This window comes from Vibrio sp. Y29_XK_CS5, assembly GCF_024181835.1.
Lineage (GTDB): Bacteria > Pseudomonadota > Gammaproteobacteria > Enterobacterales > Vibrionaceae > Vibrio > Vibrio harveyi.
In genome coordinates this window covers 174,589-232,259 of record NZ_JAMZAM010000002.1, presented here as the reverse complement: position 1 = coordinate 232,259, position 57,671 = coordinate 174,589, and the positions used below count along the sequence as shown (strand labels likewise).

Genomic DNA, 57,671 nt, shown 5'->3' with positions numbered 1-57,671 from the left:
TCGACGCTCGATCACGAACACGGAAACGGGCGAAGACGTCGCAATACCGCACAAAGACATTAACGAACCTATGTTTCATCAGGGTAAAGGGGGCGTACGTGACCGTGTGCACCCTGGTAACGACCAATTTATCACGGGTGATAAAATTGAACGTCCGAAAGGTGGAGGTCAAGGCGGCGGTGCTGGTGAAGGCAATGCTAGCCCCGACGGCGAAGGTCAAGACGAGTTCGTTTTCCAAATTTCAAAAGATGAATATCTCGACATCTTATTTGAAGATTTAGAGCTACCAAATCTCGAGAAAAACCAAATTGCCAAAATCACAGAGTGGAAGACCCATCGCGCGGGTTATCAAACCGCGGGTATTCCATCCAACATTGCCGTCGTTCGCTCGTTACAACAATCTCTGGCGCGACGCACCGCAATGACAGCAGGTAAAAAACGTCTTCTTAACGAGCTAGAGGATGAACTAACTCGCATCAAGAACATTGAGCCTGCACAACAGCTCGAAGAAAATCGCTTGAAGAAGGAAATCGAAGAGTTACGTAAGAAAATCGAAAGCGTACCCTTCATTGATACCTTCGACTTACGTTTCAAGAACTATGAGAAGCGCCCTGTGCCATCGAGCCAAGCGGTCATGTTCTGTCTAATGGATGTATCCGGTTCTATGGATCAAGCCACCAAAGACATTGCAAAACGCTTCTATGTGCTTTTGTATCTTTTCTTAACTCGCACGTATGAGAATGTTGAAGTGGTCTTCATTCGCCACCACACCCAAGCGAAAGAAGTCGACGAGCACGAGTTTTTCTATTCGCAAGAAACGGGGGGCACTATCGTATCGAGCGCGCTCAAGCTGATGAATGAGATCGTTCAAGACCGCTACCCTGTGGGTCAATGGAACATCTACGCGGCTCAGGCATCCGATGGCGATAACTGGGCAGACGACTCACCCCGTTGTCGTGACCTACTCGTCAATAAGTTACTGCCAAATTGTCAGTACTATTCATACATCGAGATCACTAGACGTTCCCATCAAACGCTGTGGCATGAGTATGAAAAGCTTTCCGAAGCCTTTCCAAACTTCGCCATGAAAAACATCCGCTCTGTGGAGGATATCTTCCCAGTCTTCCGTGAACTATTCCAAAAAGAAAATGCGTAAGGAGGCTAGCGATGAATACCGCAACGACAAACCTTTCGGGGGAAGCCTCGAAGAAACGCAGAGATAATATGCTGCCAGATGGTCCAGACTGGACATTTGAACTGCTGGAGCGTTACCACAAGGAAATCAAGCGTGTCGCGGAGCTTTATCGCCTCGACACCTACCCTAACCAAATCGAAGTCATCACCTCAGAGCAAATGATGGACGCATACTCAAGCATCGGTATGCCTATCAACTACAACCACTGGTCGTTTGGTAAAAAGTTCATCCAAACAGAACAGAACTATAAGCACGGTCAAATGGGTCTAGCTTACGAGATCGTCATTAACTCAAACCCATGCATCGCTTACCTGATGGAAGAGAACACCATCACTATGCAGGCACTGGTTATTGCTCACGCATGCTATGGGCACAACTCATTCTTTAAAGGCAATTATCTGTTCCAAACTTGGACCGATGCCAGCTCTATCATCGATTATCTATTGTTTGCGAAGAACTACATTGCGGAATGTGAAGAGCGTTATGGTGTGCACGAAGTCGAGCAGCTTCTAGACTCTTGCCATGCACTTATGAACTTCGGCGTTGACCGTTATAAACGTCCTGAAAAGATTTCAATTAACGAGGAGAAAGCGCGTCAGGAAGAGCGTGAAGCTTACCTGCAATCGCAAGTGAACGAGTTATGGCGTACCGTTCCACAATCGAAAACCAAAGAAGAAGACATTAAAGTTCGTTTCCCTAGCGAGCCACAAGAGAACCTGCTCTATTTCTTTGAAAAACATGCTCCTCTGCTTGAGCCATGGCAACGTGAGATTGTGCGTATCGTGCGTAAGGTAAGCCAATACTTCTATCCTCAAAAACAAACTCAGGTCATGAACGAAGGCTGGGCAACATTCTGGCACTACACCATTCTTAATCACCTTTATGATGAGGGTTTGGTGTCTGAGAAGTTCATTCTCGAATTTCTACACAGCCACACTAGTGTGGTTGCACAGCCACCATATAACAGCCCTTACTTTAGTGGTATCAACCCTTATGCGCTTGGTTTTGCGATGTTCCGCGATATCAAACGTATCTGTGAAGAACCAACAGACGAGGACAAAGAGTGGTTCCCTGAACTAGCAGGAACAGACTGGTTAGACGCGGTTCACTTTGCCATGCATAACTTCAAAGATGAAAGCTTTATTAGCCAATACTTATCACCGAAGCTCATGCGTGATTTCAAGTTGTTTGCCATCAATGACGATGATCGTAAAAACTTCATCGAAGTTGCCGCCATTCACGATGAGATGGGTTACCGACGCATTCGTGAAACGCTAGCTGCGCAATATAACTTGGCGAATTTAGAGCCAAATATTCAGGTGTTTAACGTAGATGTCCGCGGTGACCGCTCATTAACGCTGCAATATGTCCCCCATAACCGTATTCCTTTGGATAACAGTTATGAAGAAGTACTTAAGCATGTATATCGCTTGTGGGGCTTCGACGTAATTTTGGAAGAAGTCAAAGACACCGGACACAGAGAGATCCTCTCAACATGTCCAAAACGCAATCAGTACGACACCAATATCTAACCGATACAGCTTCCAATCTATCGTAGATACAAAAAGGCTCCTCAACGAGGAGCCTTTTCTAATTTTGAAATCAATACCAAGCTTATTGTGCTTGATTAGCGACAATCGCACGTACTGCCTCTAAATCTTCTGGCGTATCCACACCGGCTGCTGGCGCTTCTTTTGCAACTTCCACATGAATCTTTTCGCCGTACCAAAGTACGCGAAGCTGCTCTAGGCACTCGATTTGTTCAAGTGCACTTGGCTGCCAATTCACATAGGTATTGATGAAACCAGCACGGTAAGCGTAGATGCCGATGTGACGCATCAATGGGTTCGCGATTGTTTTGTCTTGTTTAGCAAAGTTGTCACGATCCCATGGAATCGTTGCTCGGCTAAAATACATGGCATAGCCACGCTCATCCGCGACCACTTTTACTGCATTCGGGTTGAAGACTTCCTCTTCCGATTCGATCTCCACCGCAAGCGTTGCCATGGGCGCATCGCAACCTGCTAAGTTATCAGCCACTTGGCGAATGATAGACGGCGGAATCAATGGTTCATCACCCTGAACATTCACCACAATGTGGTCTGCAGGAATCGCCATTTTCTCTACTACTTCGGCTAGTCGCTCAGTGCCAGATTCGTGGTTTGGCGAGGTCATACAAACCTTGCCACCAAACTGCTCTGCTGCCACTGACACTCGCTCATCGTCAGTTGCAATAATCACATCTTCTGCACCCGCTTGTAACGCTTGCTCGTAAACCCATTGGATCATAGGTTTACCACCAATATCTGCCAATGGCTTACCTGGTAAGCGGCTTGACGCATAGCGTGCAGGAATGACAACCGTAAAAGACATTAGCGTCCCTCGTCCATGCTCATGGTTCGAGCTTCTGGCTCAAGCAGAACAGGAATACCCTCTTTTATTGGGTAAGCAAGGCGATCCAATTTGCAGATCAACTCTTGATTATCTTTATCGTACGTCAGCTTACCTTTGCACACAGGGCAAGCTACAATCTCAAGCAGACGGTGATCCATAAGTCGCTTTAACCTCTTTTATTCGATTTAAAATTCGCTCTGCATCGTTTGATTCAAACTGAGCAGAAACAGGCAGATACCACCAATTATCTTGCGCATAGCTGTCACATTTGACGGCATCTTTTTCTGTCATAATCACATTCGCCCCTTGTTGAGCCAATGCGTGCAATTCTTGCTGGTCAAAGTCTTGATGGTCGGCAAAACCTTTCGTTACTTTAACGTCAGCGTTCATCGCATTAAGTGTATTAAAAAATCGTGGCGGATGTCCGATCCCAGCAAATGCAACGAGGTCTTGCAGTTCGCTCACCTCGACTTGCTGTTTTGTCTTTAAATTAACGGCTTTCGATGGCGCTAAAGACATTGGCATTTCGTTTTGCTGAGCTTGACCACCGTTAGTGATAATAAAATCGACGTTAGAAAGACGCTCTACCCCTTCGCGAAGCGGGCCAAGCGGTATAAGGCTTTCATTACCAAAGCGACGATTACCATCAACAATAACAAACTCGATATCTCTCTCAAGCGCGTAATGTTGAAGCCCATCATCCGTAACAATGATATCAACACCCACTTCTAGTAATGCTTTCACTGCATTAACACGGACTGGATCCACTGCCACTGGTGCGCCAGTTCTGCGATAGATAAGCTTAGGTTCATCACCACAATGTTTAGCAGGCGTACTATTATCAAGCAATAACGGATATTGCGGTGCTTTCGCGCCATAGCCTCTAGACACCACTCCAGGCTTAAAACCAAGTTGCTGCAATTGCTCTACTAGCCACACCACAACTGGGGTTTTGCCGTTCCCACCAGCAGTAATGTTACCAACAACGACAACAGGTACAGGCGCTTTATACGCTTGTTTTTTTCCAGATTGGTATTGTTGTCGCTTAGACTTACTAATTGCACCGAATAGCAGACTAAGTGGCCACAGTAGCGGCCACAGTAAGTACTTGAGAGGGTGGTTTTCGAACCAGATTTTTTCAATCACAGCGCTTAAGCACCAAATTGGATTCGGTGAAGTTGGGCATAAGCGCCATCTTTTGCGATTAAATCGGCATGGCTACCACGCTCAACAATTGCACCTTCGTCCACAACCAAAATTTCATCTGCATTCTCAATCGTAGACAGGCGGTGGGCAATCACCAATACGGTTTTGTCTTTCTGTAGCTCATCCAGAGCAGATTGGATTGCACGTTCAGATTCGGTATCTAAAGCAGATGTTGCCTCATCAAGAATAAGAACTGGCGCATCACGTAATAAAGCTCGAGCAATTGCTACACGTTGACGCTGCCCACCAGAAAGGCTTGCACCGTTCTCACCTATCATCGCGTCGAGTCCACCATCCATCTTACTGATGAACTCCATCGCATGAGCTAGGCTGGCTGCGCGTTCAATGTCTTCACGTGAATACTTGCCTTCTGTTGCGTAAGCAATATTGTTCGCAATCGTATCGTTAAACAGATGCACGTTTTGCGAAACCAGAGCAAACTGCTCACGTAAGTTTTTCAGCTCATAGTCACGGATATCATGACCATCAAGTGAGATAGCACCGCCACTTACATCGTAGAAACGGTTAAACAAATTCGCAATGGTACTCTTACCTGAACCTGAGCGCCCCACTAAGGCAACTGTTTTGCCTCGTGGAATATCAAAGCTGACATTTTCCAATGCAGGCTTTTCAGAACCTTCATAGGTAAAGCTTACATCTTTCACTGCAACGTCGCCTTTTGCTCGCTCGACAGTGAATTTGCCTTCGTTCTTTTCTGTATCCAAATCCACAAGAGCGAACAAGGTTTGGCTCGCCGCCATACCACGTTGGAACTGTGACGTTACGTTTGTTAGTGCTTTCAATGGACGCATCAAACCAAACATCGCAGAGAATACAACAGTAAATGTACCCGGCGTTAACTGGTCTTTAATTGAGTCAATACTTGCAAGATAAAGCACCACAACAATAGCAATAGACGCAATCATCTGGATGATTGGGTTTGCCGCTGCTTGAGCTGTCACCAACTTCATGCTTTGTTGGCGCATTTGGTTACTTACTTTCTCGAAGCGTTTACCTTCGATATCTTGGCCGCCATAACTCAGTACTACTTTGTGACCTTTCAGCATTTGCTCTGCAGAGGCAGTCACATTGCCCATCATCGTCTGCATGTTTCTCGAGATCTTTCTGAATCGCTTAGAAACAACGCTAATACCAAAAGCAACAACAGGTGCAACAGCAAACAAAACCAAAGACAATTGCCAGCTGTTATAGAACATCAGAACCAACAAACCAATGATGCTTGCGCCTTCACGCACAATGCTAACTAGCGCAGAACTAGTCGCCGCTGAAACTTGTTCAGAGTCATAAGTAATTCGAGAAAGTAGATTGCCTGTTTTTTCTTTATCGAAATAAGAAACAGGCATATGCATAAAGTGATTAAACACCATGCGACGGATTTGCATTACCACATTGCCGGATACCCAGCTCAGACAATAAGTAGAGACAAACCCGCTCACACCACGAATAAACATCATGGCGAAAACGATAAGTGGAAGTGTACGTAGAAAATCAGATTCCGCACTACCAAAACCTTCATCTAGAAGCGGTTTTAGCAAGGAGATCATGTAGGTATCAGAGATAGCATTAACAACCAATGCTACAACAGCAACGATTAGACCTGACTTATAAAGGCGAATAAATTGCCATAGACGCTTAAACGTCTGCCAAGTCGTTTCATCAGTATTTATCGACATAGAAGTGCTTTGTTTTCTTACATTAAGACTCTTATTCTACTCCGTTACGCAGCATCTGCCTATACCAAGGGTCAAATGTCTCACTTCGTTTCGTTTCAAAATACCAATTCTCTTGCTCAATAAGGACGCTTATTTGACCGCCATTCCCCGTATCCAGCCATTTCGCATTGGCGTTCTCGTACGCTAGAACCACGTTATTTGCAGGCATTCCCCACTGATTCCCTTTTGCCAGAGATGCGATCGCCAGTTTTGGTGCAATCGCTTCAACAAACTTGGGATTAGAAGAGCTCTTACTTCCGTGATGCGGGACAATCACAACATCACTTTTTAACTGATCGGGGTTTCTCACCAAGATCCATTCACTAACGGCTTCAATATCGCCCGTTAATAGCAACTTAAAATCCGTTTTGGTATCGACGACACGAATCACGCATGAATGTGGGTTATATGCACGTTTAACCAACTTCGGCGGCCAAAGAACTTCAAATTCTAGCGCTTGCCATTTCCATCGCTCCCCCGCAATACAAGGTTGGTAGTTAGCGTAGTTTTGGCTACTAAACTTACGAACTGGGGCGAAGTGCCTTTCGATATATGCACGTCCTCCAGCATGATCTGAGTCGGCGTGACTGACGACAAACATGTCGATAGAACCGAACCCTCTGCGATACAAGATAGGAGCAATAACTTGTTCAGCAATACTTCCATAAGCCCATGTTTTACCCGTGTCATATAAAAGCACTTCACCGTCTTTTTCTAGGAGCACTGCAAGTCCATGCCCAACATCTAACACATCAATACGCCAACCATCGGATTTTCGTTCATACCACAACGCCAGACTTGTGATGACCAAGAACAAAACGCCTGAGGTTTCTCGATTTAAAAATCGCATCGAAAGCACACAAACGCCCAATGCCAGCACCCACAACGTTGCCTGTGAGCTAAGAGATTGCCAACTCCCCAAAGCAAATGGCAAAGACCAAGTAAGGGGTACAAGCATCCAATCTAACCACTGCCACAGCATGTTCGCCAAGTGCACTGAAAACGGGGTAATGATAAGTGCAACAAACATCAGTGGAACGACAACAAAACCGAACCAAGGGATAAAAATGAGGTTATATAAAATAGAGGAGAGGCTCGTCCCGGCAAAAAACAACCCACTAATCGGAATGATCAACACAGTGAGTACTAACTGAATTTTGAATAAGGTACCCAGTTTCCTAATCCAATTGCCACGGCTATGTTGTACACAATTCACTGCAAATAAAACGGCGATAACAGAGAGATAAGACAGCCAAAAGCTCATAGTGAGTGCAGAAAACGGCTCGATGCACAACTGTATTGCTACAGCAAGGAGCAGCACGCGCCAAGCGCTCCAATAAATCAAAGCAGACTTTAATAACAAGTAAATCAAACATACTGAAAAAGCTCGAGTCGTAGGCAAAGAGAAGTCTGCTAACCATGAATACAAAAAAGCAGTAGCAAGCCCAAACAAGGAAGGTAAAAAGACAAATTTTGGCAAAGCGTACCTAACAACAACCCCAAAGCTCATACCAAAAGCAAACGCCATTCCTATATGTAAACCCGAAATCGAAACCAAATGCAGTAAGCCACTATCACGTAGGAGTTGCCAGTCATATCGAGACAGAAGCGTACGGTCACTAAACGCCAAAGCACGAATAAGAGCGAAATGTTCAAGCTGAACAATGTGCTTATGAACGACGGCGATAATTTGCGTTCTTAATGATGATCGCTCACGAATAAGCCACGCAGAATCCTTTGAAACCGTCGCCCTTGCGACAATGCCCTTTCCTACTGCCTGCTTTTCGGCGTCATGACCTGCTTCATTTAAAAGCCCAAAGATGGGTTTAATTGTCACTTCGGTAGTGAACTCACTGTTAACTGCGAGTGGGAAAGGCGTTATCAACCGGATTTTCGGTTTAAAAAAAGGTAACAAGTTTTGAGAATTCACCTGATGGACACGCGCAATTCCTTCATATCCGTGACTTATTTGCGTAAAAGGGCTGTCAACTTTGCCATTTATGGTAATATTCACCCCTGCTTGAAACAGGGCTTGTCTTTGATGCTCCATAACATTGCCGTGGATAATGACAACCATAAAGCCCGAAATTACGCCTATGCTCAATAAGCCACGTCGTAATTTTATTATTGAGCCAGTGGCAATTATTCCCAGCAGCAACCAACGCCAATCTGGTATCGTCGGCCACCATGCAGACGAAATAACGCTCGCTACAAATAAAGCCAAGGTCAAACTTTTTTCTAAGAGAGTCATGTCGTCCTATGCCTAGAAAGCTGATAAAACGCTTCATGCCAGATCATGAAATGATCAAACGCCAAAAAGCACTGAAGGTCTTCGGCAACGTTTTATATAACCCAAACTTGTGGTGTTTAAATCGTCGCTCTGCGTCTGGCGCTTTTGCTGTTGGTCTGTTTATGGCGTTTGTCCCGCTTCCGAGTCAGATGATCATGGCGGCAGGTCTTGCCATCATGCTTGGTGTTAACTTGCCTCTATCAGTCGCACTTGTCTGGATCAGTAACCCCATTACCATGCCAGTGCTGTTCTACTTTGCTTACAAGCTTGGTGCCTTGGTCATGCATGTACCACCACAACCATTCCACTTTGAATTGTCGTGGGAATTCATCATGCAGCAAATGAACACCATAGGGCCTCCGTTCTTACTTGGCTGCGCGATCTGTGGCGTAGTGTCAGCAATCATTGGTTATTTCGGTATTCGTGGTCTTTGGCGTTATTCAGTAGTGAGAAGCTGGCAAAAGCGTAAAGTACGATAAGCGCTTATTCACCAGTTGGCAGGTTATGACGCGTTGAATGGAAAACAGTTAACGTTAGAAATGAAAGGTGATGTAACTCAAGTATGAAACGCATCGAGCCAATTAGAGATAGCAACGATATAGATAAAAAGGACCGATAATAATCGGTCCTTTTTTTGTTGTCTGTTATTTGCGAACTGTTCGCTGAGCTTTGTAGATTACTTGGAACTCAATACCGCCGCTGGATTAAGTTTCGCTGCACGGGAGGCTGGGTACCATGTTGCCAACAAACTCAAGATAATCGCCGTAATGGAAACCAAAGCAACATCTGGCCAATGCAATTGCGATGGTAAGAAGTCGACAAAGTAGATATCCCCCGAAAGAAATTGGTGACCAATTAAGGCTTCCAACCCCTTAATAATCGGTGTGAGGTTGAGAGCGACAAGAACACCAACGACACTACCCGCAAGACTACCAAATACGCCCGAGAATACGCCTTGCCAAACGAAGATACGCTTAATCAAACTGTCTTTTGCACCCATAGTACGAAGAATCGCAATCTCAGCCGCGCGATCTTTAACCGCCATCATCAATGTCGAGACAATATTGAAACACGCGACACCAATCACTAGCACCATTACCAGGTACATAATGGTACGAACAAGTTGGATATCACGGTACAAAAAGCCAAATTGTTGTTGCCAGCTTTTTAGGTAAACATAAACATCAATTCGGCTACCGACTTCACGTACAATTGATGGTGCATTCAACACATCATCCGTCTTCAGCGAAATACCTGTAACGCCATCACCTAAGCGGGCATAGGCTTGAGCATCCTTGAGTGGTACTAGCGCTAATGAATGATCGATTTGACCGTTAAGCGTTAAAAAACCAGCGACTTTGACTCGGACTCGCTTTGGGGCTTGTACCTTATTCGTACTGCCTGATTGCGGGATCATTAAAGTAATATAGTCACCAACATCGACCTTTAACTCATTGGCGACACCACGCCCAAGAATCACTTGCTGTTGACCTGAGTAAAAATTTTGCCACGCCTGTGGGTCAATAAAGTCAGACATACTAGAAACAGCTTGCTCAAAAGCTGGATCCACACCGCGAACTTCTATTGCTTTTAGCTTACTGCCCTTTTCTGCTAACCCCGTAAACCGAACATAAGGTGCGGCAGCAACCACATGCTCATGACTTAGGGCTTGCTTCATGGTTTTGGTATAGTTGTGCAGTGGACCATTTACCCCCTCTAACTCACCATGTGGAATCACAGAAAGCACACGAGACTGTAACTCTCGTTCAAAGCCATTCATCGCAGATAAGCCAATGATGATGACTGCTACGCCAACCGCAATACCGATGGTGGAGGAAAGAGAAATGAACGATACCATCTTGTTACGCTTTTTAGCGCGACTGAAACGTCCACCAATCATCAATGCTAAAGATGAAAACAAAATTAGCCCTCCACGGTTGCTGTGTCTGTGGTAAAACGATCCACCAGCAAACCATCTTGCATATGCATTTGGCGATCCATTTTCGCGGCCAGCTCGTTATCATGAGTGACCACTAAGAAAGCAATATTCGACTCCTGATTTAACTCACGCATTAAGTCGTAAATCGCTAGCGCCGTATTGTGATCTAAGTTACCAGTCGGCTCATCTGCTAAAACCAAGTCAGGCTTATTGACCAAAGCTCGTGCGATAGCCACACGTTGGCGCTCACCACCAGAAAGTTCTGACGGACGATGATCCATTCGATGTCCCAACCCCACCTTCTCCAGAAGGGCTTTTGCTTCCGCTTTCGCATCTGCAACTTTCGCCCCACCAATCAACAGTGGCATTGCAACATTTTCAACCGCTGTGAAATCAGCCAGCAGATGATGGAATTGATACACAAAGCCAAGATGCTTATTGCGCAATGCAGCTTGTTTGTTGGAGCTCAAAGCAGACAGGTTCTGTCCCAGAAAATCCACTTCTCCTTGAGATGCATCGTCTAATGCTCCAAGGATGTGGAGCAACGTACTCTTACCCGAGCCTGATGAACCGACAATAGACACTAACTCGCCTTTATCAATATCAAAACTTACACCTTTGAGCACTTCAGTATCTAACGAACCCTCTCGGTAGACTTTACGAATATCACGACATTCTAATAGCTTATTCATAGCGAAGTGCCTCAGCAGGTTTAACAGAAGATGCTCGGAAAGACGGGTAAACAGTTGCAGCTAGACTCAGAGCAATCGCCAGCACTACCACCAGTAAAATTTGGAATGAATCAATCACGATAGGTAAGTGACCACCGAAGCTAAATAGTGCCACTCCCGCCGCTTCAAGAATTGCATTGAGGTTAAGTGATAAAGCAACGCCCATTGCACCACCAACAATGGCACCAATCACACCACTGCTTGCGCCTTGAACCATGAAAATCGCCATCACTTGAGATTGAGTCATACCTTGTGTTTTAAGAATCGCGACTTCAGATTGCTTCTCCATCACCACCATGATCAAAGCGGAAATAATGTTAAACGCAGCAACACCAACGATCAGCCCAAGCATCAAGCCCATCATATTCTTTTCCATTTTGACGGCTTGGAAAAGCTCACCACGTTGTTCTCGCCAATCACTCCATTGCCAGCCATCAGGCATTGGCTGATCAGCAAAATCAGTCACCATAAAAGGGTCTGAGAAGAACACACGCCAGCCAGAGACTGTATCTTTCGGTAAACGCATCAGCTTTGCCGCATCAGTCATATTAACAATCATAAGCTGACCATCGACATCTGAGCCCGTATTGAAGATGCCAGCTACCGTGAAATTACGTTGGCTCGGAATTCGACCCAGTGGGGTAAATTGGGTGGCATTGGTGACCATCAAACGGACTTTATCGCCCATCGACACTTTCAATGAGCGCGCCAAGCTGTGACCAAGGAATACTTTGTACTCACCTGCTTGAAGAGAAGATAAACGTCCTGCGATAAGGTGGTTAGAAATCGGGTCGCCAAGTTTGGGCTCTATACCAATTAAATAACCAGCTGTCAGTTGTGCAGAGCTTTGAATAACAGCCTCACCACGAACAATAGGTTCTGGTTTTGCTATGGTCGACATATCTTGAATGAACTTAGGAGCAGCTTCACTGAGAGGCGTTTTACTATCGTGTTGCGAAATCACAGCATGAGGAAGCACTCCTAAAATGCGCTCTTTCAACTGGGCTTCAAAACCGTTCATTACGGAAAGCACCGTCACTAACGCCATCACGCCAATTGTGATACCGGCTGTCGACATATAAGAAACAAATCGGCTAAATCGGTCTCCGGAGCGTCCCCGAAGGTACCGTAAGCCAATAAACAAAGAAATAGGATGATACATATAGGACAAACCAACTGGTTATCTAGTTATGAAGCCATTACTTAGCTAGTTAATACGGGTTATCTTACCTTACTCTTACAATGAAGAAGACAAGATAATCGCTAAATTTGTCAACGACATGCAATAAGTCCCCATTTACAGCAAAAAGTTCAGCCAGAGAAACGGGGAAACTTGATAACTTAACCTGATTAGCGATAATCAACCCCCTATCCTACTCATTCCTAAATGAAATGAGAGCGCTCGATGGCAGAAAAGGACCGAATTATGACAGAGCAAGAATATTTTACCGTACACCACAATCTGACTATCAACGTCGAAACGCTAGGGACGGACTTTGCTCTGCCAGATGAAGAGACTTTCCAATCCGAAATTCCAGCGCCTTTTATTGTCGCAAGTGAATTTAGCCATTTAGATATGTTAGCTGATAACGCGAGATTGGAGCTGCAAAACAAAGAGTTAAAACACGTCATCCATTTGCTGGATACTCAAAACTCTAAACTCAACTTACTGCTCAGCTTTATGCTCTCGCAACAAGATGACATTGCACTCCGTTTCCAGACTACGCAATTCGGCGCAAGCCAACTGAGCTACCGTAGCGATTCTGCCGTAGAAAAAGACCAACTGGTTCGTGTGAAGCTCTTCTTAGATCATCCTGCTGCAGCAATTTACTGCTACGCTCAGGTAGTAGAGTGCGAATCTGCCGAGCAAGGCTATGTAGTCACACTAAAGTACAAGTTACTTCGAGAAGCTGACCAAGATTTATTGATTAAAGCCGCACTATACCAACAACAAAAACTACTCCGTCAGCGCTCATTAGAGCGAGATAACAAATAATTACCATGACAAAAGCAACGATTCTGTCCGTCACCAATCCGTCTGAGCGTGGCGATAAAAAACAGCTTGGCAACTTACCGGGAGCGGCATTGCCGATGGCGATTGCCGAGCTAGCAAAACAACACTCAAGCCACTCTCTGCTAGTGGTACCAGACCCGCAAATCGCACTCAAACTGCAAGCAGAAATTGAGCAATTTACCGACCAACCGGTAAGCCTATTCCCTGATTGGGAGACGCTGCCATACGACAACTTTTCTCCACACCAAGAGATCATCTCAGATCGTATTGCCCGCTTATATCAATTGCCAAACCAAAATCGTGGTGTGACCATTGTGCCAGTGAGCACGGTATTACAACGCCAGTCCCCGCGTGATTTCTTACTTCAGCACACCTTGATGGTGAAAACGGGCGACCAATTCTCGCTGGAAAAACTGCGTGTGCAACTAGAGAACTCTGGCTACCGTCACGTTGATCAAGTGTTTGGTCCGGGTGAATATGCAAGCCGAGGTTCGATCCTAGATTTGTTCCCAATGGGCAGTTCAGATCCATATCGCATTGATTTCTTTGATGACGAGATCGACACCATTCGCACATTTGATCCAGAAAACCAACGTTCGATCGAAGACATTCAGCAAATCCAGCTTCTGCCTGCGCATGAATTTCCGACGACGAAAGCGGCTATTGAAGATTTCCGTACTCGTTTGCGCTCTCAGTTTGAAGCTCGCCGCGAGCCTGAATCAATTTACATGCAAGTCACCAAAGGCACTTGGCCAGCGGGCATTGAATATTGGCAGCCACTGTTTTTCGATCATACAGAAACGCTTTTCGATTATTTACCCGATGACTCTCAACTGATCACCTACGGCGATATTGAAGCCGCAGTCGATACCTTCTTGAATGACGTTGACTACCGCTACGATCAAAAGAAAATCGATCCACTGCGTCCGTTGTTAGCACCACATGAATTGTGGCTGAAGAAAGATGAGCTATTCACTCACTTCAAACAACTACCGCAAGCTCATCTGAGCCTAGAGAAAATCGTTAAACGTGCAGGTCGCCAGAATCTCGCCGTTCAATCTCTAGCCGAGCTTGGTGTTCAACAGCAGAACAAAGAGCCGTTAGCACGTTTACGCCAATTCAGTGAACAGTTTGCGGGTAAAATCGTTTTCTCTGTCGAGTCAGAAGGTCGCCGTGAAGCATTAACAGAGCTACTGCAAGGCATTAAAGTGCGCCCAGTAGTCTATGGTTCACTATATCAAGCGCTGGACTCTGACGATCGTTTCAGCCTAATCCTAGGTGCTGCGGAACATGGTTTTATTCATGAAGAGCTAAATTTCACGCTGATCTGCGAAAGCGATCTGCTTGGCGATCGCGTTATCCAACGTCGCCGTAAAGACAAAAAAGCGGTCAACAGTGACACCGTCATACGCCACCTAGCTGAACTTAAGCCGGGTCAGCCTGTTGTGCACATCGATCACGGTATCGGCCGCTACATAGGCCTACAAACTCTCGAAGCTGGCGGTATGAAAACGGAATACGTAACACTTGAGTATCAAAATGATGCCAAGCTTTACGTACCCGTATCTTCACTGAACTTGATTAGCCGCTACTCTGGCGGAGCTGAAGAAAGTGCACCGCTGCATAAACTAGGCGGTGAAGCATGGGCAAAAGCTCGCCGTAAAGCTGCAGAGAAAGTTCGTGACGTTGCAGCAGAGCTTCTGGATGTTTATGCCAAGCGAGAGCTAAAACCGGGCTATAAATTTGAGCTCGACCGCGGTCAATACGCAACTTTCAAAGCAACTTTCCCGTTTGAGGAGACCGACGATCAGTCAATGGCAATTAATGCGGTCTTGTCTGACATGTGCCAAGCAAAAGCCATGGACCGCCTAGTTTGTGGTGACGTTGGTTTTGGTAAAACAGAAGTCGCAATGCGCGCTGCATTTGTTGCCACAGACAACAGTAAGCAAGTGGCAGTCTTAGTACCAACCACTCTGCTTGCACAGCAACACTTTGAAAACTTCCGCGACCGCTTTGCTAACTTGCCAATTCGCGTAGAAGTCCTGTCGCGCTTTAAATCGGCAAAAGAGCAAAAAGTGATTCTCCAAGATGTCGCTGATGGCAAAGTTGATATTGTCGTTGGTACTCACAAGTTGCTATCAAGCGATATTAAGTTCAAAGATCTTGGCTTGTTGATTGTTGATGAAGAACACCGATTTGGTGTGCGTCAAAAAGAAAAAGTGAAAGCAATGCGTGCCGATGTCGACATCTTAACGCTTACCGCAACACCAATTCCGCGCACATTAAACATGGCAATGAGTGGCATGCGCGATTTGTCGATCATCGCAACACCACCAGCACGCCGCTTGGCGATTAAGACCTTCGTACGTCAACGCGAAGACTCCGTGGTACGCGAAGCAGTACTCCGTGAAATCATGCGTGGTGGTCAAGTTTACTTCCTACATAACCAAGTCGAAACGATTGAAAAAACCGCCGAAGATTTGCAAAAGCTGATTCCGGAAGCGCGAGTTACCGTTGCACATGGTCAGATGCGTGAACGCGAGCTCGAGCGCATCATGAATGATTTCTATCATCAGCGCTTCAACTTACTCGTATGTACTACGATCATAGAAACAGGTATTGACGTACCAACCGCCAACACCATCATCATGGACCGAGCAGATAACCTAGGTCTCGCGCAGTTGCACCAGCTTCGTGGTCGTGTTGGTCGTTCGCACCACCAAGCGTACGCTTACCTGTTGACGCCACATCCAAAAGCAATAACGAAAGATGCAATTAAGCGTCTTGATGCAATTGCGTCACTGGAAGACCTTGGTGCTGGCTTCACTCTTGCTACCCACGATCTTGAAATCCGCGGGGCTGGTGAGTTACTGGGTGACGAACAAAGTGGTCAAATTCAATCGGTTGGTTTTACACTATATATGGAAATGCTTGAACAAGCCGTTGAAGCCTTAAAAGAGGGCAAAGAGCCTTCACTGGATGATCTACTTCGAGAACAAACTGAAATCGAAATGCGCATTCCAGCTCTTTTGCCAGATGACTACATACCAGACGTCAACACTCGCCTATCTATGTACAAACGAATCGCGAGCGTGACAGATAAAGAAGGGCTATCAGAATTAAAAGTGGAACTGATTGATCGTTTCGGCTTGCTACCTGATGCAACGAAGAACTTACTGTCTGTCTCTGAGCTAAAAATTGCTGCTGCATGTCTCAAAGCTAAGAAAATTGAAGCTCATGACAAAGGTGGTTTCATCGAGTTTTACCCTGATGCTGACATAAACCCAGCATATTTAGTTAAACTCCTGCAATCACAGCCGCAAAAATTTGCAATGGAAGGTCCAACTAAGTTCAAGTTTAGCGTACCATTGACGGACCGACGTAAACGCATTCAGTTTGTTCAAGACTTACTGAATGATTTTAAACAGAATTTATTACCAACGAGCTAATAGTCGAATGAGAATACTGATCCCATTATTACTTCTTTGTGTCTCAATGCCATCATGGGCTGCGCGTCAATTTGATATTGAAGTAATTATTTTCAAGCGAGCAGTCGACGCTGAAAGTACCAGTGAATCATGGCCAAACAAACTGCCAACTATCGAAATGAGTAACGTCGGCAGCTTACAAAGCGATTCTTACCGTCAATCAAAAGGCGTCACCCTGCTTCCTCGTTCTTCTTACAGATTGAACGCTCAAGAAGCAGCACTTAACAACCATGCAGGCTTTAAAGTATTGAAGCACGTAGCGTGGCGTCAAGGTGACCGTGGTAAAGCAAGTGCACCAGTTTTCCGCATTGTTGGCGGGCGTGATTTTTCAGGATCATATAATCCAGATGGCAGCTCAATCACTGGCAATGCACATTCCTTAGCGACCGATGGCTATAGCGAAGAAAGCGTTAAAGGTCCACTTTATGAGTTAGATGGCAAATTACAAATCTACGTTCAGCACTATTTGTTTGCCGAGACAACGATGGACTTACGTGAACCGAGTGTTCGGGAGGTTCACATTGAATCGCAACCTTCAGAACAATTGTCTGAAGAATTTGGCGAAGTCGATGGTAACGTGCAAGTCGGTAACTTAGCAGAAGTCTCTCCGACTGTGACTGAAGAGACATTCTTGAAGAGCTTCCGAATGGATCAGAAGCGTCGTATGCGCAGTGGCGAAACCCACTACTTAGATAACCCATTAATGGGGATGATCATTCAAGTTCGTCGAGTACAATAAAACACAGTACCAACAACAAAGCGCAGCACTTGCTGCGCTTTGTTTTATTTGAAATCTAACATGGAAGTTGTATGAGTCCAGATTTTGAAATCATAACCCCTCGTTTGGCTCTCAGATTAATCCCATCTGAGGAAGCCCATATTCTACAACGCATACTGGCAGAGTCCCCTTCCCTACACCAATGGTTAGATTGGTGTGATGAAAATGTCTCACTAAGAGATGCGCAAGATTTCTTGCTCGCTACGCGACTGAACTGGGTAAAAACAGAAGCGTTTGGTTTTGGCATTTATGAACGAAGTAGCGATAACCTTGTTGGTATGGCTGCTGTCAATGAGCTTTATCATACCTTCAATATGGCAAGCATTGGCTATTGGGTTGCGGACCGTTATCAACGCAAAGGTTACGCTCAAGAGGCAATCCGCGCGCTTGCCGAGTTCTGCTTCGCTAAACTCAATTTGACTCGCGTAGAAATCGTCTGTGATTTAGATAACACAGCCAGTCAGGCTTTAATTGAGTCTGTTGGTGCACAGAAAGAAGCGATTGCCAGAAACCGATTTATCTTTCATGGGAAGCCAAAAGATGGGGTCGTTTATTCACTGTTACCCAATGACTTGGAATGAAAAAAGCCACCGACATGCGGTGGCTTTTCTTCTATTTATTATTTGATTCTCTCGCCAAATCTTCAACAAAGAACCAAAAATTCAAATTAGTGCAGTTTCAAGTTTGGACGCAATACGCGGTTGATACGACCAACCAGCATCATCAAACCCGTTTTAATCACACCGTGTAGCGCCATTTGGTGCATACGGTACAGTGAAATGTAAACTACGCGTGCGATGCGACCTTCAACCATCATAGAGCCTTTGGTTAAGTTACCCATCAAGCTACCAACGGTTGAGAAGCGGCTTAGAGACACTAGAGAGCCGTGGTCTTTGTATTCGTATGCTTTAAGCTCGCGACCATTAAGCTTAGCCACAATGTTAGTGAACGCTTGACTTGCCATTTGGTGCGCAGCCTGAGCTCGTGGCGGCACAAATGAGCCATCAGGCTGGGTACATTGAGCCAAGTCGCCGATAACGAAGATGTCGTCATCACGAGTGGTTTGCAACGTGTTTTTCACGACTAATTGGTTAATACGGTTCGTTTCTAGACCGGCAATATCTTTGATGAAATCAGGCGCTTTGATACCCGCAGCCCATACCATGATTTGTGCAGGGATTTTCTCACCATCTTTGGTAGTCAAACCGTCTTTGTCCGCTTGTGTCACCATGGTCGCAGTACGCACGTTTACACCTAGCTTAACCAACTCTTGATGCGCTGCAGAAGAGATACGTGGTGGAAGCGCAGGCAGAATGCGCTCACCTGCTTCAACTAGGTTTACATTTAGTTTGCTAGAGTCAAGATCGCCGAAACCATACGTACGTAATTCTTTTACTGCGTTGTGAAGCTCTGCCGATAATTCAACACCAGTTGCACCCGCACCAACGATCGCGATATCTACCGTACCGTTACCGTTTTTTGCATGCAGTTTTAAGAATTCATTATTCATTTCACTACGGAAACGGTGCGCCTGTTCAGGGCTGTCGAGGAAGATACAGTTTTCACGAACCCCAGGCGTATTGAAGTCGTTTGACGTAGAGCCAATTGCCATAACCAGAATATCGTATTCCAGTTCACGGCTTGGCATCAGAAGTTCACCATGTTCGTCTTTTAGTTCACTTAGAATGATCACTTTACGTTCACGGTCAATGTCTTGAAGGCTACCCATTTGGAAATCGAAGCAATGGTTTTTGGCATGAGCACGGTAGCTCAATGCATCCACACCTTCGTCTAATGAGCCTGTTGCCACTTCGTGCAACAGTGGTTTCCACAAGTGGCTCGCTTTACGGTCTACCAGTGTAATTTGCGCACGGTTCTTACGACCCAGAGTGCGGCCCAGTTTGGTAGCCAACTCAAGGCCACCAGCACCGCCGCCTACAACGATAATGCGTGTCACAATGTTATCCTCTACAAAAATGAATATATGGGTTCAGCTCGACGTAGACTCACAGTTACGCTGCGGTCATACATCCAACCGATGAATTCTTTGGTCTCTAGAGGTGAGCTCACTTTTTGGATAAATCCCGATGCCATCATGTTATTGCCTACTCTTGTTTTCGGCTTATGGTCCATCGGGTTATTCGCCTGAAACACACGATCTCAGACAAAAAATGGGCAAGTTTCTTACTCGCTCTCAATTTTTTTTGATATTTATCAAATTATTTTTACCAAGTTCATTATATAGAGCAATCCTTTGATGGCAACAAAAATCCTTACTCTGGATACGGATTGACTACTTTTCATCTGCTTGACGGTAACGTTTTCGTGCCACAAAAGGTTAAATCGATAAATCAAGCCGATAAATCGATACAAAATGTAAAATTTGGCAGAATCAGTGCGATAGAGTCAAAACCAATAGATACAAAAACAGCACTTCTTGAAGTGCTGTTTAAAGGTAGTTAAATTTTTATCTATTGGGCAATTTATGCGTTCTTAAATGCCTTCATCGCTTGCAGATGATGAGAGATTTTCTTGAACTTGTGCGTTTGGTTCTCATCCCAAATAATCTGATAATGCTTGTCCAACTCTGCCGCAGTTTTCGAATTGTCATGTATTTCATCTTCTTTGGATAAAATCACTAAACAACGATCTTGGTTTTTGGTTCGGAATTGCTCGACACATTTGGTCGCGATATCTTCATATTCTTCGGGACGATCAATGCGACCTGCCATCGTTTTCTCTGGATGCAGGTTTGGGTTGAACATCACCTGCTTAATGCCGCAAAGAAAACCGATACGCTCTGACCAATATGCGCCAAGACCAACACCACAGATAAGTGGGGCTGGGTCGTTCGCTTGGTCGATGACCTTAGACACTTCCTTCAACAAGTGCTGCATATCGTGCTTAGGATGAAGTGTGCTGTAATTGATGAAACGAACGTCATCATCGATGAATTGCAATTGAAGAACTTTTTCGTGGTTACCTGGGCTTGTACTATCAAAGCCGTGCAAGTAAATAATCATGTGTACCTCTCCCTGTGACTTGCTGGTACTTCACTTTAAACTACCACTATTTCCTTATGGTTAAAGAGGAAAAAGTCATGAGTTATCAAAACAGTGATCTTCCATACATAATAAGTCTTTAAACTCATTCGCACTGTCTAAGTATTGTTCATCATCCCACAATTTGTAGGCGATCAAATACCATAACATCGCCATCATAATGGTCCTTGGCATCCACGCACGTACGCCTTCCAGCCACAGAGACACATCATCAATTTGACGAATCTCGCAATACTGAGCAACACCCTGCTCAATTGGTACATCGGCAAGCTGCAAAATCAAAGTGAGGTCTAATCTTGGATCAGATAAAGCGGCGTATTCCCAGTCTATGACCTTCACCCCCTCTTCACCACGAACCAAGTTATAACAACCAAGATCGAAGTGGCACAGTGCAACGGGAACTTGTTCAACACTCGGTTCCGACCGCCATTTTCGATACAAGGTTTCAAACTCTGTACCAATGTACTTACCACCTAGCTCTAACCAGTAGTGATCAATTCGTGACAAGTAAGAGAAAGGAACCAAAGGAATCGCCGTCGACGGATATTCATGAATAGCAGCAGCGATTGGCAATAATTCATCAATATCGATACCAGGCTTAGTCAATGTCTCACCCGGAACCCACTCCACTAGCAAACCTTGCTCATGAACAAAGACAGGTTTAGGTCCGAGGTTAAGCGGGGCGATTGCATTGAGCACTTGATATTCGTTATGGCGAGATATAGCAAAGGTCTTGCATACGTTACTGGTTGGTCGCCAGACATACGCAAGACCCTCTGAAGATTCCAACCGCCAACAACGATTGGTAAGTCCACCAGTGACGGTTTGAACCTTCACTGGTGGTGAAGTAAAGAAGCCATCAAGAGTATTTAAACTCGGATCTAACTGTTTCGCTTGTTGCCAAGAAAACCACGCCATGAATGACTTCTCCACTCAAGGTCATATGACCAACAAGAATCAATTAAAGACCAAATAGGCTCTTAGATTGCTCTTTACGGATTTCTGTTTCATCCGCCCATTCAATCAGACCTGTTTCTAGATCCATTAGGCGCATCGTCATTTTGTAGTAAACGTCTTTGTCACTGCCTGCATTTTTCACGATGCTAGAAAGGTTGCCGTAAAGCATGTATTGCGCACCGACCATTTTACCGAATTGGATAGCTGTGCTTTGGTTCACTAGCTCGTCAGTGTTTTGGAAGTTAAGTTGCTCACGAACAGATTCCACACGATCCATGTCTACAAAACGGAACTTACCAGAGTTCAGCATCTTAGTAGAGATAGTGTCAGTAATAGATTCAGTATCGATGTGCTCACTTGTTTTGTTCTTGATGCGCTCAACAAACACGATAGGACGTTGGTCACGAGTAATTGCTGCCACTGAACCTGACATCATCATGCTGTCGACCATTTCGCCAGCAATTTTTTGTAGATCCGTCGAGCCGAAATCAATCGTTGTTGTTTCTGTCGCTTGCGCATCACCGTAAGAGACCTTATTTGAACAACCACCCAGAATGACGGCAAGACCTAAAAGAGCAATAATACTTTTTTTCATGAGAGTTCCTTAGTTTGTGTTTCATACCAAGGTGCCTCCACCTTGGCAAAGCAGCATAGCCGCCGAAATTGTGTTACTCGAGTTGAGTTAGTTATCATCTGCTTCGCGAATTTGTACGCGAAATTGTGTTCCGTTTGGGTTCACCGTCACTTCAGACAGAGTCACCTGTTCGAATCCACGCACAATCATTTTGCGCCACGGACCAGGTTTAGTGTTCACTTCCAGACCAGTATTGTCATACCAATAAAAGCGATAAAGAATGTGCTGGTCACCTTTGTAGTTACTGCTTAACTGCACGACACCTCGTGGGCGATCATCCACGTAAGTCGTTGTGATGTTGTCAACTAACAAACGGCTACCCAAAACATTGTCATTAAAAAACACCTTTTGAGTTTGACCATCAATTCGGATACCTGCGGTGTTGTCAGCACACCCGGCTAAACCAATGATCACCGCTAAGCCTATAAGCCATGCTCTCATTACAACCTCCCTAGTTGTTTATGCCACACTGTTGAGTGCGAACCCTGACGGGACACCCAAACCAACGTGGTTTGTTGTGCTGGCACGTCAAATTGATACACCTGATCACCTAAGTTAAGACTCTGCTTGCCCGACTTCACCACTTTCGAAGCCGTTTTCACCGTCCCCGGGAGCGTCTGCCAACTTCTGGTATCAGGTTGTTCAGTTAATGTATTCCAAACATTGAAAAGAATGTTGCCGACGTCATCGCCTTTCTTCGCTGCTTCTTTTCTAATTCGGTCTTTTGCCCAAACACGAATTGCCTGACGAATAACAATCGTCGTTAAACGTTCGTTCAAATCGTTTTGAGCCATCGAGTTAACATCGACTAAAGTGCTCGATGGTAATTTGCTGCCATTCAATGCCACATCGCCAAAACGCTGCGTTCCGCTTTTTGGGTAATAAGGTAATGCGAGCGAATAAATTGCACCATCACCTCGGCTGTCATATATAGGCAAATCTATACGCCAACCTTGTAATGCTTCTACAACACCTTGTTCGTCGATCACGATCACGCGACCTTGAGACTTACTCAACCCTGAAGGTGCTTTACCATAACGTTTTTCAAGTAAACGTAAGTCTTCACGCATGCCGAGCTTTTTTGCGGCATACATGGTGCTTTCAATCACTTGCTTATTGTTTGGCATCACCGCAAGGGCACGACGGTAGTCTACATACGCACTATTCAAATCTCGTGACGCTTCATATAAAAGACCCGACAGATAGAACAAGTAGCCATTTTGTACTGAACTTAGCTTTTTACCCGCATCTGGGTAGTTTGCAAGCACGCTACCTAGGTTCGCCGACATGCCTTGACTCTTAAGATCCTTCTCTGCGCGTTTTAGTTCCTTTTCACGTGCTTTCTTCGCTGCTTCTTGCACTTGGTTAGCACGGCGCATTTCTACCAGCGCACCTTCGAGATCATTCTTTTGCAAATAGTTTAAACCTAAGTACAAATGCAAAAAGCCGAGCTCATAATCGGCAGGCTGATATTCATTTAGATTGTCGTTAACGGCAAGAGAACCAACGCTGGTTGCTGTTTCCGTAACAGAAATGGTTGCACGATCTTGTTGTTTACGAACTGCACGATCGCTTTCTTCTAATGAGTTCAAGCTGGTAGGGTAATCCTCAGCAAGAAACGAAATTCTTCCTTGTTCGAAGTTTCCAAGGATTTCGCCACCTACATCACTTGATTGCAGTTGTTCAGCTTTGGCGTATTCACCAGCAACCACCGCTTGGTAGACTTCTTTATTTTGGTCGCTGTAATGACTGAACAGATTGCCAGCGGATAAGTTCGCACATCCCGTAGCAAGCAGGACCCAGCTCATCAATCCGAATAGCTTCACACCATGTTTCACATTTATCTCCACAAATGTGTCGTTCACAGAAATATACCCAAGTAATTTCAAAATATTGGCTGAGCCAAACATCCCGAAGTGCTTGGGTATAAAGAAGTGGATGAACTGCTTCATCCACTTCTAATAGATTAGCTCAATACCATTGGACCTAAAGGACGACCGCCCACTAGATGCATATGAATATGATAGACTTCCTGACCGCCATGTGAGTTACAGTTTACAATCAAACGGTAACCGTCTTCTGCAATGCCTTCTTCTTTAGCGAGCTTTTTCGCAACCGTGAACATGCGCCCCATCATCGCTTCATCTTCGGCTTCCACGTCATTAGTTGTCGGGATCAGCTTATTTGGAATGATAAGAATGTGGCTTGGTGCACGCGGATTAATATCACGAAACGCCGTTACTAAATCATCTTGGTAAAGGACATCTGCTGGGATTTCTTTGCGAATAATTTTGCTAAAGATGGTTTCTTCCGCCATGGGTACTCCATTTTATAAGGTGTGTAACCTATTTAGTATGCGCTAAGCCAAAAGCGAGCTCAATAAAAAACAGTGTTCACTTAACATTATCAATATAAGCCGTTACGTTGAAGCTTTTTTTGTCGTGTCCGTCATAAAACGAGCGTCTCAAACTCAATACAATCCAATGAATTTTGTTACTTTTTTAAGACATTTCTTATTTATCTTGTCTATTTTTGGGAGAGGAAGCTCACTTATGCGAGGTTCAGTTATTAAACGGATGTATGCAGGCTTCGCGCTAATCATCGTCCTGTTTGCGGTCACGATTGCCATTATGATGGGGGGCATGAATGATATTCACGGTAAGTTTGAGACAGTATCCAAGTCTTCATTACCACTTGTTTCACTATCTAACCAGACCAGTGTGGAACTGCTTTCCGCAGATAAATCTTTTAAGGATTTCCTGACCACAGAGAATAAACAACGCATGGATGAAATGCGTCAGGAATTTGCTAAATCTCAACAGCGCTTTGAAGGGACATTGAGTCAACTTGAAATCGCGAGTCAAATCTACCCTTCTCTTGCCGAACCATTTTCTCAACTTAAAGAACTTGAGCAGAGCTACTTTACCGAAGCAAAAGAAGCCATGGACAACTATGAAGCGATGTTCTCAGCACAAGAAGAAGTGCAAAAATCATCGCGTCGTTTCCAAAAGCTCAACACAGAGCTTTCTGTTGGTCTTAAAGAATACGTCGCAGATCAATCCAGCATCTCAGTGAAAGTGATGGCAAAAAGCTACTTCATTAAATTAAAAGATGCTGAAGTTATTACCTCGGATGCGCTGGCAAGTACCAACCCAGAATTCGTAACTCAAGCGGTAGCAAAAAACCGTAAAGCAGTCACGCACCTAAACTACGCGTTCCGTGGACTTGTGACACAACTGCCTGAGCTGCAAAAAGCCTTCGGCGAATCCGTTGAGCAGTTTACTCGCGACGTAGGTATGCGTGGCGGAGTATTGGATCAACACAACAGTTACTTATCGGCTCGATCTGCGTTGTACAATAACATTGCTAACCTAGCGACAAAAGTAGACTCTAGCATGGCAATTCTTGAACAATTCACCACAACCGCAACCGACAAGCTGAACGAGTCTCTCGCTGACGCTGGGGACATCTACTCAGCGGGCGTGACTAAAGCGATTGTCATTGCTGTTATTGTGGTTCTCTTTGCAACAGCGATCGGCTACCACATCGCGCAAAGTGTTCGTGAACCACTAACTCGCATCTTAAAAGCGTTGGAAGGTCTTACAGAAGGCGATATGACGCAACGTATCGACAACCGTTACAACAACGAATTCAGCCGTGTGAGCGGTCACATCAATACGCTCGCGGATAGCTTGCACAACATCCTTGTGAAACTAAACGATGCATCAGACAACTTAGCAACAACCGCATCAACCAACGAGCAAACTTCTTCACAAGCACAAACACAATTGAATTCTCAACGTGAGCAAACCGCTAATGTGGCGACAGCAATGACTGAGATGTCTCACTCAGTACAAGAAGTCGCGCAGAGTGCACAAGGCTCGCTAGAGATGGTACAACGTGTTGAGACAGCGTCTGACCAAGGACGCAACGTGATGAACAGCAATATCTCGACCATCAACCAACTTGAGACACGTTTAAATGAATCAGTGTCTGCAGTTTCTGAATTGCAGAAAATGAGTGGGCAAATTGGCTCGATTCTGGATGTAATTCGTAACATTGCTGAACAAACCAACCTACTCGCACTGAATGCCGCCATTGAGGCAGCACGTGCTGGCGAGCAAGGTCGTGGTTTTGCAGTTGTTGCCGATGAAGTTCGAGTGTTAGCTTCCAAGACGACACAATCGACAACTGAGATTGAGTCAATGATCAGTAACCTACAAACCAGTTCACAAACCGCGAGTCAGGTGATTCAAAGTTGTATGAGTGATATGGAAATGTCGGTGGAACAAGCATCAAAAGCAAACAGTTCAATGGAAGAAATCCAAGCACTGATCATCGAAATCAGCCAAATGAGCACGCATATATCTCAGGCGGCAGCTGAGCAGAGCGAGACTTCTGCCGATATTGCACGCAGCATTGAAGACATCAATAGCATTGCAGACCAAAGCTATCACGCGATGTCTAGCATTGCGCAAACCAGCGAATCAATGACGCAACTTGCGCATCAGCAAAATGAACTGGTTCATCGATTTAAGCTATAAAATCGAACGCGACAAGTAGCGGATTTATTGCAACCAACTGTATAAGGGTGACTTTTTATTAAAGTCACCCTTGTTTTTTATGAGCCTTGTCTACATATGGTTATTATGGCTTGCTCATCCCTTTTCTTTTCTCTTTTCGAGCAAGCCAAATAAGAAGGAAAACCTATGGCTGTTCATGTTGGTATTATCGACCAAGATCCAGTGAGATTAGTCACTCCTCTTTTGGATAATCGCACTGTAAGTACACATATCGTCTTCATCGGCGACAAAAGCCAATCCGATATGTACGAGCGACTGAGCGCAGTATTAGAGCAGCGAGAAATTACTTCCGAATTCTTTGAAATTCCTTCTGCAGTAAACACTTCTCTGATCAAACAATCTGTCCACAAATTGGCAAAAGACCTCCACGACCGAGGCGAAGAAGTTAAACTCAATGCAAGCTGTGGTCTTCGTCACCGTCTGCTTTCCGTGTACGAAGTCTTCCGTACTTATCGCTGGCCAATCTTCGTTGTAGAGCCAAACAGTGACAAATTATGCTGGCTTTACCCAGATGGCAAAGAAGACACGCAAGTAGAAGACCACATTACGATTTCTGACTACCTTACAATTTTCGGTGCGCGCGGTGAATTCCACCACGTAGACCTTCCTCCTCAACTTGATCAAAAGCTGTATGAACTTGGCGAGCGCTGGGCGTCTAACGCGTTAGAGCTTGGTCCTGGTCTTGCTACACTAAACTACCTTGCAACAACGTGTCGTAAAGAGCAAAAGCTAGATGTTGAGCTTTCTGAGAAACAACAAGGCTACCGTGAACTGAACATGTTGTTGACCGACTTGGTCGAAGCGCAAATCGCCACTTACGAAAACGGCGTACTGACGTTTGCTGACGAAGATGCACGCCGCTTCTCAAATGGTGAGTGGTTAGAAACTCTGGTTCACAGTACCGTTAAACAAATTCAAGACACCATGCCGACCATTCAAGACCGTTCGTTGAACGTGCAGGTTTATCGCAAACTCGGTGAAAGTGAAGTTCGTAATGAGCTTGACGTGGCAACGGTGGTGAACAACAAGCTTCACATCATCGAATGTAAAACCAAAGGCATGCGTGACGATGGCGATGACACGCTCTACAAACTTGAATCGCTGCGTGATCTTCTTGGCGGTCTACAAGCAAGAGCGATGTTGGTGAGCTTCCGCCCACTGCGCCATAATGACATCACTCGTGCAGAAGATTTAGGTTTGGCACTGATCGGTCCTGATGAACTCAAAGATCTCAAAACTCACCTTTCTGCATGGTTTGAAGCCGCTGGCGGTTCTGACGAAATCTAGTTTTTAACCTCCAATCAAAAAACAGAAAAGCAGCCCTCTCGGCTGCTTTTTTTTATTGCGTCAGGTTTAAAGTTGTTGCACCCAAACAAAACGAACAGATAGAAAAAACCAGAGGCGAACCTCTGGTTTTTCCCGTTTGTTTAAATGCCAACTAATGTTGTACTTAAAGCATCTTACGAGCGGCTTCTACTACAACTTTAATTGAGCGAGCTTCCGTTTCTTTCAGAGTTGAATGATCTGGAATCTCTTTTTGTGTACGGTTGATGATTACACCCGCCACACAACCTGCTTTCAGGCCAGAACTTGCACACATGGTTAGCAATGTTGCTGACTCCATTTCGAAGTTCAGAACGCCCATGTCTTGCCACTCTTGCATAGAACCTTGGAAACGCTTAACAACACGACCAGAGAAAGTATCGTAACGCTCTTGACCTGGGTAGAAAGTGTCACTTGAAGCAGTCACACCCATATGAACTGTTGCACCAGACTCTTCAACTGCAGCTTTCATTGCTGTTGCGATTTCGAAATCTGCTACTGCTGGGAACTCCATTGGAGCAAAGTGTAGGCTCGCGCCATCTAGACGAACAGAACCTGTCGTAACGATCATGTCACCTACGTTTACGTGTGGTTGGATTGCGCCAGTAGTACCAACACGTAGGAAAGTACGAACACCAAGTTGCGCTAGCTCTTCTACTGCAATAGAAGTAGATGGACCACCGATACCTGTAGAACAAACCACAACAGGTTTACCGTCTAGCTCCGCACGGTATAGCGTGTATTCACGGTGACTTGCTAGAAATACTGGGTTTTCCATTTCTTCTGCGATTTTTTGTACGCGTGCTGGATCGCCTGGAATGATTGCTAGAGTAGCACCATTAAGATCAGCTTCAGTAACACCTAAATGGAATACAGCTTGAGACATAAGTCGCTCCTTGTTGTGGCTTATTTTGTAAACAATAAGCTCATTAATAAGTTGTTGGGTACAGATGCACTGTAGCGAACCTTTTACCAACATTGAGTGATCGCAATCACAATGAAACAATGTAATAAATCTACACTTTCAAATAAAAACGGTTTGGATCACACTTTACAGACCAAAAGATCATTTCATTGCATAGTAATCAGTGATTCACCAAACGAAACCATCACTAAGACCATCTCGATTAACAGATATAAAAAAGCCTGAGACGTCTCCGCCTCAGGCTAATTCTTAATACACGTTTATGATTATTTTACTTGCTTAGTTTCAAAGCGTAATAGTCTTAGAGCGTTCAAAGTCACCAAGGCAGTAGCCCCGCTGTCGGCTAATACCGCAACCCATAACCCAGTAATACCGAGTAAGCTTGTCACCAAGAACACGCCTTTCAAGCCTAAAGCCAACGCTACGTTCTGACGAATATTATTGAGCGTCGCACGTGATAGCTCAATCATCGCAGGCAATTCAACCAAGCGGTTGTGAGTCAGGGCCGCATCTGCGGTTTCTAGCGCAACATCCGTACCACCACCCATGGCGATACCGATGCTGGATGCTTTCATCGCCGGTGCATCGTTAATACCATCTCCGACCATCGCGACAGTGTGTTGCGCTGATATCTCTTCCACATAGTGCACTTTATCCGCTGGTAACAGACTGGCTTTGTAATCAAGACCAATCTGGTTAGCAATAGCTTCTGCACTACGTGGGTTATCACCGGTTAACATGACTGATGAAATACCAAGTTTCTTCAGTGCAGCAACCGCTTGCTGGGCGTCTTGGCGAAGCGTGTCTTGCCATGCGATCAAACCAATGACTTCATGATCATGACGAGCAATAACGACCGTTTTACCCTGCCCTTCTAACTCAACCACTTGTTGCTCAACCTGTTGCGAGATTGGGAAGTCTGCTTTCGATGGTGCGATGACTTGAACCAACTTCCCTTCAACCACACCTGTCACACCAGAACCAACCTGCGCAGTTTTATCTGCCGCTTCAGGAATATTGATGCCTTGCTCTTGCGCTTTACTTACCAGCGATAACGCTAGTGGGTGACTTGAGCCAATCTCAATCGACGCCGTTAAGCTTAATAGCTGCTCTTCTGTTACATCGAATGGAACCACGTCAGTCACTTGCGGTTTACCTTGTGTCAAAGTACCTGTTTTGTCGAACGCGACAGATTCAACACGTCCCAACAGTTCCAACGCTGCACCGCCTTTGATCAAGGCACCTCGTTTTGCTGCCGCGGCTAAACCTGAGGTAATCGCTGCAGGAGTAGAGATAACCAAAGCACATGGACATGCGATCAATAACAATGCTAAACCGCGGTATACCCATGTCTCCCAAGGTTGTGCAAACAGCAATGGCGGTGTGATGATGACTAATAGAGAGACAAGCATCATCAGCGGTGTGTACCAACGACTGAATTTATCTAGGAAGCGTTCAAGCGGTGCTTTGCGTGACTCTGCTTCTTCAATCAAATGCAGAATACGGTCGATCGCGTTTTCACCTTGGCGAGACGTCACTTTCACTTGCACGACTTTGTCGACAACCACGGCACCCGCCATGATTTTTCCACCTTCAGCATGTTCAACTGGAACGGATTCACCGGTTAGTGCGCTCTCATCAAAGCTTGCTGCTTGGGTCATAAGTAGACCGTCAGCAGGCATACGACCACCAGGAGCGACTTCAATAATGTCACCTGGCTGAAGCTGTGACGCTGGCACTTCTTGACGTTCGCCGTCCACAATTAGTGTCGTATTTTCAGGCACTAAGTCCATCAATGCCTGAACACCACTGCGAGCACGAGATGATGCGTATGCTTCTAACTTTTCACCAATAAGGAAAAGCAATAGCACCATCGCTGCTTCAGCAGTTTCGCCAAGGTAAAGTGCACCTAATGCTGCGACACTCATTAATGTTTCAATCGCAAACGGAGTGCCACTACGAGCCAATTTCACCGCTTTCATTGCAACCGGATACAAACCAAGCAAACAGGTTAAGGTAAACAGCCAAGTACTTAACGTTGGGTTGAAATCAGAAATGATGCCAGCAAACGCCATTGCACCTGCGATCGATAGGATTTGTACATTGTCTTTAACAATGCCTAACCAACCTTTCTTTTCTGCTTTTGGCTTTGGTGCATCGGTAGAAGTTAATGGAAAACCAGTTTGTTGAGAGACCTGCTCAATTACAGCCGCGACGGCACGGTTATCAAAATCGACGACCAATTTTTCGGTTGCGAATAGTACTTTAGCGTTGGTAACCCCTTCTACAGAGGTAATCGCCTTCTCTAACTTTTGGGCACAAGAAGGACAGTCCATACCAGACACTAACCAGCTATGACGAATGGAGGATTCGAGGGGTTCGGCAGGACCTTCGTCTTCGGCAGACTCTGAGCTACAACCGCCGCTACTGCAGCAAGAGCCTTCTGAGCCGACCACGCTCGCTTGCGTGATATTGAGAGTTGGTTTTGCCGGTGCGCAGCAAGAGTCGTTTGCACCTACCGCCACCGCAGATTTGATTTTGCCAGATTGGCAACCTTGATGTTTTGTACACATAATTCACTTTCCTTATTGGTGATGAGTCTCTTTCTGCCACTAAGGATAAACCTTGGAGCTAGCTCCAAGGTCAAGAACAATATGATGAATTAAGCAAAATTACGCTTTTTCTTCTTCCAAAGCCGTTGCGACTTCGTCGATCAATACCGCGTCATGCGAACAGAAAGGCTGAGTGTTAACACAAGTAATCGCAGGGTCATCTTCAATAATGTCTTCCCCAAAGTTCTGCATCAGATCTTTGATGTGCTTGTTCAGTACTACCAGTGCAAGTAAACCAAATACAATCGTACCCACCGCTTGTCCATATAGCACACCAAGTGCGCCATACCATTGAGCCCCAAAGTACACAAATGGTAATGTACCAATTGTCGCTTTACCCAAATTCAATGCAGTTGAATAAAGCGGTTTACCAAGGTTGTTAAACGAGGTATTCGCAACAAATAAAGTGCCATTGAATACAAATGTGATAGCAACGTAAGTGCAGAACGCGACAACAATAATCGCGGCATCCCCCGTCAAACTAAACATAGCGACGATGTAATCTTGCAAAACATAAAGCAAGGCACAAACACCCAGCGTGTAAATAGTGGTAACCAACAAAGAGTCTGTCAGTGTTCGCTTCACGCGGTCCATTCGCTCCGCGCCAAAGTTCTGCCCAATGATAGGACCAACCGCACCAGACAATGCAAAAATCACAGCAAAACACACTGGTGTTAAACGCCCTATCACCGCAAAGCCTGCGACAAAGTCCTCACCGAATTGAGCAATATGTGTCGTTACAATCGCGTTGCCAATTGGCGTTGCGGTATTAGTGATGATTGCTGGAATGGCAATCGCCAAAATCGGCTTAAGGTTATTTTTGAAGATATCGAATGTTGGAAAGGACACCAACTGATGCACTTTCACCAGCGGATAAAGGGAGAATGCCAATACCGTAAAACGAGCAATCACCGAGGCCGCCGCCGCACCTTCCACGTTCCATTTGAAGACAAAGATAAAGAGAGGATCAAGAATCGCGTTAACGATACCACCAGCCAACGTGGCCCACATCGAGCGTTTAGCATCACCAGCAGCACGCAAACCTGCACCGGCTGACATACCTAATGCCAAAATTGGCGCACTTGGTAGAAGAATGTTGAGATACGCTTCAGCACGCTCCGCTGCAACTCCTTCCGCACCAATGGCTGCGAGTAATTCGGGAATGTGGATGAACATACCAATGGTAATGACCAAGCTGATCATAAAAGCCACCAGCATGATGCTACCACTGGTCAACTTCGCTCGTTCGAAATCCTTTGCACCGATCGCTTTGGAAACTAAAGCGCCCATCGCTATCGAGGTACCTATCGATGCTGAAGTTGAGAAGAAAATTAATGTTCCCGCGAAACCAACCGCCGCAGCCAACTCGACCTGCCCCAACATACTGATGAACAACATATCAAGCAAATCGACGACAAACAGCGCCATTAAACCCACGGAACCCGCTCCGGACATCACCAGAATGTGGCGCATGGTTGAACCTTGGACAAACTTTGCGTCTTGCGTAGACATATTCTTCCTCAACGACAAAAAGACGCCGTAGCGTCTTTCGTCTTCATACTTATTGTTTTGTAATTAAACGGGGTGTTTGAAACATTCGTTCAGCGTTTTTCCTATCGCTCTCAGCACATCGCGTCTTGTAATCACACCGACGAGTTTCTCTTTATCATCTACCACAGGGTACATTTTTGGCTTGCCTATCTTCATCATGTCGGCCAACTCAATGATCGACATATCCGGCGATACAGACAAAACATCATCATGCATACACTCTTCTACTGTGTGCGTGTCCTGACAGTGGTAACTGGCTTTAACGAGTTTGTCCAAAAGGTCTTGTTCAGAAAGGAATCCAATGACTTTCTCGTTTTCGTCGATAACAGGCCCACCTAGAGTAACACTTTGCATCACCTTGTCCAAAGCCGCCGTCAACGACATGTTCTTGGTGAAAGTCACTGCCTGTAACGTCATGTAATCTTTAACTTTTAGTGAGTGCATTCTTATCTCCTTAGCGGCACATTTTTGCTGCCTTTAAGATAAGTGTCGTCTAATTTCTTGATTTTACTAAATGGAAATTAGCAATTTTATCCATAGATTTAGTCTATCGATCTCTAATCGAATCAATACATAAGACAAAACAATAGATACTCAGTTGCATATTTATATACCATCAACACCGCCCTCAGCTCGATGAATAACCATGAGAATATAAAGCATGAGAAGAGGTTGGATAAGTAACCAGTCGTTCAGAAATTTAAATGAGAAATAACTAGCTATGCAGCAAAGACAAAAAAGCCAGCCTATGATCGGGCTGGCTTTCGACGTTATATCACGCGACTAAATTATGCATTTTCCAGTGAAGCTACGATGTCACGCGCTACGGCTTCCGCCACTTTGATGCCATCAATACCCGCAGAAAGAATACCACCAGCATAACCGGCACCTTCACCCGCAGGGAAGAAACCTTTTAAGTTAATGCTCTGGAAGTCTTTACCACGCTTGATGCAAACTGGAGAAGACGTACGTGTTTCAACACCTGTAAGCAAACCATCTTCTGATGCAAAACCTTTGATCTTACGATCGAATGCTGGAATCGCTTCACGAATCGCTTCAATAGCAAACTCAGGTAGCGCTTTTGACAGGTCAGTCAATTTGATGCCCGGAGTGAACGATGGCTCAACATCACCCAGTGCGCTTGGATCGCGACCTTTCAGGAAGTCACCAATTTTCTGCGCTGGTGCGTCGTAGTTCTCACCACCGAGTGTGTAAGCGCCCGATTCCAGTTCACGTTGGAAACGGATACCTGCTAGTGGATCGCCTGGGTAATCTACTTCTGGTGAGATACCGACGACGATTGCGCTGTTCGCGTTACGCTCCGCACGAGAGTACTGGCTCATGCCGTTCGTTACTACACGACCTTCTTCAGAAGTTGCCGCAACTACCGTACCACCAGGGCACATACAGAAGCTGTAAACCGTACGACCATTCTTACAGTGGTGAACCAGTTTGTAGTCTGCAGCACCAAGAATTGGGTGACCTGCGTTTGGACCAAAACGCGCTTCATCGATCATTGACTGTTTATGCTCGATACGGAAACCAACAGAGAATGGTTTCGCTTCCATGTAAACGCCACGGTCGTGCAGCATTTCAAAAGTATCACGAGCACTATGACCTACCGCTAGTACTACGTGACGAGATTTGATCTCTTCACCGTTTGATAGCGTTACGCCTGTGATTTGACCATCTTCCATATGCAGATCGTCAACACGAGTGCTAAAGCGGATCTCACCACCTAGCTCGATGATTTTCGCGCGCATCTTCTCGATCATGGTAACCAGTTTAAAGGTACCGATGTGCGGCTTACTTACGTATAGAATTTCTTCTGGGGCTCCAGCTTCAACAAACTCAGTGATCACTTTGCGACCGTAGAAATTTGGATCTTTCACTTGGCTGTAAAGTTTACCATCAGAGAAAGTACCTGCACCGCCCTCACCAAACTGTACGTTCGATTCTGGGTTAAGTGTACGCTTGCGCCAGAAGCCAAACGTGTCTTTAGTGCGCTCACGTACTTCTTTACCACGCTCAACGATGATTGGGTTAAAGCCCATTTGAGCCAAAACCAAACCCGCAAAAAGACCACAAGGACCGAAACCGATCACCACTGGGCGCTCAGTTAGGTTCTCAGGTGCTTTCGCCACGAACTTGTATTCCATGTCAGGTGTTTGGCGAACGTGTGGGTCTTTTTCAAATTTCGCTAGCAACGCTTCTTCATCACCTTCAACGATGATGTCTAGCGTGTAGATAAGATGAATATTGGTTTTCTTACGAGCATCGTAGCCGCGTCTAAAGACATTAAAAGAGATAACTTTCTCAGCAGCAATGCCAAGCTTTTTAGTAATCGCGTCCAATAGCGCGCCTTCCTCGTGATCAAGAGGAAGTTTAATTTCATTAATACGAATCATGTGATGTCTCGTTATGGTAGGTGTCTTAGCCAGAACTGCTATTTTCTCCTCGTTAATATCAAGGGTGAAAAAGCAGTCAGCTCACAATGGCGCGCATTTTACGAGAAATTGAATTGTCTGTCATACTAAATCCAAGTTGCGCGGCGGAATTAACGTAGCGAATGTTGAATTTTGCCTTGGGATGAGTATTATCCCCATTCTTCAATTTTGACTAACTTAAGAGCTGATTATCATGGCGTTTGTCGTAACCGATAACTGTATCCAATGTAAATACACTGACTGTGTCGCGGTATGCCCTGCTGATGCCTTCCACGAAGGTCCAAACTTTATGGTAATCAACCCGATTGAATGCATCGATTGTGGCTTGTGCGTGGATGAATGTGCCGCAGCCGCCATCTTCCAAGAAGACGAGCTACCAGAAGATCAAGTAATCTACAAAGAGCTCAACGCAGAGCTTGCGGAAATCTGGCCGGTACAAACTGAAGTGAAGCCAGCAATGGATGAAGCAGAAAAGTGGAACGGCGTGCCAAACAAGTTGGACATGCTAGAAAAATAAGCGCATTAAAACGAAAAAAGCGTAATGAACCTCAACTTGAAAAAGTCTGGCTCGTTACGCTTTTTTTGTATCTATGATTCGTCGCTGCGATTAGCTGTGTTGACGACGCATGTTGTCCAGAATAATACCTGTCGCCATTGCTACATTTAGAGACTCTGCACCACCAAATGCTGGAATAGTAATCTTGTCAGTCACAAATTTAGACGCCGCTTCACGCACACCATGAGATTCGCTGCCCATCAACAAAATACCGTCTGCTGAGAACTCCGTTTTGTGCACGCTCTCGCCTTCAAGAAAAGCACCATACACAGGCAAGTTTGCCTCTTCTAAGTAGCTTGGTAAATCCACTAGGCTAACTTGCACACGACCAAAGCTGCCCATGGTTGCGCTGATGGTTTTTGGATTGTATGGGTCGGCACAATCTGTACTCGCGATGATGTGCTGGATACCATACCAGTCTGCTACGCGAATGATCGTACCTAGGTTCCCCGGATCAGATACGCCATCCAATGCGATCATCAAGCCTTTTGCCTGAGGCACTGTTACGTTTGGAATTTCAACCACAGCAATAGCTGCATTGTTGCTCACCAGCGTACTTGCTTTAGTTAGGTCACCTAGTGACGCTTCAATACATTCGAAACTGTTGAGTTCTTGGCTGTGCTGCTCTAGAAACTCAGCCGTCGCAAAAACCTGCTTTACCGTGAGTGAGCTGTTCGCCAATTCCAGTACGTTCTTTTCACCTTGAACCAGAAATAAGCCGTGCGCTTTACGCTGCTTCTTTTGACCTAAAGCACGCAGCAGTTTTAGTTGGTTTTTTGAAATCATGAAAATATCCCAGATGAAAGTTGGTGAAGTACCAGATGAAAACGGGGGGATTATAGAGTAAACCTTCGCACAGCTAAAGAGATGCCTTGCTTGAGAGAAAAGAAAAGCCCGCCAAGCTATCACTCTCGGCGAGCTTTAGGTCTCTGTCACTTCCCTATGCTGCAAGAATCGACATCACCATACTTAAACGACTTTGGTTTTCGTCATCTCTTTGATACCAGACAAAATGAACGTTGGCAGTGAAGACACTAATATCACACCAAATAGGTGACCAGCACTCAGCGCCTCGGTATTAAAGATAAGCTGACCAAGACTCGTGTAAATAACGCCAAGAGACAGCATTGCTGATACTGCGACTGCCCCCAGTAGGTATTTGTTGGTGAATGGGTTCTTACGATATAGCGAGTTAAACGTACGCGAATCAAACAAGTGCCATAACTGGGCAAAAATCAACATTGCGAATGCCATTGTCTGTGCATATTGAGCGCTTTGACCGCTACTCAATGCCCAGTTGAACGCCAAATAACTCATTCCGCCTAATGCTAAACCACGCGTCACAATACGTGTACCGAGATGGTCGCTGAAGAAACTTTCGTTACGCTTGCGCGGCTTACGTTCCATCAAGTCTTTCTCTTCTGGCTCAACACCCAACGCCAAAGCAGGCAAGCCGTCAGAAACTAGGTTAATCCAAAGAATCATCAATGGCGTGAGTGGTAGAATCGCCTCAGGTCCCATCATCAAGAAAGCAAATAAGATAACCGACACTTCACCCACGTTCGCTGTCAGTGCTTGGCGAATGAACTTACGCAAGTTATCAAAGATCTGACGTCCTTGGCGCACGGCTTTCACGATCGTACTGAAGTTGTCATCCAGAAGGATCAAATCGCCTGAATCTTTGGCCACCGAAGTACCGGTAATACCCATCGCAACACCAATGTCAGCTCGACGAAGGGCAGGTGCGTCATTAACGCCATCACCCGTCATCGCTGCCACTTCATTATTGTGTTGCTGAGCTTGAACAATACGCAGCTTGTGTTCTGGCGTCACGCGGGCAAAGACTGCCACTTCCGGGCAAATCTTACGCAATGCCTCATCGTCCATTTCATCCAGTTGTGCTCCCGTTATAACCAAGTCTTTTTCACTGCGGATAATACCGATTTCGCGTGCAATTGCCGCTGCAGTGAGTGCATGGTCACCCGTGATCATTACCGTGCGAACGCCAGCGTTGTAACAACTCTCTACTGCATCTCGAACCTCTGGACGCGGTGGGTCCATGATTCCATACAAACCAAGCACGGTCACATCTTTCTCTAGCTCAGCAGGATCACGCTTTAGGTCATCCTCTGTCAGCTCTTTGTAACCCACCGCCAAAGTACGAAGCGCTTGCTCTGCGAAGTCCTGAATTGCCGCTTCATAATTCGCGATGACCTCTTCTGCTGGACTTGCCGCTAACGCAAGGCTACCTGTCGACATGGTTGGAGCTGTTGGTAGCTCACCACCATCAACCATAAAACCAGAGGCATTACGCAACACCACATCTGGCGCACCTTTGATAGCGAGGAAGTGCTTACCATCAGGTCCTTTAACTATCACTGACGCCATCTTACGTGCAGAGTCGAATGGGAACTTCTCGACGATAGAGTAACCGCCTGTTGATAGCATGTCTGATTGTTCCAGACCCGCTTTTGCCGCGGCAACAATCAGTGCCCCCTCGGTTGGGTTACCACGCACTGACGAATTATCACCATCTTTGATGTATTCCGCATCATTACACAGGGTCGCAACTACCAAGCCTTTCATCATTTCTGGGCTTTGCTTTGCATCAACCGTATGGCCTAGAGGTTTGAATTCCCCCTCAGGGCTAAAGCCTTTGCCCGACACTTCCCAGTAACGACCACTTGCATCGTACGCTTTCATTACCTGCATTTGGTTTTGTGTCAGCGTACCGGTTTTATCCGAACAGATAACCGTGGTTGAACCGAGCGTTTCAATCGCAGAAAGCTGCTTCGCCAATGCGTTGTTCTTCACCATACGTGTTGAGCCCATGGTCAACACAATTGAAATAACCGTTGGTAGACCTTCTGGAATTGCTGCTACCGATAGAGAAATACCCGTGTTGAGGATTTCGAGCCAAGGCATACCATGGTAAAGACCGATACCACAAACCACAGCAACCACACCCAAAGCCGCAACCATCAAGGTCTTCGCGATGGTATCCATACGTTCTTGCATTGGTGTTTTGGTTTCTTCGGTGTTTGCCATCATATCCGCAATATGACCGACTTCCGTCTTCATGCCTGTGCTGACTACTACACCTAAGCCTGTACCTGTCGTCACAATCGTGGTCATAAAGCCCATATTACGCTGATCACCAAGACCAACGGTTTCGTCTTCAATCACCTTGACGATTTTATCAACCGGCTCAGACTCACCAGTAAGCGCAGCCTCATCTACTGCGAGACGGTTCGCTTCGATGATACGCACGTCCGCTGCGAGGATGTCACCCGTATTAATCTTTAGGATATCGCCTGGCACAATGTCACGCGCCAAGACATCAACCCATTCTCCATTGCGACGAACTTGTGCGGTTGGGGCTGCCATTTCTCGCAGTGCTTCCATGCCCTTCTGAGCTTTAAACTCTTGCCAAAATGCAATGATGGCATTGATGAAGATGATCACAGTGATGGCAATCGCATCAACTAGGTGACCAGTGAAGAAGGAAACAATCGCACCAATACCCAGAATGAAGATCAATGGGTTCTTAAATTGGTGTAGAAATAGCTCAAGCGCAGATTTGCCTTCTTGCTCTTGTAGCTCATTTTTGCCGTGTTCAGCCTGACGCTGTTCTACTTCTTCCGAAGTCAGACCTTGCTCAGTTGATACATTAAATTGAGTCAGTGTTTCTTCAACCGACTCAGTAAACCACTTTTTAGTCATGGGGGTCTCCAAAAAGCATTCAAGCGACATCAGTACAATTTCAAACTGATAAAAAGCATTCGCTGAATAGAATTGAGTTAAATCACCTCGCTCGTCACCTTTGCACCGTTTATTTTCATTTTGAATATTTATCAAGAATCTATTCAGTGTTATGTCAGCGAGTAAAAATAACCTACCCGAACCAATGAATACTTGTAATTAACTTTCAGCCCCGAAAAAGGCGAATGCGGACGAATCTTTGCCCCCAATCAATCTCAATTTTATTTTGTCATACAAAAAATAAAACAAGTGTAAAAGATCATGAATAAGACCCCGAATAGACGGAAAATACACTTCATATTTCCCGAAAAGTGTAATTTTTCTACAGATTAATTTTCTTAAAGGTTGCTAACAAATCTAACAAGCAGACAAACCATTCGAATAAACAGGAACGAGAAGATAAAAGAATTGCTAACAGAAAATAATGATGCGAGCACTGTAAGAATATAAAGACTTGCATTCATCGGTAATGAATATTTATTTTCTGAGCATATTCTGGGAAAAAGGAATAACGCGGGGAAAAGCGCGACTTTAGATTCCTTACCGTAGAATGAAGCTCGTCCATGTATACCCAAGTAACCTCGAGATGCTTGGTTCAGCGAGAATGACTTGGTTTGAATACGAGGCAACAATTTGAAGATCTAGTGGTTCTAAATCGAAAATTGTTAACGAAGCATGCGAACCAAGGCAACTCCCCCTTCGGGAGCGTGTCACTTGGGTATAGGTACAGAAATCAGGGTATTGAATGGCTCTAAAGTGCAGAAGATAAAAACGAAAAAGCCTCGCTGTGTAAGCGAGGCTTTTAAAGGGTGGGACCCCAGCCACATCCCGGCACACAAGTCACACGCTGCGGCTGCTTCCTTCCGGACCTGACCGAGTTCACGAGCTATTGTTGCGAGAGGACCAGAGCCCCATAATTCTTGTTTTGAGAGCTTGTCTCAAATGATGGGAGGATTATTCAGCATCGCCTCTCGGATTGCAAGGGCTAAAGCGACGAATTTGTCCTTTTCACTTCCGTTTGGACAAAACTCGGTCAATTCAGTCTATTAAAGCTAAACCATACAAGGGTTTGCTTCATTGCAATTCCGGGAAGCTTGTTTGCTCGAATACATATCTTCATCTGCTAAATGCAGCGCTTGCTCAAGACTAACGCTTCGTTCTCGCTTGGCGGAAACACCCACAGAAATGGTTACCACATTCAAACCATCAGATTGTTCGTCTTTGACATCCAGTGAACTCAGCTCTTCAACCGCTCGACTTAACTGAACCTCAGTAGGATAGCCAAGCAAAATAAACTCATCACCACCAATCCGATAACTTCTACCCGCCCACACACGATGTATTTTGAGCGACAGCAATTGCAACACTTTATCCCCTGCTCGATGTCCAAACGTATCGTTGATTTGCTTGAAGTGGTTAATATCGAGATATAAGACCGCAAGATCCTTTGGTACACCCTGTCGGTACTTAAGTTGTAACGAGCGTCGATTTCTCAATCCAGTCAAGTTGTCAGTGTTTGATTGACGATATAGGTACAAGCTGACACCAACCGCAAACACCAGCACAAAAACAAACACAGCTTGAGTCTGCGTCGCCAAACGAACTTCATATTCTAAGGCGGTTCGCCAATCTGGTCTTAAGTCATACTGAGCAACAATTTTCTCCAAATCTAGCATGGAGATTGCTCGACTAAAGTATGGGGCGAGAATTTCACCACGCTGATTGGTTGTTAACCCTATCGACAATTCCGATTCGTAAAACTCACCAATCGCATCGTCTTGTTCAATTGGAATTAACTCACTCAAACGTAAGAAATGATTCAGCATAGCGGTGTCCATCGCAATGTAATCAATCTCTCTGGCTAACAAGGCATCTAATGTTGCTTGCTGAGAATCAAATCGCTTGAGTTCTTTTAATGGCAGCATTTGGGTAAGCATTTGATCAAAAAAGTCATCTTTTACCACACCAATACGTTCAGAAATAAGCTGAGAAACATGGGAATATACGTTGGGCTTGTAGCCCAAGCGTTTCACCATAACCGACGTTGGTTGGTAATGAGGTTGAGGGAAGTAACTGAAAGCACGTCGTTCTCGACTGATGGTCAGTGGCGCTAATAAATCGAATTCACCTTGGATAAATTGGGCGTACATGGACTCCCAACTTTCATCAGGCTTGCTGATAACCACACAATTCAAAGCCAAAATTTTACAGCTTTTCATTACGACGTCTGCTGTCATCCCTTCGATAGAGCCGTCCTCTTTATAAACCACGTAAGGAAAGATAGATTCAAACTTGATAGTAAGAGGCTGCTCTAAATCGATTGGCAGTCGTTTGATAGATTCACGCAATGCTGTCTGTCGAAGTTCAAACTGATATAGCGCAACTTGTTCGCGTAAATGCTTTTGTACCGATTCATCGTGAATAAAATTGGCAAACGTCGACAACTCATCAAGATGTGATCCTTTCTGGCTAACAATAGAAACAGGCTTGATGGAGATTTGGTCATTAAGAAGTTTGGCATCAAAGCCTTCTAGCAACATAGGTTTGAGTTGATTGATAGCATCTACTACCCCATCAACTTGACCAGAACGCAGCAGTGCCACCGCTTCTTCATGCCCTTGATAAGGAACTTGAAGCAACTCAGGGTAGTTTTGTTGAATAAGCTCTGCATAGATGGTGTCTTTTGGTACCCCAACAACACTCGCTTCACCTAAGGTCGCGTCATTCAAACCATACAGATAAGTATATTCAATGTTAGTTGGACGTGAATAACTGAACTTCAGTGCACGTTCTGAGGTGTAGGTGATATTCGCAGCAAAGTCGCTCTCACCGTTCGCAACAGAATCCAAAATAGCGTCGAAACTCGAGTAATTCACGTACTGGATCGAAACACCAAAATGTTCTGCTACTGCGTCAAATAACACGCGAGTAACGACATCATCCGCCTCCGTCGCTACCTTATAATTAGGGGCTTGTTCCGGTTCTGCTTTGAGGCTCAAACTCAATAGAAAGCAAGCAAAAACCAACAGCCTTTGAACTACTTTAACCATGACAAACGTTTCTAAAAGGACCCTTCATACATATTGAAGGTAGGATTGAATTTTTATTATTAAATGCACAATAAATATGAAAGGCCGAACATATAACATTCGGCCTATTATTTCATAAACAAATCAAGAGTCTGCCGCACGGGTCACTATTTACCCAGAGCGACTACAACTATTTCATAACTCTGCCTGCTCATCGCTACTACGTAAGATGTAGTCCGTCATCCAAGCCGTTCCGAGCAAACAAATCCAAACAACAAAGACAGGGTTTGGTACTTCAATGTTTGGGCTAACGACTAATGCAGCGAACCCTACGGTCGGCAAAGTCCAGCAGAGCAACTTACCCCAACGCATCGGATTTCGAATCTTAGTTAACGCCTCCATAGAAGCCAGAATTCCCGTAATACTTAGTGCGACAAGCACAGCATAAGGCAAATCAGCTAACCACAGTGGCAGCAACAACAGCAATGACCACCAACTGTGTTTTTCTGAAGGTTTCCAATGATTTGCTGCCCACCACATGACTATCACTGATAAGGTTTGTACCACTGTCAACCACGCAGAGCCATCAAGCTTCCCGGCTTGTTGTGTCACCATAATGCCTACTTGTAAGGTCAATACAATCAGACCAGCGGTAAGCAATACGCCTAGTGAACTACGACGTGAGAACACGACCATTAATAGTGGGAATAGGATCAAAACGCCCACTGACAATGCAATCGGCTGCATCGACAGAGTGACACCATAAACGGTCATGGCACCGAGCAGAATCAAACCGGCAATTCCTCCTTGTGGCAATATCCACAGTGCGGGAATCATTAAGGCGAGAACGGGGATCTCTCCTTCGCTCAAACTGATGGCACGAGCACACACCACGGCAAGAAGAGTCGTAATAAGAAATTGAAGTGTCGAAAAAATCATAGCGCCTCCTGGCTTCCCCAACCAACTTGGTAACTCAACGGCATGTCAAACTGGGCATTAAAAGTCGTTGAGCGGGTCTATATGTAAACTAAGCATAAGCTTGTTTTTGTATTTCCAACTTACTCTGAGAGATCACTTGCAGCTCACAAAAGAAACAATAAAAGGCGGTGAAGAGAGATGAGCGACAAATGATGTTAAGGAGCAAGAACTGATAGCGAAGTACAAGTCTTGTGTATTACCATTCCTTGGTAAACAACAATGGACACTTTCAGTATGGACCAATTTTTAATGCAAATCTTTGCTGTAATTCACCAAATTCCCACCGGACGTGTTTCTACTTATGGTGAAATTGCCAAAATGGCTGGCTATCCGGGCTACGCAAGGCATGTTGGTAAAGCGTTAGGTAATCTACCCGAAGGCAGTAAACTGCCATGGTTTCGTGTCATAAATAGTCAGGGGAAGATTTCGTTGAAAGGTCGCGATCTGGAAAGACAAAAGCAAAAGCTTGAAGCTGAGGGAATTGAAGTGTCTGAGATTGGAAAAGTCTCGCTCAGAAAATACAAATGGCAGCCTTAATGGCTGCCATTTTAACAATCAGTTGGGCTAACGATTAACGAGTACCAACAAGACGAATGTTTGCTTGGTGCGTTTGTTCTGCATCTGTAATGACAGGAATGCTAGTGTCATTGATAAAACGCAATTTACCATCCACTTCGATACGAGCACGTAGGCTGTAACGGTGGTTTGGTTTGATATCGTTGCTGTTGTAGCTCAGTTCAAATGCCAAAGGTACTTGTTTACCTTCTGTCTCGAATGTTTGTTTCGCTAGTACTTTAGCTGGGGCATCCGCAAGAGAAACATCTTCTAGCGCAACCGTAACGACTGCGTGCGGAGGCAGTGCAATACGCTCGCGATAAGCCACTGTACCTGTAATTGTCTTCATAGACGCCTCAGCTGATTCCATTTCTGTTGTTTGAGAAGTTTGGCAACCCACTAGTGCAGCACCGAATAGTAAAGAAGTAACAAGTAGTAGTGTTTTTTTCATAGTTTCCTCAACGGGTGTATCAATTCGCGCTAAGTATAGAGGGAGATTATTAAACTGTCTGCTGTACGCTTATCTATTTGACAATAGTTTGACTAAGTTAGAAATTATCAAACAGTTGATTTTGTTTCATAATTGAAGCAGCAATAAAAACAAGGTGAGGAGACATCATGAGTAAACCACTAAGAGAATTGCTCAGCCTACTACAACTCGAAAAACTAGAAGAAGGCTTGTTCCGTGGTCAAAGCGAGAACCTAGGTTTACCTCAAGTTTACGGTGGTCAGGTTATTGGACAGGCATTATCTGCTGCACGTTACACTGTAGAGGACGCACGCACAGTGCACTCGTTTCACAGTTATTTCCTCTATCCTGGCGATCCAGAGAAACCAATCATCTATGACGTAGAGAACCTACGTGACGGGCGCAGCTTTAGTACTCGTCGAGTCAAAGCGATTCAAAATGGTCGTCCTATTTTCTATCTAACGGCGTCTTATCATGGCGATGCTCCTGGTTTTGATCATCAAAACACCATGCCAGATATTCCTGGACCGGAGAATTTCCCTTCGGAAACTGAGCTTGCCAGCCATATTGCAGAGTTCTTACCCGAGCGTTTACGCAAAACATTCTGTGGCGAAAAACCTATCGAGACTCGCCCAGTCAACATCGTAAACCCATTGAAACCTAAGAAAACTGAAGCGAAACAGTACCTATGGATTCGCGCCAATGGAGAAATGCCAGAGAACCAACTGATTCACCAATATCTCCTAGCTTACGCGTCGGATTGGGGCTTCCTAACAACGGCACTTCATCCACACGAAGTGTCATTGATGACTCCGAACTTCCAAGTGGCAACCATCGATCACTCTATCTGGTTCCACCGCCCGTTTAAGATGGATGAGTGGTTGCTGTATGTAATTGAAAGTCCAACCGCCAGTAACACTCGCGGTCTAGTTCGTGGGGAAATCTACAACCAACAAGGTCATCTTGTTGCAACGGCCGTTCAAGAAGGTGTGATGCGCTTTACCAAATAGCTCTTCTCACAAATTGGGACTAAAAAGGAGTGCTTATGCACTCCTTTTTATGTCAGTTAGTTTTTTTGATATTCAAAAGTAACAACAGACCACTCGTACAAGCTGTCTGGAGGACCGTACTCACCTTTATGATAAATCACACCTGGTTCCGCGTATTGTCCTCCTCTCTTAGTGGCCATAAACTCGCGATGTCCACGTCGGTACTGAATCAATGGGCTGACCATCTCGTATTTGGTTCCTTTTTCAAGCTTGCTGTCATCAATAACCAAATAACGAGTCATACGAAAGGTTGCACCGGTTTTACAATAACCTTCCGCTGAATAGTCGATCGCTAAAAATGGGCGAGGATCATTAGGATCCAATAATGCAGCACGACAGCCATCAAAACGAGCAATATGCATCCACACAGCTCGCACTGCCATTGGGTCATCATTATCTGTTGGCCTCATCAGCAACAGGGCAACTTTACCTTCGCCATTCTCAACCAATTCAGTATCTGTAGGCTCTCGTAATAAGCTCGCTCCCATAATACCAAATTCACTTTCTTTTAAATTAGCGAATTGTTGTGCATTCAATTCACTACCAACGACCGTTTGACCACCTGTTAAATGTGTGTACTTATCCGCCACACCAGAAGCAGAGAGGTTGAGTGCTACTGTTACCGGAGTGTCACTCATCTCTTTGTAATCGCGGGTTTCTTTCTCAGCAATACGAATTTGCACAGCGCTACTAGAATCATAACCTTTTAAGGTAATAACACCGCGTGAAGGATCTAGTGACGCTATATTTTCGCGTCTGGCGTTGTGTAGTACGTAACTGCGCTCGCCAATTGCTCGACCAAAATCTAGCACCACTTCTTTGAAGGGTTCAAACTCTACGTCTTGGCGAAGTACAGATAAACCAGGGTGATCGGCTTTGCCTATTTTCCCCTGATAGCTGACCTTTTTAGTTAGGTAGTTACGTCCTGTCAGCGTGGCTTCAACCATGTAATCTCCAGCGTGCAGTATCGTTAACTCGCCATTGTTTGAAGCCATTTTTACAGACGGCGCTGATTGGTTGATCAAGCGATATTCAGCTTTGACACCATCACCGTTTAAATTAGGTTGTAACTTGTCACCAGAGCCATATGTCGCTTGTGGATAGTCAATAGTCGCACGGCTCTCAATCGGTTTAACGGTAACACTAAAGCTTGCTTGTCCAGCGGAGTATTGCTCATTGCCCACATCAGACACGACAATTCTTGTGCTGCCAGCATTCAGAATTCGCATTTCACCTGAGTTAGGGTCTAATGAAACCACATCGGTTTCTGAACCTTCAGCAAACGCATAGCTGACCTGACCAACCACTCCTGAAATTGTCGGTTTGGCTACCGATGGTTTAAGCGCGTTCCAATTAACTTCGACATCAGAGCTAATCTGGATTCGACTCGGTGCACTCAATATGGTGAAGGTTACCGTTTGCTCTGGTCCCGCGGTATAGTTCTGACTCTCTTTACGACGTAACGTTAAGGTTGTCACACCCGCTTTATACACGTGAACCAGACCATTCGCGATGGCATCAGCAACACTCGGCTGGGTATTATCGAGAACTTCAATTCCATCGCCAGAAGCGAGCAACTCAAAATCACGTAATAACTGGAACTGATGATTTGTGCTGTATACAACCTCATAGTCTTTCACAGGCATTGCTGAGCCTTGAGCCTTGGCGACATTAAGAACGACATCAAACTGAGTCGATTGATAATACTCACCACCATCATCTTCAAAGCGTAGCGTGTGGCTGCCTGCTCTATTTACATAGATTTTACCGGCAGCAATTTGCAGCCCTTCAGGAATAGAATCAACTAAACTGAGTTTGCCTTTCTGACCAGCAAACTGCAGTGGAACTGTTAACTCATCTTGATAAGTGAGAGCAATTGCAACATCTTCCATGTCTGGGTGCGGTGCTGGAGCAATATCAACCGTGATTTGAGTTTGCGTATTAGGAAAATTGCGTATTTCTCGCTCAATAATGTCGATTTTTGCTTGACCGACACCTTGTATGATCAGAGCGTCTCCATTTGGGGATACACGAACAACATCTTGCCCTTCAGCCACATCAAAATAGTAGTCGCCCTTTGCATTGCTAACAAGAGGATACAGCGATTGGTTAGCACTGTAGTTTGCAGCGATATTGATAGAGTTGAGCGGCTGACGCTTACCTTTGGCAACGTTCACCACAAAACGGGCTGTTTGTTGCTGCTGAACAAAACCTTGGCTGTATGTTGCTGTCGCCTCTATTTCGACCTGCCCTGCGTTATGAATCAACAGTAAACCGGTGTTCTTATCAAGAATTTCAACAACATCGGATTGGACGTTACTGTCAGCAAGCTTAAACGTAAGACTCTCAGTTTCGACGTCATCCAGTCGAACTGGTTCTAGCGTTAAACCGTCCCTATAAACAGGGCTTAGAGGCGCAAACTGTAATTGTTCAGCACCAACTTGGAAAACATGGACATTGGCATAAATATCGCGCGCTTGGTAATAATCATCTCCCGTATCGTGAATACGGATTCGCGCCTGACCTTGCGCTCCAATAGCATACACGCGACCATTTTGGTTTACGCGAACCAAGTGCTCATCACCATCAACCACTTCAAAGCTTATTTGGCCTCGTTGACCACGAACAACCAATAACTCACCGTCTTTATTCAATGCGTTCAAATTGAGTTCGTTGACCACTAAATCGGGGTTAGTGCCTTTGCTCACTGTCACAGTGAACTCTGCCTCAGAAGACTCATAAATCGAGCTGTTATCCGTCGCTTTTACCTTCGCGATGCCAGGGCGCAGAATTTGCAATTGCCCAGATTCATCAATTTGGACCACATTAGAAGGTGTTGAAGAGAGAATTTGGTATGTGATCGTGCCCTGCACATTGCTCATCGTTGTATTAAGAACGTGACCAACGCCATCAAAGGCAAGCGTTGTGTCTTCTACCTTTAACTGAGCACGGCTTTGCTTGGTCGTTTGAGTTGAAGAGTTTGAATTATCGGGTTTGGAATCACCGCCCCCACCACCGCAACCTGCAATAACAGCAGCGAAAAACAAGAGAAAATAATATCTTTTCATTTTTTGTAATAATTTCTTACATCAGGAATGTGGCGCGATAATAATACGATGTTTTATTCATCACCACCCCCATTTGGGATTAATTTCATACCTATCAACCCCGAAATACATTCACAAGATCCATAAATTGCCGACAATTTTCGAAAACTTGCAAAAAGAAAAGATAAGCAAACGTTTACCTTACGTTAAGTTATTAAATTAGCGATAATAAATATTGGGTTTTCAACAGGTTAAAATATAAGCACCGAATCACACTTTGAGGTGCTAATAATTGTGGGAGGTAAAAGAAGTGAGCCCTAAAAAGGCGCTCACGGAGATGTGAAAGAGAAATTAAACGCCATAAATTGGTAGCTCAGTAGTGTACTTTATCGGTTCCATAGCAAAGGTTGATGTTACGTTGGATAAACCTTTTACACTGTTCACCAATCGTTTATAGAACTCATCAAAACACTTCATGTCTTTGACGACCACTTTCATCATATAGTCGTATTCTCCTGCCATACGATAGAACTCCATCACTTCAGGGAAATCACTTACGGTCGTCACAAAATGGTTATACCACCCTTCTGAGTGATCACTGGTTTTGAGCTGCACAAACGCAATGAAGGATAAATCTAACTTCTCCGCGCTCAGTAGCGCGACACGCTTTTCAATATAGCCTTCATCTTCTAGCTTTTTTAAACGCTTCCAGCAAGGCGTGGTCGTTAGATTAACTCGCTCAGCTAAGTCATTTAATGACAAGGTTCCATCATTTTGGAGGAAAGAAAGCAACTGCTTATCGATTTTATCTAAGCCCATTACTATAAAAACCCTTTAATGCAGAAAATTTTTCTACTTTTGACAAATAACAGAACAATAATAGCAAAGTTTTTCTCTGCAGTTATAGGTAGATTATCCCTATAGACAAAAACAACTACCCTACAGAATTTCGAGGAGTCATGTTATGTGTACTGACCACAACTGGATCAACAATGCTGTACGCAAAATCGAAGCAGACTTTCAACGCTCAGCAGATACCCACTTATTCAAGTTAGATCTACCTTCTTTGGAAGGCATCGATATCTACTTAAAAGATGAAAGCACCCACCCGACAGGCTCACTAAAGCACCGCTTGGCACGCTCGCTGTTCCTTTACGCGATTTGTAATGGTTGGGTTGGTCCAGAAACCACGGTGATCGAAGCATCGTCAGGCAGTACAGCGGTTTCTGAAGCGTACTTCGCTCGTCTTCTTGGCTTACCATTTATTGCGGTGATGCCAAAAACGACAGCACGCAAGAAAATTGAACAAATCGAATTCTACGGCGGTAAAGCGCACCTTGTTGACCGTTCAGACCAAATTTACGATGAGTCTCGTCGACTAGCGAAAGAGCTAAACGGTCACTACATGGACCAATTTACTTACGCTGAGCGCGCAACTGACTGGCGTGGTAATAACAACATTGCGAACTCTATTTTTAGCCAAATGGAGTTGGAAGATCATCCAATCCCAAGTTGGGTTGTAATGAGCCCAGGTACGGGTGGTACATCGGCAACCATTGGTCGCTTTATTCGTTACCAAAAATACGACACAAAACTGTGTGTGGTTGATCCAGATAACTCGGTATTCTATGACTACTTCCAGTCTGGCAACGCAGAGATTAAAGGCGAAAACGGCAGCAAGATTGAAGGTATCGGTCGTCCACGAGTAGAGCCTAGCTTTATCGCAGGTGTGGTAGACGAAATGCGCAAAATTCCTGATGCTGCAAGCGTAGCAACAGCACATTGGCTGTCAGGCTTAATTGGTCGTAAAGTTGGCGCGTCGACAGGCACCAACCTATATGGTGTTCTTCAGCTTGCATGTGAGATGAAACAACGGGGTGAGACTGGCTCTATCGTAACGCTTCTGTGTGACTCTGGTGAACGTTACCTAGACACTTACTACAACACGGATTGGGTAAAAGAAAACATCGGTGACATTCAACCTTACCTAGCACAGCTTGAAATTATTCAGTCAAAAGGTTGCGTTGAACCAGCATGTTGCGGTCCAATCACTGAGTAAAACTCAGACGCCAAATAAAGAAACAGCCCGCTCAATCAGCGGGCTATTTTTTTATCTGCTTAATACAGAAAAATCACTTCTTCTGGCGTGCTTCAAATGCAGCCAATTGCTCCGGCGTTGCTTTAGGTTGGTGGTTCTGTTTCCATTCATCGTAAGTCATGCCATAGACACGCTCACGAGCATCATCGATATCGATATCCGCACCTAGTTCTTCAGCTTCTGCTTTATACCATTTGCTAAAGCAATTGCGGCAGAAACCAGCAAGGATCATGAGATCAATATTTTGCACGTCTTTATTTTCATCCAAGTGAGCCAACAGGCGACGAAATGTCGCTGCATCAAGCTTGTCTTGCTCTTCTTGGGTTAGATTTTTGTACTTGAATTCAGCCACTTTACTTTCCTTTTATTTATCTCGCAGTTCATAGCATAGAAATGAGTGAGCGTGATGAGTCTAAAATTTGCGTCATTACAACAAATTTCCTTGTAAAATCACGCACTCACCCAAAAGACTGATATGATAACCGCCAGTTATCTTATTGATTAAATTAATACTAATTCTAAAAACGGTCTTTCACAAAGGTTATCGCCAAGTTATGAAAAACGCCATCCTATTATTATCTGCATTGACCATGAGTCTGCCAACTTTCGCTACTCAAGAACAAACTCACCAATCTTATTTGTACCTTGGAACTGGTAATGTGGGCTTCGACACGCCGGAGTTTGGTTCTGATCGAGACAGTGGTTGGTCAACACCTCATATTACAATTGGCTGGGGCTACAACGTAAACCAATACCTTGCGTTTGAGGGTGTGTTGCGTTATTCACAAAATGAACTTAAGAATGATTCTCTTAAGACAGATTTAGACCTTCATTACTACCAAGCAGGTATGTCAGCCGTACTAACAAGCGATAACTTGGGTGATACACCATTGTCACTATTTGGTCGCGTGACCGCATTGGGTACTCAAGCAGAAATGTACATTCCTGATGTTCAAAAAGTCACCGATGACTCTGGCGCGCTATTCAACGTTGGTGCAGGTATTCACTGGGACATGAGTAAAGATATTTGGCTTCGTGCTGAGTACATCTACAATGTGGCAGATATGGGCTTTGATAACTTTTATGACAGCTATGAAGGTGTCCAAGTAAGCTTAGGTAAACGCTTTTAATCAGACTTTCCCAAGCTTATATTACGTTCAGAATTGAAGACAAAAAAACCGAGGTCATTACCTCGGCTTTTTTGAATTTATTGCACGGAGTCACTAAGCAACTTATTGTTCAGAAAACTGACCAGCGGTGTCTTGCTTCACATGACTACTGCCTTGACCCGCATCCAATGAGGTCAAAATGTTTTCTTGGCGATCTTGAATCGCGCCTGTTAACTGCGGTAACGCAGTTGTCGCTAATAGCGCCATTGCACCAGCAACTAAAACCATCTCAACCATGTAACTGCCACGGAATTTTTTCAAGGGAACACCTCAATAGTAACGCCAGCCAAAGTATTAATCCTCAGATACATTGCCTGCCAAGACCCATCATTCGGTCAAACACGATGAGCGAGTCCTGTGCCCCTCGAAGAAGTGGCGAAACAACAACCAACAATTATCATTAGATCTATAAATAGCCAAGCGGAAAATATAAAAAAACCGAACAAAAATTGTTCGGCTTTTATATTCAACGTCTTAGCGGTAACACCTTATGGATGAGCAATACGTCCTTTTGTGTCGTGGCTTAGCGCTTTGTTCAACTCAGCCTCTACATGACCAGGTGAACGTGTCTTCGCAGAGATCAATCGGTACATCGCAGGGATAACAAACAGTGTCACTAATGTCGCAAAGCCCATACCGAAGAAGATAACCGTACCGACAGCCACACGGCTTTCATAACCCGCGCCTGTCGACATGATCAAAGGAATCGCACCGGCAAGTGTTGTGAATGCAGTCATCATGATCGGACGTAGACGACGAGCTGCCGCATCAGTAATCGCTTTTTCAAATTCAATGCCACGGTCACGTAACTGGTTAGCAAACTCAACGATCAAGATGCCATTCTTAGTTACCATACCGATCAACATGATCATGCCGATCTGACTGTAGATGTTCATCCCTTGGCTCATCACTACCAAACCAAGGAAGCCACCAAAGACCCCCATCGGCACAGTGAACATTACCACTAGAGGGTTGACGAAGCTTTCGAACTGCGCCGCCAATACGAGGTATGCAACTAACAATGCCAAGGCAAATACAACTGCAACACTGGCTTGATTCTCTTTGAAGTCCTTTGATTCACCAGAATAGCTCACTGAAATATCACCCGGCAGGTTATCAATCGCTTCTTGGTCTAAGAAATCAAGCGCCTCACCTAAAGTGTAGCCTTCTGATAAGTTGGCAGTAATGGTGATGGATTTCTGTTTGTTATAGTGAGACAAACGAATCGATGCAGCCACTTCTTCTACCTTAGTCACCGTATCTAAAGTCACTAGCTCACCGCTGGTAGTGCGCAAGTAAATCTGGCTTAAGTCAGCCGCGTTATTGAAGCTATTTTCATCACCTCGAAGGTAAACATCATATTCTTCACCACGGTCAACATAAGTCGTTTCACTTTTACCACCAAGCATGATTTCCAGAGTTTCAGAAATGTCTTGAACACTCACGCCAAGTTCAGCCGCGCGGCGTTTGTCGACAGACACCAATAGCTCTGGCGTTTTCTCTGAATAATCGATTTCAGCGCCTTCCATCATTGGTGATTCTTCAGCTTTGTTCTTGAGCATTTCTGCCCAGACTAATAGCTCATCGTAGTCCGATCCGCCCAAGACAAACTGCACTGGTTCGCTCGATCCACCACGGAAACCCGGCATGAATGGGAAGACACGAACGTCAGGAATACCTGCCAGTGATTTACGAACTTGATTCAACGCATCTTGAGCAGTGACATCACGTTCGTTCCAGTCTTCCAGAATCATGATAACGAAACCCGTTTGGTCACCCGCTTGACCACCGAATGCTGGTGTTTGGATACTGAACGATTTCAAGAACCCTTGCCCTAGTAACGGCATTAAGCGATCTTCTACAATGTCCATGTTCGCTGACATACGGTTATAGGAAGTTGCATCTGCACCACGAACAAAGGCAAAGATCACGCCTCGGTCCTCTTGCGGAGTTAACTGTGCAGGCACTTGATTCATCAAGAAGTAACTGCCACCCATACACGCGATAATAACCAAAGGTGCAGCCCAACGAACTTTCAACGCACCGCGCAGCGCTTTACGATAACCTGCTTCCAATTTCGCAAACAGCTTATCAACGGCTTGATTAAATCGGTTTGGTTTCACGTTCGCTTTTAGAATTTGACTGCCTAAAACAGGAGTAAGCGTCAAAGCAATTAAGGACGAGAAGATCACCGACATTGCCAACAAAACTGAGAATTCAGTAAACAGCAAACCGACCATGCCATCCATAAAGGAGATCGGCAGGAATACCATCACAAGAACTAACGTTGTGGCGATAACAGCAAAACCTACTTCACGCGTACCTTTGTAAGCCGCCAATAATGGTGATTCACCACGTTCAATATGGTGGAAGATGTTCTCTACTACTACGATTGCATCGTCCACAACCAGACCAATAGACAAGATCAACGCCATCAAGGTAATGAGGTTAATAGAGAAACCGAAATAGTAGGCAGCGATGAATGATGAAATCAGTGACACTGGTACCGTCACCGCAGGAATCAACGTTGCTCGTGCCTGACCGATAAAGATGTACAAAACCAGAATTACCAGACCACCCGTAATAAAGAGTGTACTGTAGACCTCATCGATCGAACGTTCGATAAAGACAGTGGCATCATAATCAATAGCTAGACGAGTCCCATCTGGCAAAAACTTCTGGATTTTATCCACTTCAGAACGCACAGCCTGCGCAACTTCTAAAGGGTTCGCATCTGATTGAGGCACCACCCCCAAACTGATGTTCACGACACCATCACTCTTAAAGGTCGAGTTTTCGTTTTCTGCACCGATAAACACATCAGCCACATCTTTTAGGTAAATAGGCGTGTTGTCACTTGCACGTTTCACCACAAGGTATTGGAAATCTTCTGGCGTGTTGTATGTACGGGCAGTTCGCACTGACATCACTGTCGAATCGTTTCGAACTTCACCACCCGGACTTTCTAAGTTTTCACTACGAAGCGCTGCTGTAATATCAGAGGCAGTAACCGAACGTCCTGCCATCAGATCTGGTTTGAGTTTCACGTACATCACTTTGTACAAACCACCAGACAGATCGATAGAACTAACACCCGAGATCAAACTGAAACGGTCCATAAGCACACGTTCGGCATAATCCGTCAATTGTGTGCGGTCCATCTCTGATGAGCTGAGGTTAATATAGAGAGAAGCTTCACCAGAACCATTGTTTTTGTAAACAACAGGATCATCAGCTTCATCTGGCAACGAACGCTGTGCTCTAGCTACCGCATCACGAACATCACTTACGCCGGTATTAAGGTCATAACCCAATTCAAAAGTGATGGTGATACGCGACATGCTGTTGCGCGTAGTGGAGCTAATTTCATCAATTCCACTGATGCCCGAAAGTTGATCTTCCAGTACCGAAGTAATTTGGCTTTCAATGATGGTTGCAGAAGCGCCTTCATAACGAGTGCTGATCGATACAACTGGACTTTCGATATCTGGCATTTCACGCACTGCAAGTTTGGTAAACGACACAAAGCCGAATACACATAGCAGCATGCTTAATACCAGCGCCGCAACAGGGCGTTTTACGGAAACGTCAGAAAGTAACATTAATTTGCTTCCTTAGCCGCTTCGTCTTGCGCGCTCTGCTCACTGGTTGCATTCGCAGTTTTCGCTTTTCCTGGTGCGACGATTTCTTTCACTTCGACGCCATCGCGCATGTTCACAATACCTTGCACGACGATCTTGTCGCCAATCTCTACACCAGATTCAATCACCACTTCATTATCGACACGTGCTCCCAAGAACACTTCTTGACGCTTCGCTTTGTTGTCTTCATCAATAACGTACACAAAACGCTTCGTTCCGGAATATTCCAGCGCTTGAACTGGGATAATTGGTGCTTCAATCGCAGGGAATGCCAAAGACGCATTCATAAGCATGCCTGGCTTCAGATGGTTTTCTGGGTTGTCGAATTCGATACGAATACGTAAGTTCAACGTTTCTGCACTGATACGAGTATCGATGCCTGTGACTTTACCGACAAAATCAACACCGTTCCAAGCGCTGGTCGTCGCGTGAACCTCCATACCAACAGATAACATCGATAGGTAACGCTCAGGTACTTGCAGATCCAGCTCCATTACGGACAAGTCATCTAACGTCAGCAACTCAGAGCCTGCACTGACCATTTTTCCTCGACTAAAATCGATAAAACCAACCGTACCGGCAAAAGGTGCACTGATATTTAGATCCGCTAGGTTAGCTTTTGCTGCATCTAGACGCGCTTCCGCAATCTCTACGCTTGCTTTTTGCGCATCAATTTCCGTTTGAGTAATGGCATTACGTTTCACCAAACGCTGAAACTCTTTTAACTTACGCTGTTCATCTTTTAGGTAAGCTTTTGCTTCTACTAATGCTGCTTGCGCTTTGTCATCATTTAGTAGAATGAGCAGCTGATCTTGTTGAACGTTTTGATTGGCTTTTACGGGGATATCTTTTACCTTGCCAGCAACTTCAGAAGCAACAATCACTGATTGGGCAGCTTCTAGCTTACCAATCAATGATAGAGATTGGTTGATTTGATGCGTCTCTACTTGTTCAGTTACGACCGTAACCGTCGATGGACCACGTTTTGCAGCAAAAGCCGCAGGTGATGCCATTAAAATAGAAAGCGTTAGAACGGATAAAGTGGCTCTCATACTCATAATTTTGACTACTAAACAGATAAACTTATGTCATTAAACTGATTACAGTTTATCAGTTGATACGACGCCTAACGTCAAGTAGTGTAAATTCAAGTAAAAAGTCAGTTTCTCTTTTGTATAAACGACATACAAAACGCTGACTTTCTACCATCTTTGCCCAAAAAGGCAGCATTCAACTTAAAAACGTAAGAAAAACGCTTTACAGCTTGAGCGAGTTTGCTATGATGCGCTCCGCACTTGAGAGATGTGTTGGGAAAACATTCTTAAGTATAAAAATACCCTGGAGGGGTTCCCGAGTGGCCAAAGGGAGCAGACTGTAAATCTGCCGGCACTGCCTTCGATGGTTCGAATCCGTCCCCCTCCACCATATTCTTTCTTATGTTTTTCCTTTGAACATG

Annotated in this window: 45 protein-coding genes, 1 tRNA gene and 1 other RNA gene (1 of these 47 running past the window's edge); 15 read left to right on the top strand and 32 right to left on the bottom strand. The window is 45.0% G+C overall.

Annotated elements, in window-relative coordinates:
* Positions 1–1,156, top strand: partial view of a YeaH/YhbH family protein gene (locus tag NL647_RS11280; protein ID WP_005446701.1) — the 3' portion only. It extends 116 nt beyond the left edge of the window; only the last 1,156 of its 1,272 coding nucleotides appear in the window; its start codon lies beyond the left edge, outside the window; the stop codon is at positions 1,154–1,156.
* Between the two features lie 11 nt (positions 1,157–1,167).
* Positions 1,168–2,727 carry a SpoVR family protein gene (locus NL647_RS11275; protein WP_005446699.1) on the top strand — a complete coding sequence of 520 codons (1,560 nt, stop codon included), beginning with the start codon at positions 1,168–1,170 and terminating at the stop codon, positions 2,725–2,727.
* Between the two features lie 82 nt (positions 2,728–2,809).
* On the opposite strand, the gene kdsB is transcribed toward NL647_RS11275, so the two are convergent.
* Genes kdsB through NL647_RS11250 form a run of 5 tightly spaced genes read right to left on the bottom strand, consistent with a single transcriptional unit; the run spans position 2,810 to position 8,779 of the window.
* Positions 2,810–3,568, bottom strand: a complete 759-nt coding sequence (kdsB, locus tag NL647_RS11270; RefSeq protein WP_050921482.1) for a 3-deoxy-manno-octulosonate cytidylyltransferase — start codon at positions 3,566–3,568, stop codon at positions 2,810–2,812.
* Entirely contained in the window at positions 3,568–3,747 is a 180-nt protein-coding gene (locus NL647_RS11265) for a Trm112 family protein (RefSeq protein WP_005378451.1), read from the bottom strand. Before NL647_RS11265 ends, kdsB begins: the two co-directional genes overlap by 1 nt.
* Complete coding sequence (lpxK, locus tag NL647_RS11260; protein WP_029790263.1) at positions 3,728–4,735, bottom strand: tetraacyldisaccharide 4'-kinase; 1,008 nt, start codon at positions 4,733–4,735, stop codon at positions 3,728–3,730. Before lpxK ends, NL647_RS11265 begins: the two co-directional genes overlap by 20 nt.
* A 5-nt stretch (positions 4,736–4,740) precedes the next feature.
* Positions 4,741–6,489, bottom strand: a complete 1,749-nt coding sequence (gene msbA / locus NL647_RS11255) for a lipid A ABC transporter ATP-binding protein/permease MsbA (protein ID WP_005446696.1) — start codon at positions 6,487–6,489, stop codon at positions 4,741–4,743.
* Between the two features lie 31 nt (positions 6,490–6,520).
* On the bottom strand, positions 6,521–8,779 hold the full coding sequence (locus NL647_RS11250) for a DNA internalization-related competence protein ComEC/Rec2 (RefSeq protein WP_050902261.1): 2,259 nt from the start codon (positions 8,777–8,779) through the stop codon (positions 6,521–6,523).
* An 8-nt stretch (positions 8,780–8,787) separates the two neighbouring features.
* On the opposite strand from NL647_RS11250, the gene NL647_RS11245 reads away from it, so the two are divergent.
* Positions 8,788–9,297: a DUF2062 domain-containing protein gene (locus tag NL647_RS11245; protein WP_005446692.1), complete on the top strand. Its 510-nt coding sequence runs from the start codon at positions 8,788–8,790 to the stop codon at positions 9,295–9,297.
* A gap of 197 nt (positions 9,298–9,494) precedes the next feature.
* On the opposite strand, the gene lolE is transcribed toward NL647_RS11245, so the two are convergent.
* From lolE to lolC, 3 genes are read right to left on the bottom strand one after another with little or no spacing between them, the layout of a single operon-like run.
* A complete protein-coding gene (lolE, locus tag NL647_RS11240) occupies positions 9,495–10,739 on the bottom strand; it encodes a lipoprotein-releasing ABC transporter permease subunit LolE (RefSeq protein WP_009698315.1) in 1,245 nt (414 codons plus the stop codon).
* 2 nt (positions 10,740–10,741) lie between these two features.
* A complete protein-coding gene (gene lolD / locus NL647_RS11235) occupies positions 10,742–11,449 on the bottom strand; it encodes a lipoprotein-releasing ABC transporter ATP-binding protein LolD (RefSeq protein WP_029790268.1) in 708 nt (235 codons plus the stop codon).
* The gene (lolC, locus tag NL647_RS11230; protein ID WP_026000130.1) at positions 11,442–12,650 is read right to left on the bottom strand and encodes a lipoprotein-releasing ABC transporter permease subunit LolC; all 1,209 of its coding nucleotides are present in this window, start codon (positions 12,648–12,650) and stop codon (positions 11,442–11,444) included. The genes lolD and lolC overlap by 8 nt, the downstream gene beginning before the upstream one ends.
* Before the next feature lie 264 nt (positions 12,651–12,914).
* Here lolC and NL647_RS11225 point away from each other — a divergent pair, with 264 nt between their 5' ends.
* From NL647_RS11225 to NL647_RS11210, 4 genes are all read left to right on the top strand, one after another.
* Positions 12,915–13,484 carry a PilZ domain-containing protein gene (locus tag NL647_RS11225; protein WP_009698318.1) on the top strand — a complete coding sequence of 190 codons (570 nt, stop codon included), beginning with the start codon at positions 12,915–12,917 and terminating at the stop codon, positions 13,482–13,484.
* A 5-nt stretch (positions 13,485–13,489) separates the two neighbouring features.
* Positions 13,490–16,951, top strand: coding sequence for a transcription-repair coupling factor (gene mfd, locus NL647_RS11220; RefSeq protein ID WP_253650156.1), 3,462 nt, complete (start codon positions 13,490–13,492; stop codon positions 16,949–16,951).
* Between the two features lie 7 nt (positions 16,952–16,958).
* The gene (locus NL647_RS11215; RefSeq protein ID WP_074050253.1) at positions 16,959–17,729 is read left to right on the top strand and encodes a peptidoglycan binding protein CsiV; all 771 of its coding nucleotides are present in this window, start codon (positions 16,959–16,961) and stop codon (positions 17,727–17,729) included.
* Positions 17,730–17,800: 71 nt separating this feature from the next.
* Positions 17,801–18,349, top strand: a complete 549-nt coding sequence (locus NL647_RS11210; RefSeq protein WP_005446680.1) for a GNAT family N-acetyltransferase — start codon at positions 17,801–17,803, stop codon at positions 18,347–18,349.
* A gap of 86 nt (positions 18,350–18,435) precedes the next feature.
* Here NL647_RS11210 and NL647_RS11205 read toward each other — a convergent pair whose 3' ends face one another.
* The 7 genes from NL647_RS11205 to hinT form a co-directional block, all read right to left on the bottom strand.
* Positions 18,436–19,725 carry an NAD(P)/FAD-dependent oxidoreductase gene (locus tag NL647_RS11205; RefSeq protein ID WP_005446679.1) on the bottom strand — a complete coding sequence of 430 codons (1,290 nt, stop codon included), beginning with the start codon at positions 19,723–19,725 and terminating at the stop codon, positions 18,436–18,438.
* A gap of 526 nt (positions 19,726–20,251) precedes the next feature.
* Positions 20,252–20,791: an alpha/beta hydrolase YcfP gene (ycfP, locus tag NL647_RS11200; protein WP_005446677.1), complete on the bottom strand. Its 540-nt coding sequence runs from the start codon at positions 20,789–20,791 to the stop codon at positions 20,252–20,254.
* A 75-nt stretch (positions 20,792–20,866) separates the two neighbouring features.
* Positions 20,867–21,748 (bottom strand): thiamine kinase, encoded by an 882-nt coding sequence (thiK, locus tag NL647_RS11195; protein WP_050908772.1) that lies wholly within the window; start codon positions 21,746–21,748, stop codon positions 20,867–20,869.
* A gap of 43 nt (positions 21,749–21,791) precedes the next feature.
* Positions 21,792–22,382, bottom strand: a complete 591-nt coding sequence (gene lpoB, locus NL647_RS11190; RefSeq protein WP_005431666.1) for a penicillin-binding protein activator LpoB — start codon at positions 22,380–22,382, stop codon at positions 21,792–21,794.
* An 87-nt stretch (positions 22,383–22,469) separates the two neighbouring features.
* Positions 22,470–22,862: a YcfL family protein gene (locus NL647_RS11185; RefSeq protein WP_005446667.1), complete on the bottom strand. Its 393-nt coding sequence runs from the start codon at positions 22,860–22,862 to the stop codon at positions 22,470–22,472.
* Entirely contained in the window at positions 22,862–24,259 is a 1,398-nt protein-coding gene (locus NL647_RS11180; RefSeq protein ID WP_101960924.1) for a COG3014 family protein, read from the bottom strand. The genes NL647_RS11185 and NL647_RS11180 overlap by 1 nt, the downstream gene beginning before the upstream one ends.
* 128 nt (positions 24,260–24,387) lie before the next feature.
* Positions 24,388–24,738, bottom strand: coding sequence for a purine nucleoside phosphoramidase (gene hinT, locus NL647_RS11175; RefSeq protein WP_005446662.1), 351 nt, complete (start codon positions 24,736–24,738; stop codon positions 24,388–24,390).
* A 235-nt stretch (positions 24,739–24,973) separates the two neighbouring features.
* Between hinT and NL647_RS11170 the strand changes: the two genes are divergently transcribed.
* Positions 24,974–26,965 (top strand): methyl-accepting chemotaxis protein, encoded by a 1,992-nt coding sequence (locus NL647_RS11170; protein WP_005446660.1) that lies wholly within the window; start codon positions 24,974–24,976, stop codon positions 26,963–26,965.
* A gap of 165 nt (positions 26,966–27,130) precedes the next feature.
* A complete protein-coding gene (locus NL647_RS11165) occupies positions 27,131–28,291 on the top strand; it encodes a DUF1887 family protein (protein WP_005437515.1) in 1,161 nt (386 codons plus the stop codon).
* A 163-nt stretch (positions 28,292–28,454) separates the two neighbouring features.
* Here the strand turns inward: NL647_RS11165 and udp are convergent, their stop codons facing one another.
* From udp to NL647_RS11140, 5 genes are all read right to left on the bottom strand, one after another.
* Positions 28,455–29,213, bottom strand: coding sequence for a uridine phosphorylase (gene udp, locus NL647_RS11160; protein ID WP_005437517.1), 759 nt, complete (start codon positions 29,211–29,213; stop codon positions 28,455–28,457).
* Positions 29,214–29,518: 305 nt separating this feature from the next.
* A complete protein-coding gene (locus NL647_RS11155; protein ID WP_017188339.1) occupies positions 29,519–31,825 on the bottom strand; it encodes a zinc/cadmium/mercury/lead-transporting ATPase in 2,307 nt (768 codons plus the stop codon).
* A gap of 99 nt (positions 31,826–31,924) precedes the next feature.
* Positions 31,925–33,376 carry an MATE family efflux transporter gene (locus NL647_RS11150; protein ID WP_005446645.1) on the bottom strand — a complete coding sequence of 484 codons (1,452 nt, stop codon included), beginning with the start codon at positions 33,374–33,376 and terminating at the stop codon, positions 31,925–31,927.
* Between the two features lie 63 nt (positions 33,377–33,439).
* On the bottom strand, positions 33,440–33,859 hold the full coding sequence (locus tag NL647_RS11145; RefSeq protein WP_005446643.1) for a CBS domain-containing protein: 420 nt from the start codon (positions 33,857–33,859) through the stop codon (positions 33,440–33,442).
* Positions 33,860–34,203: 344 nt separating this feature from the next.
* Positions 34,204–35,823: an NAD(P)/FAD-dependent oxidoreductase gene (locus NL647_RS11140; RefSeq protein ID WP_009698323.1), complete on the bottom strand. Its 1,620-nt coding sequence runs from the start codon at positions 35,821–35,823 to the stop codon at positions 34,204–34,206.
* 232 nt (positions 35,824–36,055) lie between these two features.
* Here NL647_RS11140 and fdxA point away from each other — a divergent pair, with 232 nt between their 5' ends.
* Positions 36,056–36,379: a ferredoxin FdxA gene (fdxA, locus tag NL647_RS11135; protein WP_005431654.1), complete on the top strand. Its 324-nt coding sequence runs from the start codon at positions 36,056–36,058 to the stop codon at positions 36,377–36,379.
* Between the two features lie 90 nt (positions 36,380–36,469).
* On the opposite strand, the gene NL647_RS11130 is transcribed toward fdxA, so the two are convergent.
* From NL647_RS11130 to NL647_RS11110, 5 genes are all read right to left on the bottom strand, one after another.
* Positions 36,470–37,204, bottom strand: a complete 735-nt coding sequence (locus tag NL647_RS11130) for an RNA methyltransferase (RefSeq protein WP_253650155.1) — start codon at positions 37,202–37,204, stop codon at positions 36,470–36,472.
* A 183-nt stretch (positions 37,205–37,387) separates the two neighbouring features.
* Positions 37,388–40,141, bottom strand: coding sequence for a cation-transporting P-type ATPase (locus NL647_RS11125; protein ID WP_047513164.1), 2,754 nt, complete (start codon positions 40,139–40,141; stop codon positions 37,388–37,390).
* A gap of 851 nt (positions 40,142–40,992) precedes the next feature.
* Positions 40,993–41,089, bottom strand: an RNA gene (gene ffs, locus NL647_RS11120) — signal recognition particle sRNA small type.
* A 143-nt stretch (positions 41,090–41,232) separates the two neighbouring features.
* A complete protein-coding gene (locus NL647_RS11115) occupies positions 41,233–43,230 on the bottom strand; it encodes a GGDEF domain-containing protein (protein ID WP_009698326.1) in 1,998 nt (665 codons plus the stop codon).
* A 174-nt stretch (positions 43,231–43,404) separates the two neighbouring features.
* Positions 43,405–44,148 carry a hypothetical protein gene (locus tag NL647_RS11110; protein ID WP_050925875.1) on the bottom strand — a complete coding sequence of 248 codons (744 nt, stop codon included), beginning with the start codon at positions 44,146–44,148 and terminating at the stop codon, positions 43,405–43,407.
* Between the two features lie 273 nt (positions 44,149–44,421).
* Between NL647_RS11110 and NL647_RS11105 the strand changes: the two genes are divergently transcribed.
* Positions 44,422–44,724 carry a DNA base-flipping protein gene (locus tag NL647_RS11105; protein WP_005446629.1) on the top strand — a complete coding sequence of 101 codons (303 nt, stop codon included), beginning with the start codon at positions 44,422–44,424 and terminating at the stop codon, positions 44,722–44,724.
* A 34-nt stretch (positions 44,725–44,758) separates the two neighbouring features.
* On the opposite strand, the gene NL647_RS11100 is transcribed toward NL647_RS11105, so the two are convergent.
* Complete coding sequence (locus tag NL647_RS11100; protein ID WP_005446628.1) at positions 44,759–45,193, bottom strand: YbaY family lipoprotein; 435 nt, start codon at positions 45,191–45,193, stop codon at positions 44,759–44,761.
* A 167-nt stretch (positions 45,194–45,360) separates the two neighbouring features.
* Here NL647_RS11100 and tesB point away from each other — a divergent pair, with 167 nt between their 5' ends.
* Entirely contained in the window at positions 45,361–46,221 is an 861-nt protein-coding gene (tesB, locus tag NL647_RS11095; RefSeq protein WP_005446627.1) for an acyl-CoA thioesterase II, read from the top strand.
* A gap of 56 nt (positions 46,222–46,277) precedes the next feature.
* On the opposite strand, the gene NL647_RS11090 is transcribed toward tesB, so the two are convergent.
* Both NL647_RS11090 and NL647_RS11085 read right to left on the bottom strand, forming a co-directional pair.
* Complete coding sequence (locus NL647_RS11090; RefSeq protein ID WP_253650154.1) at positions 46,278–49,328, bottom strand: cadherin repeat domain-containing protein; 3,051 nt, start codon at positions 49,326–49,328, stop codon at positions 46,278–46,280.
* 330 nt (positions 49,329–49,658) lie between these two features.
* The gene (locus NL647_RS11085; protein WP_017188345.1) at positions 49,659–50,126 is read right to left on the bottom strand and encodes an Lrp/AsnC family transcriptional regulator; all 468 of its coding nucleotides are present in this window, start codon (positions 50,124–50,126) and stop codon (positions 49,659–49,661) included.
* 145 nt (positions 50,127–50,271) lie between these two features.
* Here NL647_RS11085 and NL647_RS11080 point away from each other — a divergent pair, with 145 nt between their 5' ends.
* Positions 50,272–51,366, top strand: coding sequence for a PLP-dependent cysteine synthase family protein (locus NL647_RS11080; protein WP_009698329.1), 1,095 nt, complete (start codon positions 50,272–50,274; stop codon positions 51,364–51,366).
* 73 nt (positions 51,367–51,439) lie between these two features.
* Here the strand turns inward: NL647_RS11080 and NL647_RS11075 are convergent, their stop codons facing one another.
* Complete coding sequence (locus NL647_RS11075; RefSeq protein WP_005446621.1) at positions 51,440–51,757, bottom strand: DUF1244 domain-containing protein; 318 nt, start codon at positions 51,755–51,757, stop codon at positions 51,440–51,442.
* A 202-nt stretch (positions 51,758–51,959) separates the two neighbouring features.
* Here NL647_RS11075 and NL647_RS11070 point away from each other — a divergent pair, with 202 nt between their 5' ends.
* Complete coding sequence (locus tag NL647_RS11070) at positions 51,960–52,535, top strand: porin family protein (RefSeq protein WP_005446619.1); 576 nt, start codon at positions 51,960–51,962, stop codon at positions 52,533–52,535.
* A gap of 102 nt (positions 52,536–52,637) precedes the next feature.
* Here NL647_RS11070 and NL647_RS11065 read toward each other — a convergent pair whose 3' ends face one another.
* The 3 genes from NL647_RS11065 to NL647_RS11055 all read right to left on the bottom strand — a co-directional run bounded on the left by NL647_RS11065 (position 52,638) and on the right by NL647_RS11055 (position 57,273).
* The gene (locus NL647_RS11065; protein ID WP_009698330.1) at positions 52,638–52,835 is read right to left on the bottom strand and encodes a type II secretion system protein; all 198 of its coding nucleotides are present in this window, start codon (positions 52,833–52,835) and stop codon (positions 52,638–52,640) included.
* 227 nt (positions 52,836–53,062) lie between these two features.
* Entirely contained in the window at positions 53,063–56,176 is a 3,114-nt protein-coding gene (gene vmeF / locus NL647_RS11060) for a multidrug efflux RND transporter permease subunit VmeF (protein WP_005446615.1), read from the bottom strand.
* The gene (locus NL647_RS11055) at positions 56,176–57,273 is read right to left on the bottom strand and encodes an efflux RND transporter periplasmic adaptor subunit (protein WP_033008673.1); all 1,098 of its coding nucleotides are present in this window, start codon (positions 57,271–57,273) and stop codon (positions 56,176–56,178) included. The genes vmeF and NL647_RS11055 overlap by 1 nt, the downstream gene beginning before the upstream one ends.
* Positions 57,274–57,555: 282 nt before the next feature.
* Here NL647_RS11055 and NL647_RS11050 point away from each other — a divergent pair.
* A tRNA-Tyr gene (locus tag NL647_RS11050) sits at positions 57,556–57,640 on the top strand.
* Positions 57,641–57,671: the final 31 nt, after the last annotated feature.

Excerpts from the sequence above, each read along its gene's own strand:
- NL647_RS11155 (WP_017188339.1), bottom strand. The coding sequence starts at position 31,825 with ATGTGTACAAAACATCAAGGTTGCCAATCTGGCAAAATCAAATCTGCG.
- NL647_RS11225 (WP_009698318.1), top strand. The coding sequence starts at position 12,915 with ATGACAGAGCAAGAATATTTTACCGTACACCACAATCTGACTATCAAC.
- NL647_RS11070 (WP_005446619.1), top strand. The coding sequence starts at position 51,960 with ATGAAAAACGCCATCCTATTATTATCTGCATTGACCATGAGTCTGCCA.
- hinT (WP_005446662.1), bottom strand. The coding sequence starts at position 24,738 with ATGGCGGAAGAAACCATCTTTAGCAAAATTATTCGCAAAGAAATCCCA.
- NL647_RS11055 (WP_033008673.1), bottom strand. The coding sequence starts at position 57,273 with ATGAGTATGAGAGCCACTTTATCCGTTCTAACGCTTTCTATTTTAATG.
- NL647_RS11245 (WP_005446692.1), top strand. The coding sequence starts at position 8,788 with ATGCCTAGAAAGCTGATAAAACGCTTCATGCCAGATCATGAAATGATC.
- NL647_RS11185 (WP_005446667.1), bottom strand. The coding sequence starts at position 22,862 with ATGAGAGCATGGCTTATAGGCTTAGCGGTGATCATTGGTTTAGCCGGG.
- NL647_RS11125 (WP_047513164.1), bottom strand. The coding sequence starts at position 40,141 with ATGACTAAAAAGTGGTTTACTGAGTCGGTTGAAGAAACACTGACTCAA.
- ycfP (WP_005446677.1), bottom strand. The coding sequence starts at position 20,791 with ATGATTATTTACTTGCACGGCTTTGATAGTACAAGCCCAGGTAACCAC.
- NL647_RS11100 (WP_005446628.1), bottom strand. The coding sequence starts at position 45,193 with ATGAAAAAAACACTACTACTTGTTACTTCTTTACTATTCGGTGCTGCA.
- NL647_RS11090 (WP_253650154.1), bottom strand. The coding sequence starts at position 49,328 with ATGAAAAGATATTATTTTCTCTTGTTTTTCGCTGCTGTTATTGCAGGT.
- NL647_RS11105 (WP_005446629.1), top strand. The coding sequence starts at position 44,422 with ATGGACCAATTTTTAATGCAAATCTTTGCTGTAATTCACCAAATTCCC.
- NL647_RS11215 (WP_074050253.1), top strand. The coding sequence starts at position 16,959 with ATGAGAATACTGATCCCATTATTACTTCTTTGTGTCTCAATGCCATCA.
- NL647_RS11085 (WP_017188345.1), bottom strand. The coding sequence starts at position 50,126 with ATGGGCTTAGATAAAATCGATAAGCAGTTGCTTTCTTTCCTCCAAAAT.
- NL647_RS11140 (WP_009698323.1), bottom strand. The coding sequence starts at position 35,823 with ATGATTCGTATTAATGAAATTAAACTTCCTCTTGATCACGAGGAAGGC.
- NL647_RS11130 (WP_253650155.1), bottom strand. The coding sequence starts at position 37,204 with ATGATTTCAAAAAACCAACTAAAACTGCTGCGTGCTTTAGGTCAAAAG.
- NL647_RS11145 (WP_005446643.1), bottom strand. The coding sequence starts at position 33,859 with ATGCACTCACTAAAAGTTAAAGATTACATGACGTTACAGGCAGTGACT.
- NL647_RS11275 (WP_005446699.1), top strand. The coding sequence starts at position 1,168 with ATGAATACCGCAACGACAAACCTTTCGGGGGAAGCCTCGAAGAAACGC.
- NL647_RS11210 (WP_005446680.1), top strand. The coding sequence starts at position 17,801 with ATGAGTCCAGATTTTGAAATCATAACCCCTCGTTTGGCTCTCAGATTA.
- NL647_RS11115 (WP_009698326.1), bottom strand. The coding sequence starts at position 43,230 with ATGGTTAAAGTAGTTCAAAGGCTGTTGGTTTTTGCTTGCTTTCTATTG.
- tesB (WP_005446627.1), top strand. The coding sequence starts at position 45,361 with ATGAGTAAACCACTAAGAGAATTGCTCAGCCTACTACAACTCGAAAAA.
- lolC (WP_026000130.1), bottom strand. The coding sequence starts at position 12,650 with ATGTATCATCCTATTTCTTTGTTTATTGGCTTACGGTACCTTCGGGGA.
- thiK (WP_050908772.1), bottom strand. The coding sequence starts at position 21,748 with ATGGCGTGGTTTTCTTGGCAACAAGCGAAACAGTTAGATCCGAGTTTA.
- msbA (WP_005446696.1), bottom strand. The coding sequence starts at position 6,489 with ATGTCGATAAATACTGATGAAACGACTTGGCAGACGTTTAAGCGTCTA.
- lolD (WP_029790268.1), bottom strand. The coding sequence starts at position 11,449 with ATGAATAAGCTATTAGAATGTCGTGATATTCGTAAAGTCTACCGAGAG.
- mfd (WP_253650156.1), top strand. The coding sequence starts at position 13,490 with ATGACAAAAGCAACGATTCTGTCCGTCACCAATCCGTCTGAGCGTGGC.
- fdxA (WP_005431654.1), top strand. The coding sequence starts at position 36,056 with ATGGCGTTTGTCGTAACCGATAACTGTATCCAATGTAAATACACTGAC.
- vmeF (WP_005446615.1), bottom strand. The coding sequence starts at position 56,176 with ATGTTACTTTCTGACGTTTCCGTAAAACGCCCTGTTGCGGCGCTGGTA.
- NL647_RS11150 (WP_005446645.1), bottom strand. The coding sequence starts at position 33,376 with ATGTCTACGCAAGACGCAAAGTTTGTCCAAGGTTCAACCATGCGCCAC.
- udp (WP_005437517.1), bottom strand. The coding sequence starts at position 29,213 with ATGTCTCAAGCTGTATTCCATTTAGGTGTTACTGAAGCTGATCTTAAT.
- NL647_RS11165 (WP_005437515.1), top strand. The coding sequence starts at position 27,131 with ATGGCTGTTCATGTTGGTATTATCGACCAAGATCCAGTGAGATTAGTC.
- NL647_RS11170 (WP_005446660.1), top strand. The coding sequence starts at position 24,974 with ATGCGAGGTTCAGTTATTAAACGGATGTATGCAGGCTTCGCGCTAATC.
- NL647_RS11110 (WP_050925875.1), bottom strand. The coding sequence starts at position 44,148 with ATGATTTTTTCGACACTTCAATTTCTTATTACGACTCTTCTTGCCGTG.
- kdsB (WP_050921482.1), bottom strand. The coding sequence starts at position 3,568 with ATGTCTTTTACGGTTGTCATTCCTGCACGCTATGCGTCAAGCCGCTTA.
- lpoB (WP_005431666.1), bottom strand. The coding sequence starts at position 22,382 with ATGAAAAAAAGTATTATTGCTCTTTTAGGTCTTGCCGTCATTCTGGGT.
- NL647_RS11250 (WP_050902261.1), bottom strand. The coding sequence starts at position 8,779 with ATGACTCTCTTAGAAAAAAGTTTGACCTTGGCTTTATTTGTAGCGAGC.
- NL647_RS11080 (WP_009698329.1), top strand. The coding sequence starts at position 50,272 with ATGTGTACTGACCACAACTGGATCAACAATGCTGTACGCAAAATCGAA.
- NL647_RS11265 (WP_005378451.1), bottom strand. The coding sequence starts at position 3,747 with ATGGATCACCGTCTGCTTGAGATTGTAGCTTGCCCTGTGTGCAAAGGT.